The sequence below is a fragment of the Candidatus Bathyarchaeota archaeon genome, from assembly GCA_023131225.1.
GTDB lineage: Archaea > Thermoproteota > Bathyarchaeia > Bathyarchaeales > SOJC01 > JAGLZW01.
The window spans coordinates 1-55,080 of sequence record JAGLZW010000028.1; the positions used below are offsets into that span (position 1 = coordinate 1).

Here is a 55,080-nt window from a genome sequence, read left to right on the forward strand (position 1 = left end):
ACATATTCCTTCAACATTGCCAGAGTTGACGGTTTCAGTTTCAAAATTCTAGGATTTCCATGTTTCGCAGATCTGACTGTTATTGAACCTCTCTCTAAATCTATGGATTTCAAGGTTAGATTATGCAGCTCAATGGGTCTCATGCCTGTGTCTCTAAGAATCGAGAAAATCAAAGCATACTTTCTAGATGCTTTAGAGATTATTTTGTTGATTTGCTCGGTTGTTGCTATATATGGCAGGTTTCTTTGCCTTTTATACAAAGGTTTGTTCCATGATAGACCATTTACTTTGACATAGTGGTCATATGCGTTTGCAAGAGCCTCTTTGAAAGCATTGCTACACTGCTTTCTAGCGATCATGCCTCTTACTAATTCTGGACTGTCTAGATTGGCAAGTTTTGAAAGTGTCTTTAGCTTTCTAGCATAGCCTTTGATTGTCGAATCTGCGTAACCTCTCTTTTTTAACTCCCAAACAGTTTTGAAAATCCCTTCTTTCACGGAAATTAGACCGGGTTCCGGCATGGTGGACCGGGCGGGATTTGAACCCGCGGCTTCCGCCTTGCGAAGGCGGCGATCATACCAGACTGATCTACCGGCCCTCTCACTCTCGCTCAGAAGAGAACGTGAATTAAGAAATTTAGAGCTTTCGGCTTCGTTTGGGGGATTCGAGATAGGTTATTATGGTGTATAGGGCTTGTTCTGTGATTCTGCTTATGTTCAGGTTGTGTTTTGTGCTTTCTTAGCTATGCTTCGGGATTGACCATGCCTGAATGCCACAGACGCGAACGCAGTTTCCACCAAATTTAAAAGCAGACATTTTTCAAAGTATCCGATACACAAAAACTAATTCAGGTGAGAAATTGAGCTACCAGACGAAGAGGCTAGCTATCGCTACTCTTTTTGGGGCTATAATATTCATTACTAAGGCTTTACTCCCTTCTCCGATAAATAAGATGTTAATCAGTATCCAAGCTCTAATGCTTGCTCTTGGAACCCTTCTATTAAAGAAACAGGGCGCAACTTTTGTTTCATTGATTGGTGGTGTGCTAACAGCCTTGTGGAATGTGGCCTTTGCCCCCTTTACCTTATTCTTTGCTCTTCTGTATGGTTTGTTAGTGGATGCATTTTTCTTACTTTTCAGGATTGACGTCGCACATGGTGAAGTCAAAGCAACCAAAGTGATGACTGCAATGACTATGAGCACTTCGCTTGTCGGATTCACAAGCTATTATGTGACTGTTCATCTGATGGCATTGATACCTAGAAGTCTTCCATTAGAAGTTTTGATATTAGTTATGGGAACTATCAGTGGTGCTGTAGCTGGTTACTTCGCTTCATTAATCTGGAATAACCATCTTAAAAATCTCAGACTTTGATGTTCTTTCAATTGCAAAAAGCCAAGGCTTTGGCCTAGCACCCTCAAATTTGTCAATACCCTGAATATCCGAGTTTTCAAGTCTCTTATCAGAGCAGGGTTGGAGTAGTTGTGCATAAACACACTACCAGAAACACGACCCTGCAGAAAGTCTATCTCTGGATGTCACGCGCACGCATCACTACTAATTATGACGCGGAAGCTAAAAGCATTTCCAAGCAGCAAGAACACACATCTACACATCAGCAATTTCCAAAACATATCAAGTGCTCATATGCCGCCTTGACGGATGTAGAGTGTTAAGTCAACAAGTCGGTGCATTCTCTTCAACTCCACTGTTCCAACGCTGTTTTCAATTCTTTGCGAGTTTTTGCATATTCCTTGAGAGGTATTCCTTGCATCTTTGCGTCGACCGCCTGCCTCATTGCTTTAGCGCCTGCGACAGTGCCATTTTTGTGCCCGTGGATTCCTCCTCCTGCTTGGATTATGAAGTCTTTTCCAAAAATCTCAATCAAGGCGGGAACTAAGCTTGGGTGAAGACCTCCCGAAGCCACCGGTAAAACAGGCTTCAGACCATTCATTTCGCCTTTTAATGCATCACAATTTTCCAAAACTTCTTCCCTTGTTTCAGACATTTTTCCAACAGCTGTTCCTACGTGAAGCTGGTCCACCCCGATTATTCTAGATACCTTGGCAATTACCCGCATGGAAACTCCGTGTCTAGGGTTTTTCGTGAAGGCTGCGTGCCCAGCTCTGTGAGCATGAATTACGAGGTTAAAGTTTTGGTTTCGCAGTGTCTGTAAGGAGGCAAAGCCACAAGTCAGAATGTCTATCATTATGTATTTTCCATCATGGTCTTCTACGAACTGCGCCCGCCTTATCATCTGATTCGTCTCGGAGGTCACGTTAGCCATGTAAACCTTCTTTTCACCGGTTTCTTCTTCAGCTCTGTCTCTACTTTCCAAGGTTTCTATGACACGATCTTCGAAGGGATTGAATTGTTGGCTGCCCAAGTTTTCATCATCCTTCACAATGTCGCATCCACCAACCCATGCCTCATAAGCAACTTCTGCGTGGTCTCTGGTTCTTAAACCAAGTTTCGGCTTGATTATCGTACCTACTAACGGCCTGTCTTTAATTTTTAAAAGCTCTCGAACTCCAGGAATACCATATTTAGGACCTCTGAAGCTTTCGATAATTTTTGATGGAAAATGCATGTCAGTTAACCTGAGGTTTTTCAACGCAGCCAAGCCAAACACGTTCCCGGCTACGCTGCTGAGAATATTGGGCATGTTAGCTAGTTCAAACAGTTCGATTGGATAAGCTATAAGGACGTTGTTGCCATTAATTTCGAAAACTGTAGCTTGCAATTTTTTCACGTAAGGTTTTATAGTTGTCAGTTCAGTCCATGTTCCTATAGAGCTTTCAGCAGCAACCCCGCCTGCAGCCACTCTGATATCAATTCCTTTCGGCTCCACATAGAAATCACAAATTAAATCATCTTCTCTAGGAATGTATGAAAGGTTGACAAAATCTAAGTATTTCACGTTTCTTCCTCCAACATCCCACAGTTCATATAGGAATACTTATGGGTTTTGCGTCACGAACATGCCAACCAATAGACCGATCTTACTAACATGCACGCGCGCATCCGATGTTGGGAGTGCAACATCAAAGTCTGGCGAGACTCCTTTCTTGAATACAGAATCTCAAACCCGCTACTTTGCAAGCTTGTTAAACGAACAGTGCTTCCATCCGCAGACAAACTAGCTGGAATCTACTACGGTGCGAAACACGGCAAAATGATGAAAGATGCCATCTGGAAAATGGTGAATGGTTAACGCCCTGTTACAGGACTCTTGGAATAGCTAAATCTGCAATGCCAACATTCTGCTCCATATCTGTTTCGAGGTGCTAGTAGCTGCCAAGTCTCCTAATGATTCTTTACCCATATTAACCATGTATATTTAGTGCTCACACACTTTGACAGAAGAATGGCGCGCATGAATCGGGATTACTATCAGCTTATAACATGAGTTCACATAATTTATGGGGGGAATAAAATGTCGCTCTCAGGGAAAATGTACTTTTGGGGAGATAAGGCGAAAAACGTTCCAGAAGAACCTGGAGTTTACGCACTCTATGATAAAGACCAGACTCTAATCTATATCGGAAAAAGCACTAACCTTAGAGAAAAATTCACTAAATACTTGGAGACAGATTTTTCCGGCGAACCCTGCAAACGTGAAACCAAATATTATAAGAGAGATGTTACTCCAAGGCAGGAAGATAGGGTAAAGGAACTTTTACACGAGTACAGACAAAAGCATGGCGAGTTTCCCAAGTGTAATCGTCCTTCTGAACCACCTAAGAAAGAAGTTTCCAGAGAATGTGGATTCCATTTCTACAAAGACATCGGCAAGCCGCTTTTAGAAGTGGCTTTCAATCTACGAGATTTCAAGAGAATAGCAAACACAGCTCCAATTGCTTCACTTGAGTTTCATCAAAAAAGAGGAGACTTTGCTAAGTGGATCCGTGATGTTCTCAAAAACATGCAACTTGCGAAAGCTGTCCATGAAATCAACAAAACTGGAGAAGATCTTAGACGAGAGCTTTTGAATTTGTTAAACAACTCAGAGAGAGCGCAATGTCCTATATGCGGAATTGAAACTAGTCCGGTAAAGACTTGGAAAATGGCTGGGAGACCGAGCAAAACTGGGGAAAGACTGCAGCTTAAAATAGGTCATTACAAATGTCCGAAATGCAATAAGTCGTTCAGGCGAGTGCTCGCGAAGGAGAAAATTAAAACTACCTGAAACTTTGTCTTAGGTTTTTAATTACAATAACATACGATATGATGTGCAACTGTGAAAGCTAAAGTTAAAAGACTCAGTAGAATGCACACAAACCCAGATAATCGTTCAGGATAAAAAGAGAGGATGCTAGAGTGTAGGAGGTGGCGGCAGCAAAGGTCGGTGTGTGTGGTATATTTGGTGCTCCAACTAGGATTTGAACCCGGCAAGTGGCTTTCCATTAAAATTTGTGCATTTATTTCTACTTCGAAGCTTGAAATTAGATGTTATTCGTACCTTAATGCTTCTACTGGTTTAAGTTTCGAAGCTCGCCAAGCAGGGTAAAGTGCAAAGATTACGCTGAGTATTACGCCAAAAGCTAGAGCGCCTAGGAACACTGCTGGGGTTAAAACAGGAGTTATCGCCATTCCACCTGTGGTTGCTGCTTGATTTCCTGCTGGCATAAAGCCTCCTCCACTTAACACTCCTGCAGTTACGTTTGCCAAAACCCAACCTAAAGCTATGCCAATTACTGCACCCATCACACCAACTATCATTGCTTCGCTTAAGAAAATCAAAAGCACCGTTCGACTTTTCATACCTAACGCTTTCAGTATCCCTATCTCTCTTGTGCGCTCCATCAAAGAAACAATCATAATATTCATTATACCTATCCCCGCCACTAGAAGCGAGATACCAGCAATTCCACCTAAGAAAAGTTCCATGGTGGAGAAAACACTTGAAATTGTGTCAAGCACAGCAGTTGAAGAAATCACCGAGACTTGACCACTGAAAGCTTCTTCTATAGCCTCAGAAACACTCTCAATAGTTGCTTCATCATCATTTTCTAACTGCACGATTATCGTGTCACATTCATCGGTTCCAAAGAAACTTTGAGCCTGCGAAATTGGAATGTAAACACTATTATCCGAAGGTCCGATGCCGAAGCCTCCGATTTCCTTAAGAACAGCCGAAATTTGTCCAGTATAAGTTTCATTTGTTAGGGGCCACGTTGTTGTATTAGTCCAAATGATCTCGATGGTGTCATCTACATTGTAGAGTAATGTTTCATTCTGCCAAGGGTCACTAATCCGTTTTCCAACTACAGCAATCTCGTTTTCCGGGTTTAGGGGAATTTCCCCATTTTCAGCCACAAAGGTGCTACTGTAAATGTCTGCATATTTGGCGAAATCCACACCTACTATGGTGAGCATAAACTCCATTTCATCGGATTTAATGTAGCATACCTTTCGAATTACCGCCACTGACATCTCAACATTTTCTATTTCATCGATTATTTGTGTATAATTAACTAGCAAATTGAAATCAGCCCCTACGCTAGGACCCATCATGAAGCCTCCCCCAGGAGAAACAATTAACGTGTCGGTCGCGAATCCTGCTTGGAGCTGTCCAGTTATAGTATCTTGGAGACCCTGGCTAATTGAAAGCAAAGCAACGATGGCTGCAATGCCGATAACAACTCCTAAGGTTGTTAGGCCTGCACGAAGTTTCCTCAATCTTATTGCACCGAAGGCATAAGAGAAAATGTCGCTTACTTTCATGTTAGTTCACCTCTTCGGGGATTACCAGGCCGTCAAGCATCTGCACTCTTTTCTTTGCCTGAGATGCTAAATTCTGGTCATGTGTAATCAATATTATTGTTACCCCCTTCTCCTCATTCAGCCTTTTAACTAGCTCTATTATTTCATTTGCAGTTTTAGAGTCAATGTTTCCTGTAGGTTCATCCATTAGCAGAAATTTCGGATTGTTTGCTAAAGCTCTGGCAATCGCCACACGTTGACGTTCACCGCCGCTAAGTTCAGCGGGTTTGTGATCCACTCTTTCCTTCAGGCCCACGGTTTCAAGAAGCTCTTCAGCGAGTTTTCTTCTCTCCTTTTTACCTAAGCCAGGTATAGCCATTGGCAATTCAACATTTCCTCTTGCAGTAAGCCGTGGAATAAGATTGAAAAATTGAAATACAAAACCTACTCTCCGCCTCAAGTCGGCCAGTCCGTTGTCATCTAATGTGGAAATGTCAACACCTTCTATGAACACCGTCCCCTCTGTTGGCTTGTCCAATGCGCCGATCATGTTCAGAAGTGTAGATTTACCACTGCCAGAAGGCCCCGAGATTGCGAGGAAATCACCCTTGTCAACTCTCAAATTTACTCCTTGCAAGGCATCTACCCGAACTTTTCCAAGCATGTAGGTTTTTCTAAGGTTCACAGTTTCAACAACAGGTGTTGTCACACATGTCATCTCCTTTTGATTCTCTCGGTTATTTCCTCCAATGCGCGCGCGCGTGATTTATAAGTTTTACGCGACACAAACTTGGAATGTCGGTGCATAAACAAAGATGGCGAGTAATAGCCAAGAACGTGGTGCTTACACACGCAATCGCCTGTGACTTTGGCGCGTGAAAAAAATTAAATGTAGTTTTTCGTTAAGGGTAGGCTCTGCGTAGAGGTGTTGCTAGATGTTGAGAATCAGAGCTTTGTCAAGGGAGGGGACGAAGAAGTTTGGCTCTGCATACAGAACGAGACCTACAGAGAATACGAGGACGTTAGACCAAACACCATGGAAGACATGGAGATCTGGAAGAAGAGTCCGAACTTTGACTCTACTGAAATGTTCATTGCGGAACTGGATGGAAATCCTGTAGGAGCAGTGAATGCTTACATAGACATAGGGAGGAGCGCACGCGTAACGAAATTTTGATCGTTTACCACTGAAATAGTAGCCTGAGTATTCCACAATGTGCACGCACTATTTATGGTCTCACACATTCAGCCTTTGCTCTGAAAGGTCTTTTCTTTTTTGGCTTGCTATGTTTTCGGCATCTCTTAACGCATACCCATACGTCGCCTTGGATTTCCCAGACACAACCACAAACATCTTTGTTTACCATAGCCAACGCCCCACTGCATTTTTTGGTTGTGATTCTTTCCCAATAAGTCTTTAGCCATTAACTCAATGCGCATGCTTTTAAAAATGCCTTAATCAGAGAAACACCTCATTAAAGGCTCCAAGTAATACGAGTAGAATTGTGTGTTTGCGAAGAATATGGTGCTCCGGCCGGGATTTGAACCCGGGTCGGTGGCTTTCCCTCTTAGAAAAGACGAGAGGCCACTATACTTAACCGAACTATACTACCGGAGCAATGAGAATTAGAAAGTGCAGTTTCGTGCTTAAATTTTAGGGTATAGAAAAAAAGGAAAAAAAGGAAAGTTGTCTATTCTTAGTCTTCAGGCATTCCGCCTGGGCCTTTCCCTGCTTCTTTTGGCGCCGTTGCAGCTATTACATCGTCTATGCGCATTATCATGGACGCAGATTCTGTAGCAGACTTGATCGCTTGTTCCTTCACGGCCATAGGTTCTATTACGCCGTTGCGTTCCATGTTGACAATTTTGCCCGTGAAAACGTTTACTCCCATTAAGTGGCCTTTTTGCTTTTCGTGAGCAGCTCTTAAGCCTACAAGAATGTCAATTGGGTCCAAGCCAGCGTTTTCCGCCAAGGTTTTTGGCACGATTTCAAGCGAGTCCGCGAAAGCTTCTATAGCTAGTTGTTCTCTTCCACCAATTTTTGTAGCATATTCGCGGATTTCCTTTGCGAGTTCTTCTTCGATGGCTCCGCCGCCGGGGACTATTTTGTTGTTTTCGATGACATCTGAGACTACTGAAAGGGCGTCGTGCATTGCGCGTTCAGCTTCATCCACCATGCGTTCTAAGCCTGCACGGATCAGGATGGCTACGGAGTGAGGCGTCTTGCATTTTTCTATGAATATCATTTTGTCGTCGCCTACTTTCCGTTCCTCGACGAGACCTGCTGTTCCCAAATCTTTCTTCTTGAGGTCTTCTAGGTTTGTGATTATTTTTCCATTAGTTGCCCTGGCGAGTTTTTCCATGTCCGACTGCTTTACTCTTCTCGCGGAAAGTACGCCTTTTTTGGCTAGGAAGTGCTGTGCCATGTCGTCCATTCCTTTTTGGCAGAAGAGTACGTTGGCGCCTGAAGCTGTGATTTTCTTTACCATGCCTTGGAGCATGCGTGTTTCTTGGTCTAGGAAAGCCTGTATTTGAGCTGGGTCTTTGATGCGTATTTCAGCATTGATTTCTGTTTTTTCGACTTCAAGGGGGCAATCAAGCAAAGCGATTTTTGCGCTTTTAGTTATTTTTGGCATTCCTGCGTGGACTACTTCTTTGTCAATTATGATACCTTTAATAAGTTGGCTGTCGAAGAGGCTTTTTCCCTCTTTTTTGGTAATTTGAATATTATCAATGTCAGCTATCCACCTGTCGCCGCGTTTTTCGGCAATTTGCCTCACAGCATCAATAGCAATATCTGCAAATGTTTCTCTTGCAGAACCTACTGCTTTGCTTCCCATGCTAGTTAATGCAACCTTTCGGAGCGTTGCACGGTCTTCCATGTCTACAGTGATGCCTATTTTGTTGAGGATTTCAACCGCTTTTTGTGCCGCTTTACGGTAACCGCTTACAATTATTAATGGGTGGATGTTTTGGTCTAAGAGTGCTTCTGCGTGTTTGAGAAGCTCGCCTGCCAACACTACGGCTGTTGTCGTTCCGTCGCCAACCATGTCATCTTGGGTTTTAGCCACTTCCACCATCATCTTTGCCGCGGGGTGTTCAACATCTACGTCGTCGAGTATGGCTGCACCGTCGTTTGTTATTGTTATGTCACCCATGGAGTCAATTAGCATTTTGTCCATTCCACGAGGACCTAGCGTGGTGCGAAGTACTTCGCCTATTGTTCGTGCTGCCATGATGTTGTTTCTCTGAGCCTCTCGTCCGCGTCGCCTGCCAGTTCCTTCTTTAAGAATCAGTATAGGTTGTCCGCCTTGGGTAGTTAAATAAGCCATTTCTTCCATCTCCTTTGTGATAAGTGCTAGAGTATGCAATTTTCAACGAAAATATAAACTTTGCTCAAGAAGGCTCTGTTAACTCTTAAGCACGTCCATTTAGGTGTTAACTGTCGGCACATCCTTGGCTAAACATCTGCTATGTATTCGTAGCCCTCTTTTGAGATTTCCTGTTTTTCGGTTTTTATGCTAGGAACTATGCTTCCAACCAGAGACAGTATGGCTTGTTCATGTTTGCTTATTTGTTTGAGCAGTTCAGCTTTCTTTCGTTCCTCTACTTTTATCTGCTCGGCTATTTTGTTTTGGTCTTCCATCTTTTCTGGAACAGGGATTTTTACTTTCTCAAGTGCACCGTAGGAGATACCTGGATTAATTTCTCCAGTAGCTTGACGTTTCAATAGATAGAATATTGTTGGTTGCTTAAGCATGTAATAAAGATAAACAGGGTTTACTATCTCAATCTTGGGTCTGACAACAAAAAACCTGTTTGTTGCTATACATCCTTCATACTCTTTTGGAACTATACATACTCCTCTAATACAATGCATAGCATTTGGAATCAGAAAGTCGCCCTCTTTCAAAACATAAGTTGCACGATTCGGGGCGGTTTTCCCCATTATCTGTTTTGAAGAAATGATTTCTCCCTTCACCAAGTCTACATCGTTTACTTCAATGTAGTTGAAGACTGTGTTAAGATTTGCTTTGGGGTCAAATTTGTCTTTACTTTTCTCAACAAGCTTACTGATTGGTCGTAGAGGATATTGTGATTTGGAAAGGCTCATCTCAATTTCTTTGTATTTTGGGTGATAGTGCCAAGGGTCGATTCTGTCTTCAAGTTCTGAAAAGCTGATTATGTTTTCGGGGTTTGGATTTTTGGTTCTCTTTAGAATTTCGGGGAGGTCATTTAATGGAAGTTTTCGTCCAGTAGAGTCGAACCCTACATAGCGTGCCCAGTCGATGTATATGTCATAGTCGGTTGGCAGTTCCTTTATCTTCTGTAAGAATAACAAATTGCCTTCATTGTTCGCCCCGCTGGCACGGAAGGCAGGATGCGGAAGACCTATTAACGCCAAAATTTTCGTGTTTTCCTTAATCATCTCTCGACATTTCTTGTAGACACGAGACGGGTTATTGAAGATGCCAGCGGGCAACACGAGACCAGCTTTTCCCCCATATTGAAGTAGGGCAATAATTTTCTCAACAAAAAGAAGTTCTTTAGAGACGCTGACAGGGTTACCTTTCTTATTCTTCCCTAATTCAAATTTCTCCAAAATTTTCGGGTCTTTTTCACGACCAGCGAAGGGTGGATTAGAAAAGACTATTTTTACCGTTCCATCTTTCAACTCTTCTTGTAATTTAGAGGGTAAATTTGGGTCAGTCAGGAGCCCACCGCCACGAAGGATGTGGAAAATTCCTGAGTGCCCATCTCCGTGCATAATCATATTCATCTTAGCAACTCTAACCATGCGGTCATTGATGTCTATGCCAAATGTTTTGTGCTCAGCGAAATATTTGATTGAAGCTTTAATTTCCGTCTCGCTTAAGTTGGGATTTTCCTGCTTTATCCACTCACGGAGTTTTCTAAGGGTCATAATCAAAAATCCACCGCTCCCACAGGCGGGGTCTAAAATTTTACTCTCCCTGTCTGGTCTGATAATTTCAACCATAAACTCCACTATTTCTCTGGGAGTGAAAAACTGAGCCAATTCACCTCTGAAAGTGTTGCCAACCATCTGCTCGTATACTGTGCCCTTAATGTCTGCTCCCTGAATATTCTCGGTAGTGTTGACCAAACTATAGCCTTGAAGAACCTGAACAATATTGAAGATTGAGAAATCATCCAATTCGAGAGTAACAGGAACTGGTTCCGTATTGAACTGTGACCAGAAGACATCTTGATATTTACTTGAGGACATGGCTTTATCAAATAACTGTCTAACCCTATCGGCTACCTCATGAGGGGTTTCTTTTGCTAATACGACAAACTCGTAATATGATGGAACTTCTCTTTCATCATACAGTTTTATGAAAAGCAGTTTTGTCATTTCGTCAAAGGCTTTTGCGGGGTCATGTCCTAACTTTTCAAGAATTAGGAGATGACAGAAACTGATTACTTGTCTTAGTTCTTCTTCATCTTTGAATGGACGTAATGTTTCTGTCTTAGGAACCTTTTGGGGAAGGGGTTTATCTTCAACCCAAACTGGCAAGCGAGCTATTGGGTCTGATTGATTAGGATATGTTGAAGTCTTGAAAGCACGTTCATATAACCCATTTGACCATAAGTGATATTCTGCACCTAAGTTGCGTGCATAGGATTCTGCTTGTGCCACTCCCTCTTTTTCTTTTGGAGCTTTGGTTTCAATGACAGCGAGAGGCTTGGCTTTATTTTCATCACGATATACAACTATGTCTGCTCTGACGGGAACATTACGTTTACCTGCATCCCGACCTACGCCAGCAGGAACTTCAATGTCTATGTGTGAAGCTGGAAAACAATACTCCTTAACCAACTTTCTCATCCATTGAAGTCTAACCTTACCTTCTGGCTTGTCCTTCTCCGAAACAACAATTTTAATAATGCGGTCTGCATATCCAAGTCTCTTCAGTTCCTTTGCTAAATCCTCATCTTCTGGCGATAATCGTCGCTGAGAGGGTTGCTTGACTTCATTAGGTGCCATTTTCTTTGCCCTTATATACCTTGATTAGCCTCTTAATGATTTCGTCATACGTCTCTCCTTTAGTTCCTAATGCCTTCAACTCGTCTCTCATTTTTTTTGAAAGTTGAATCGTGGTATTTTTATTTTGCTTTGCCATAGGCATCATAACAACTATAATTGTTGTGTGTATTTAAGTTTTGCCATAGCGACCATAAAACTTATATAATTATAGCCACTATAGTAACCATAGTGGTTAGCAAAATGATGAGCCTTCAAGAACTTGAGAAACTCCGTGAAGAAAGGGGTTTGGAAATTGTTAACAATAATAGAAATCACATAAAAAGAGCATCAGGTCTTTCTTATACTGTTCTTTCTCAAAGTGGAAATGGCGATTATATTGTTTCTCAAATAGAAGGTGAGTGGCATTGTTCGTGTCCAGACCACAAGTACAGAAGAGTCAAGTGTAAACATATTTTTGCTGTAGAGTTTTCGATTGCTTTAAGGAAAGAAGTTTCAAGCAACATTGTTATTGAGCCTTTGAATGTTCAGATTTGTCCGTATTGTCAGTCAGATAAAATCGTTAGACGTGGAGTGAGACATAACAACTATGGTGACATTCAAAGGTTTTCATGTAAAGTTTGTAGCAAATGGTTTGTTATCAATCTAGGTTTTGAGAAAATGAAATCTTCTCCTCAAGTTATTACCTCAGCTATGCAACTATACTTCACTGGAGCTTCTTTAAGAAATACTGCAAAGTTTCTAAGGCTTCAAGGCGTTAAAGTTAGTCATGTTGCAGTTTACAAGTGGATTCGGAAATATATCGCTTTAATGGAGAAGTACATTGAGAAGCTAAGACCTCAAGTCTCCGATACTTTTAGGGCGGACGAGGTTTGGCTTAAGATAAAAGGAGATAGGAAGTATCTATTTGCCATAATGGATGACGAGACACGTTATTGGATTGCTCAAGAAGTTGCAGAATCCAAATACAAGCATGATGCAAGAAAGCTTTTTCAACTAGCCAAAAAAGTAACTGGAAAAAAGCCTAAGACTTTGATAACTGACGGTCTTCCAGCTTACCGAGACGCATACATGAAAGAGTTTTGGACACTCAGAAACCCTAGAACCAAGCACATTAGACACATCAAAATCAAAGGTGACATGAATAACAACAAAATGGAGAGACTAAACGGAGAAATCAGAGACAGAGAGAAAGTCATGCGAGGGTTAAAGAAAAAAGACACGCCGATATTGACAGGTCTTCAAATATTCCACAACTACATTAGGGAACACGAAGGGTTAGAGGGTAAGACACCAGCAGAAGCATGCGGAATAACCGTGGAAGGAAAGAATAAGTGGAAAACTCTAATTCAGAATGCAAGTCAAAGTAAGGTTTAGAGTTTTTCGTCCATTACACAAGGTTTTCCTATTTTTGCGCACCAAGATTTTTCATCTCTTAATAATTGAGTGCTTAAGGATTCTGGCAAGTTGGCAACTAATGGATGCTTTAAACTTGGGCATGAAAACCTCGGCAGTGTTGCATTCTTAACCTCTTTTCTTGGTCTCAAAACTCGTTTGTAACTGCCATTTGAATCCTTCCTTTGTGTCATAACTAACTCATTTGGGTCAGGATAAGTTATGGTGATTTCATCTGAGCTCGTTATGGGACAGGTTTTTTTCACAGTTCTGCTCATAATCTTAACCCTCAAAGTACTTGCCAAAGCCAGTATAAAGACTCTTCGTGAAGTTTGTCAACCGATTTTTTGCACACAGTCTCTTATGTGCCGTTGGTTAACAGGTATGCAAACGTGACGGAGAGTTAACAGAACCCTCAAGAATATTCTCGATTAAAATTTGTCGGCTTTCCTCTCTTTCAAAGAAATATTCCTTATGTAACAAATTTCTGTGAGGTCAAAGAATAACATGCCTTAGCTACATGCCAAGAGCCTGCATTTGATTCAGACATGTACGTCATTGAATACAGGCTCCGGGTTATCGTGGGGCTTATTCTAGGATTACGTATCTACGCACTCTGTTTTTGCAGTCTTGCGAGTTTTCTTTTCTTTCGCTTTACTTTCCTTTCCTTCTTTGTTAGAGGCTTGGGCTTTTTCTCCCGTGTTTCGCCTCTCATGCCTCCACTCATAGACTTCCCTCATACTAAGTTAGTCCAAAAGTATTTTAAATTTGCATAATTAACAAACAAGATTGCCCTGCAGAGATAGGGAGAATAAGAGCTAGCAATGATCGGGATTGAAGCGTCGACAATTGCTATCGTTTTTGTTATTTTCGTTCAAGTTTCGAGCTGATAGTTCCGAAGATTGCCCCTGCGGCAGCAATCCAAGGTCCAATTAGAAGACTAAGCGTATTTCCTTCCAGATCATTTGCACTAGCAAGAGTAACGGTTATTACCATGACAGATATGAAAAAACCAACGGCTGAAGCGACCGTTGCAAGTTGTATCCCAACTCCATACCCGAGAATATGTATAGCTCCACCGAAAATCGTTAAGATTACAAGGAGAATTAAAACCATTGGAATAACTAACTGTGCTTGGTTCTGGGCGTGGGTTATTCCGTAAATTGCATTTTCCTCCACGTCTAACCAGGGGAGAAACAGCGCGGCAAATATTATGCACCCCGCAGCGATTGCTACACCGCCCTGCACAAAAATGTCTGCAGTTTGTTCTTTTTCTCTTCCAATCAACTAAAACACTTTCTTTAAACTTTCAACTATGCAATTGTCACGTTTACTTTATATTTTTTTGTCCAAGGTTTGGTGGATAAAGAAACTTCTGTAGAGGGGAATAGAATAATTAACGTTTAATTCTGCGCGCATTCTTGGAGGATAACATTGGAAATTAGGTTTAGAGGTTGATGAAAGCACAATGATAATGCTAATCAAAATCACAGAAACATCTATCTGAATAATTCGATAGACAGACTAGCTCGCGAACCTCATCTGTGAACGCACAGAGAAGCCGAGTTGGAAGTGTTCGGTTAACTCCCAATTTTTTTGCTATGCGGATCGAGAGTATAAAGCCTATTCGGTTTTCCACATTTAGGACATTTTTCCATGCTTACATCCACCCATTCTCTACAACCAGGGCATTCTTCCTTAATGAGAGTCCCGCAATTTACACAATAGAAAAACTCCCCAGCTTCCTTTCCACATTTTGGGCATCTAGGCATCAGAGAACACCTGTAAAATTCTTGACGTTGTTTCTATTAAGCTTTAGTAGATATACGCTTTTTTCTACAATAAATCTACTTTGCATCTCGGAATTCCCATTTGTTCTCTATCGCACAAATCATGCAAACCCGTAGGTTACACTTTTGACACTCATAGCTTAAAGCAACCTCTTTCTCACACAGATAACACTCGTTGAAAACCGTGTTGGCCTCACTCGACATACAACAACCCCTTTCTAGGGGGGAAGGCGCTCACGGTTCACGGCGTGCATTCATGAAAGGAATGCCAATAAATGGGCTCTATTTTCACATTCAACAAGAGAGCGATGAACCGCAAGCACGAAAACATTACGCAAACTTTCTATTTAACGACTTTGAGACAACGTACTCTTGAAGAAATGGAGAGTTAAGTGAAAGTATCGGTATTTTACTATTCTAGTTGCGCCCTGTGCATGCGGTGCTATTAGCATTCATGAAAAAAGGTTAGTATCAATAAAAATCTGAAAGCTACAAAAATAGCTTTTTTTCAAAAATGGCGGATGGGGCTAGATGAAGGCTATCGTTTATATCTGCTGATGAGAGCACAAATCAATCCCAGAATAGTTTAATTGCAAGGCACACGCATGCAAGAGTCGTTTGGAAGATGCCGAGCATACACTAGGAAGAAATAATAAGATAAAAAGGAGAGTTGATTTGAAATTCATGCGTACAAAAATCAAGAGAGTGTCTGCATTAGACCGGAACGACATACTCGAGATATCGCGACACATCTGGGAGGGGCATGACTACCTTCCCTTTGTTATTGACGAGTGGTTGAAAGACCCAAACTCCTATACTTATGGCTTTGAGGTTGACGACCGTCTGGTTGCGGTGGCCAACCTTAGACTCATTGAAAACGGCCGAACAGGATGGATGGAAGGCCTGAGAGTACACCCTGACCACAGGAGAAAAGGGTTTGCAAATGTCCTTACAGAACATCTAATCAAAAAAGCTAAAGACTTAGGTGTCCAGCGACTCCGATATGCAACCTCAACTGAGAATCAAGCCTCACTGATACTTGCTGAAAAATTCGGATTTGCCAAAGTATTAGAGTTGGGTGTTTTTTGGCATCCAAACGCCAGAATCATACAATCAATAGGAAGCTATCCCCATATAAGAAAATCAAATCCTAACGAGGTCTACAAACTATTACAAGGCAATCCGCACATCATCCCTCACAAAATCTTAGTCTACGACTGGAAGGCTCTAGACAGTACACTCGAAGGTCTCGAAACACTTGGAAAATCTCACGAGTTCTACATAGCATTGAAAGCGAAGATGGATTCATTATCCTATGCCTATCCCAAGCGTGTACCAGAACGATCGCTGTGGGTCTTTACGATCTGTGCCACTGAACCACATGGTTTCCTCTCGCACCTCTCCTACAACATAGCTATAGCCTTGAAAAAAGACTTCAACGCGATTATGGGTACATACGAAATCGACTTCGAAGAAACTCTGCATAATGTAAACTGGGGCACCGACGAACGTTGGGATACTCATGTGGTTCTACTGGAAAAAGGAATGTGTTGAAACATTCATTCACATACGCTTGGCGAGCAAATAAATGCTGAGGTGAAATGATGCAACATGCCATTAAAATTTTCCTAGAAAAGCACTTTTACTCATTTTTCGGACAAGAAACTGCTTGAAAACCGCTCAATTTTGTGGACGGGACGGGATTTGAACCCGCGGCCTCCACGATGCCAACGTGGCGATCATTCCAGGCTGATCTACCCGCCCTTTTTTCCAACTTCTAATCATCGAGGCAGTGTAAGGAATAGGATAAGACTTGTTTAAGTCTTTTCTCGGCAACAAAGCTGCCATATCGTCCTGACGTTAGATGCACACGCGCAAACTGCTTCTAAAGGAAAGTTTATATAAATTGCGCATCCCTTTCGGTAGTTAGCTTCAAAACACTGGAGACTTAAAATGCCAAAAGAATTTCGCCACATCACGCGAATGGCAGACACAGACCTAAACGGCACCCTGAAAGTAGCCAACGCCATCTCCAAAATAAAAGGAGTAGGAATCAGCATAGCTAATTCCATAGTAAGAAAGAGCGGAGTAAATCCGGATACCCGCCTGGGATTTCTTTCAGACCAAGACCTAGAAAAGCTGAAAGAAATAATTAATAATCCAACTAAATATGATCTCCCAGAATGGCTTTTTAACCGCCGAAAAGATTTGAAAACAGGAGAAAATTTACATCTCACAGGCGCTGACCTCGTTCTTCAAACCAAGACAGATATAAACCTCATGAAAGCCACGAAATCTTGGAAAGGCTATCGACACTCATATGGGCTAAAAGTGCGTGGTCAACGAACTAAGACCACTGGAAGGAAAGGAAAGGCCATAGGCGTCAGAAAGAAGAGAGGTCCCGGAGGTAAATGATAGTGGGTGATCCAAAAAAGCAACGGAAAAAATATGAAACTCCCAGGTTTCCTTTTAAGATAGACATATTGCAGGCAGAACTGAAGCTGCTTGGCCAGTATGGATTGCGAAACAAAAGGGAACTGTGGCGTCACAAGACTGTGTTATCGAAGTTCCGGGGCATAGCACGCTCCATAATGGCCATGCCTGAGGAAGAAGGAGAAAAACTGAAGCAGCAACTTTTAAGAAGACTCGACAGACTTGGAATACTTCCAGAAACCACCGTCCTAGATGACGTGTTGGATCTAGCAATTGAAGACATTCTTGAAAGGAGACTACAATCTCTTGTCTTTCATAAAGGCTTAGCCAAGTCAATTCATCAATCTCGTCAACTCATAATACACGGTCACATCACCATTAGTGGGGAAAAAGTAACGTCACCAAGCTATTTAGTACTAAGAGATGAGGAAGCTCATGTTGACTACGCTCCGATGAGCGCCATAGCAAATATGAATCATCCACTGCGTCAAACCCTAACGAGTATGCCTCAAGCTGAGACAAAAGAGGAACCTGCTGAAGAGGAGAAAACAGCAGCATGAGTGGGAAAACTGAAAAATGGGGCATCGTCCACATCTACAGCTCATATAACAACACCATCATTCACGTGACGGATCTCTCAGGAGCAGAAACCATTTCAAGAACCAGCGGCGGCATGTTTGTAAAAGCAGACCGCTTAGAATCCTCACCATATGCTGCCATGCGTGCTGCAAGAGCTGCTGCTTCAACTGCAAGAGAAAAAGGCATAACATCCATACACATAAAAGTAAGAGCTCCTGGTGGTTCAGGTGCCAGAACACCAGGCCCAGGAGCACAGGCAGCCATACGAGCTTTGGCAAGAGCTGGATTTCGCATAGGACGCATTGAAGAAGTTACACCTATTCCTCATAACGGCACTCGAAGAAAAGGTGGGCGAAGAGGCCGAAGAGTATAAAACGTATCTGCCTAGGCAGTGTCAAAAACGCTGATTAATATGTCTGGGAAAGGAATGCAAAACTCGTGAAAATTCAAATCTTGGAAAAGAATGAGGTTTCATTACGTCTGCTTATTGAAGGAACTAATGCGGCTTTCGCGAATACACTGCGAAGAATCATAATTTCAGAAGTGCCTACTATGGCCGTAGACGACGTGGTGATCATCGAAAACTCCTCCCCGCTTAAAGATGAAGTTCTAGCTCACCGAATTGGACTTACGCCGCTGAAGACCGATCTAGACACCTACAACTTACCTGAAAACTGTGCCTGCAAAAGCGAGTTTGGATGCAACTTGTGCCGCGTATCTCTAGTACTAGACGTAGAAGCAGAAGACCACACCATAACAGTGTATTCTGGGGACTTCAAGTCAGAAAACCCATCTATAGTTCCAATTAGTAACAAGATTCCCCTGGTCAAGTTAGCGCCAGAACAGAAAATAAGGTTAGAAGCTTACGCGCGGTTAGGAAAAGGTAAAAGTCATGCAAGATGGCAGCCCGTTTCTATGTGCGCTTACAAGTATGTGCCGATTATTAAAGTGGACACTAGATTTTGCAACCTTTGTGGCGACTGCATAAAAGTTTGTCCAAAAAACATCCTTGTAAAAGCAGGAGACAAAATTGAGATTCGAAATATTGAAAACTGCACTTTATGTGAAGACTGCGTAGACGCTTGCCAAAGAAAACCCAAAGCAATAGAAGTAACGTGGGACGAAGACTCGTTCATTTTTGGCATTGAATCAACAGGTGCCCTTTCGCCAGAAAGAATTCTACAAGAAGCACTCAACGTCTTAGATGGAAAGCTAAAAGATTTTCTGAACCAATTAACAGGGAAGTAAGATGAGAAAAACAAAACCTGACAATCCGCAACTACTTGATCTCATTCGCTTTTTGAAGAGAGCAGCAAGAGAAAATGACGCAAAAATATGGGGTAGCATAGCCGACGCTCTGTCTAAACCAAGGAGCAGACGTGTATCGGTAAACCTGAGCCGCATAAATCGCCACACTGAGAAAGGTCAAGTAGTGGCTGTTGCTGGCAAAGTGCTCGGGTCTGGGGCACTTCGTCATCCCGCAACAGTTGCGGCCTTCACATTTTCAGCTGCAGCAAAAGAAAAAATAAAAAAGGCAAAGGGGAAATGCTTGATGTTCCCTGAATTGGTCAAAAAGAATCCTAAGGGTTCAAACGTGAAAATTGTTGGGTAGAAACATGAAACTGCAAAGCAAACATGTAACAGTCGTTGATGCTAATAATTTGATACTTGGCAGAATGGCAACTGTGGTCGCAAAACGCCTTCTTCAGGGCGAAAGCATCATAATTCTAAACGCAGAGAAAACAGTAATCTCAGGAAAAAGACTTAGCAGAGTAAAAGAGGCAAAAAGAAAGTTGGAAATCGGGCACCCCCGAAAAGGCCCATACTATCCTAGAAGACCCGACCGATTTGTAAAGCGTACTATTCGAGGAATGCTACCTCGAAAAAAGCCAAAAGGTAAAGAAGCGCACAAAAGGTTACGTGTTTTCGTTGGGGTACCTCAAGAGTTTAAAGACCAAAACGTGGAAGTAATATCCGAGGCAAAAGCTGAGAAGTTAAAATGCTCATATATTACTGTGGGCGAACTAGTCAAGGAAATTGGATGGATTCCAGCAGGTGAATAACATGTCAAGTTCAAAGAAAATTATAACAATCAGTGGAAAAAGAAAGACCGCTACAGCAAGAGCTACAATAAGAGCTGGCAGAGGAAGGATTCGAATAAACAATGTTCCTCTAGAAATATTTGAGCCACAAACTGCTCGACTAAAAATGATGGAGCCTCTTCTTCAAGTTGGCGATGAGCTTCGGAACCAGATTGACGTAAACATAAAGGTTTCAGGTGGAGGTTTCATGGGGCAGGCAGAGGCTGCAAGAATGACAATAGCTAGAGGACTTCTAAGGTGGACTAAAAGTAAACATTTACAGTCGATTTTCACTGAATATGACAGAACCATGCTTGCAGGAGACCCTCGACGAAAAGAACCGAAAAAATTCGGAGGACCAGGTGCTCGCGCCAAGAGGCAGAAAAGCTACAGGTAAGGATGAATTAAGAAATGATTATTCCTGTTCGCTGTTTCACATGCGGCAAAGTAGTAGGCGATAAATGGGAGGATTTTGCTAGACGAGTAAAAGAGGGGGAAGATTCAAGCAAGGTATTAGATGATCTCGGCGTAACCCGTTATTGCTGCCGGAGAATGCTTCTTTCTCATATAGAAATAATCGACGAAATCATCAAATTCTATGAATCTGGAAAAAAAAGACAACTGAGGCCACCATAAAAGGGGAATCACCAAGGTTTGTCCACTCAAATAAAAGAAGTTACGGTGCGCAAAATTTTCAACAGCCGCGGAGAAGAAACAATAGAAGTGGACATAGTAACTAAATCTGGTTTCGGAAGAACCGCAGCGCCAGCAGGAGCAAGTAAAGGCCTAGCTGAAGTTGTATATTACCCAAAAGACGATGTAGACGCAGCCGTGGAGATTGTTGAGAAATTAATTGCACCTAAACTAATTGGCATGAATGCAGATGAACAAGAAGAAATAGACTCCCTTCTCCACGAAATCGACGGGACAGAAAACTTCAGCCGAATAGGAGGAAACACTGCTTATGCAGTCTCCTTGTGCGCCGCAAAGGCAACATCCGACTCTCATCACGTGTTTTTATATGAATATCTCGGAGGCTACCTTGCTTATGAACTTCCATTTCCTTTAGGGAACGTCTTAAGCGGAGGTAAACACGCCCACGGTAGAGCCCCAGACATACAGGAATTTCTGGTTTTGCCTATCCATGCAAGCTCTTTTTGGGATGCCGCTAAAGCCAACGTGGCATTTCACAGAAAAGTGGGCGAAATTCTCAGAAAAACCAAGAAAACGTTTACCAGTGGAAGAAGTGATGAAGGCGCGTGGATCGCCGACATAAACAACAACGACGCCTTGGAACTCATGAAGCAAGCATGTGAAGACGTTTCAAAACAACTTGGATTCGAATGCAGAGTAGGATTAGACATCGCCGCATCATCGCTTTGGGACCAAAAAAAGAAACGTTACATTTACTCTCATGAAAAAATTGAAAGAACACAAGAAGAGCAAGTAGAATACGTTTTAGAATTAATCGAAAAATACAACCTGATCTATGTGGAAGACCCTTTTCACGAAGAAGATTTCGAAAATTTTGCGTGGCTAACAAGAATAACCAGCAACTGTCTCATATGCGGCGACGACCTATTTGTTACAAACGTTAAACGACTTAAACATGGAATCAGGGAAGCCGCTGCAAACTCGATAATAATAAAACCAAATCAGGTAGGAACACTCACCGACGCTTGGGAAGCCGCAAAAATGGCTAAAGAAGCACTATACACACCTGTAGTATCACATAGGTCAGGTGACACTGTGAATGCAGAAATCGCTCATTTAGCAGTCGCTTTCCATTGCCCCATTATTAAGACAGGTGTAGTTGAAGGTGCCCGAATCGCAAAAATCGACGAACTTATCAGAATAGAAGACACGCTTGGAAAAAGAGCAAAAATGGCTGAAATTCCATTAAAGGAGGAAAATATCCCTGTCAGAAAATGAAGATATCGAAAAAACTGAAAACACCGAAAAAACGAGCATTCAAGAGAAAACTGACGAAGAAATCTCGTTAGCAAGTGAAGAAGAACTCCTACTGCCACGCGACATGATGCTCTCCGCAGGCATCCACATTGGAACCCGGATGAAAGCAAAAGACATGAACCAATTCATCTATCGCGTAAGACCTGACGGCTTATTTGTTCTGGATGTTAAGCAAACAGATGAACGAATACGCATTGCAGCAAAGTTTCTTTCAAGATTTGAACCTAAAAAAATCGCTGCTGTCGCAGCCCGACTCTACGCACGCTATCCGGCAAAGAAGTTCTGCGAGGCAACAAAAGCAACACCTATTGTAGGGAGATTCGTTCCTGGACTGTTCTCAAACCCTCTATATCAAAATCACCTCGAACCAGCAGTTATTATTGTTTCAGACCCAAAAGCTGATGTTCAAGCTGTAAAAGAAGCAGGAATCATGGGCATCCCGGTTGTGGCATTATGCAGCACTGACAACGAATTCTCCGGCGTAGACTTTGTGATTCCAACGAACAACAAAGGCAGAAGAGCCTTAGCGGTTATTTATTGGATGCTGGCTAGGCAAGTACTTCGTGAGAAGGGAGAGTTAGCACCTGATAAAGACATGGAATCGTCCATTGACGACTTTGAAGCAAAAATATCACAAGTAAGATAGCCAACTGAAGGGGCACGTAAGTGAGAGTAAGAAGACCATGCCAGGCAGGAAGCTTCTACGCTGCCACTGCAGAAGCGCTAAAAAGGCAGATAAAAAACTGTTTCACGCATAGACTAGGTCCAGGAAAAACTCCAATTACACGAGAGGGTTCAAGAAACATCATTGGCTTAGTTTGTCCCCACGCTGGCTATATGTACTCGGGTCCAGTGGCTGCCCATTCTTACTATAACTTGGCGGCTGATGGCAAACCAGATGTCGTCGTGATTTTTGGCCCAAATCATAGGGGACAAGGTAGCGGATTAGCAGTTATGAAAGAGGGGGGTTGGCGAACACCTTTGGGCGATGTGCAAATTGACGAAGAGACAGTGAATCTGATTTTGTGCAAGTCAAAAATTATTGACGTGGATGAGCTGGCACATACTTACGAGCATTCAATTGAAGTTCAACTTCCCTTTCTTCAATATCTTTACGGCTCAGCGTTCAAGTTTGTACCCATAAGCTTTCTCATGCAGGATCTTGAGTCCAGCTGCGAAGTAGGTCAGGCTGTAGCAGAGGCTTTGGATGGAAAAAACGCGTTAATCATCGCCTCTACGGATATGACCCATTATGAGCCCCATGAAACAGCTGCAAAGAAAGATAAGAAAGCACTTAGTGCCTTAGAAAAACTGGATGAAGAAGAGTTTTATTCAATTGTTGAAAGTAACCATATAACTGCTTGTGGGTACGGTCCTGTCGTGGCTCTTATTACCGCAGCTAAACTACTTGGTGCCACGAAAGGTCAAATACTCTGCTATAAAACAAGTGGTGACGTTACAGGAGATTATTCAGCCGTAGTCGGTTACGCCTCAGTCGCTGTAACAAAATAGAATTAGCACTCGCGCAGGCAGAGGCAACCTGTTGCTGGCTACAAAATCCATCTTATTCCATAAAGATTAGTCGACTGAAGCAAAATTTCGTTGATGTGTTCTATTGCTTCTAAAAAGTGTTTTATTTATTTCTTAGCAATAATCCTTTCTAGGGGTAGTTCAAATGGGAAGAGGTTCGGGCTTCGGAAAAGTCATCCTGTTCAACGAACACTTCGTTGTTTACGGTGTCCCAGGAATTGTTTCCGCAATTGATTCAACAGCTTACGCAGAAGCAAGAAAAGCTGGAGAAGGAATAGTGGTGAAAGATGAAAGAAAGGGTGCAAAAGGGTATGCTGAAAAGAAAAGGACTCAGCAAAAAGACTCAATAGATCGAATGCTCAAAGCTATGGGCGTTAGTCTGGAAAAAGCCTCTTTAGAGATTTGGTTGGGAGGAACCCTCCCTAGTTTCAGTGGAATCGGTGCTTCTGCTGCGAGCAGTGTTGCAATTGCCAGAGCCATAGCAGAAGAATTCAAATTGGATTTGTCCGATGAAAGAATCAATGATATTACCTATGAGGCTGAGAAAGCTTACGCTGGAACCCCTTCAGGCATTGACAATACTGCAGCGACTTATGGGGGATTGATTTGGTTCAAGAGAGCTCTATGTGGAGGACCAAACACAATCAAGAAATTGAGTATAGAAGGACCTGTTGAAATTGTCATAGGCAACACAGGAATCGTAGCTGACACTAAGGAAATGGTTGCTGGGGTTGCAGCAAGAAGGAAAAAGAATGCAGAAAAATACGATCGGCTGTTTAAGCAAACAGAAGAGTTAGTGTTCACAGCAAGGAAAGCCTTGGAAGATTTTGACATAAGAAAAGTTGGGGAGTTGATGAACGAAAATCATCGTCTACTGCAGGAAATTGAAGTTTCCTGTGAAGAACTCGATTATTTGGTAAACTTAACTCGAGAGGAAGGAGCGTTTGGAGCAAAACTCACGGGGGGTGGCGGTGGAGGCTGCATGGTAGCCTTAACCCCTGGGAGAACATTGCAGGAAAAGGTTGCAACAACAATTGAAAATGAAGGATTTAAGGTGTTGAAAACAAAAATTGGGATTCAAAAATATAAAGAAAAAAAGGACCTATTAGAAAGAAGGAGGGAGAAAATTGGGGTTTAGACGTTTCTTGGAACAACTTGACACAGAAGGAGAACTAACAAGAGTAAGAAAGGAAGTCTCGACTGAGTATGAACTGGCGGGAATTATAGATGCCCTCAAGGAAAAGCCCATATTTTTTGAGACAGTGAAAGAGTCCAACATCCCTGTTGTAGCTGGTCTCGTCTCTTCAAAAGAGTTGGTCGCCAAAGCTCTAAACGTAGAAAGGAGGCAATTGCTGCACAAGCTATCTAATGCGATAAAAAAGCCTTTTCCGTCTCCGAATGTTGTGAAGAAGGGAGAATGCCAACAAATCGTTGAGAAAGATGTTGATCTAACAAAACTCCCGATAATGAAGTACACAGAAAAGGACGGTGGAAAATATGTGGCATCCGCCATAGCGATAATAAGGGACCCTGAATTGGGTAGAAACATGTGCTTCCACAGGTTGATGCTGCTGGATAGGAAAAAGTTTGTAGCCAGAATCGTCGAAGATAGGGGAACGGACACCGCCCTGAAAAAATCTGGTGGCGAACTTGAGATAGCGATGTGCATAGGAAACTCAACCGCCGTTCTCCTAGCTGCTTCCACATCTCTGCCGAAAGGCGTCGACGAATTAGGAATGGCTAATGTGCTAGAAAAAACGGAACTGGTGAAATGTAAAACCGTTGATCTCGAGGTCCCGAGAGACTGTGAAATTGTATTAGAGGGAAGAATAACGAAAGAAAGAGCACCTGAAGGGCCATTCTTAGACCTCACAGGAATCCTCGACAAGGTAAGACAGCAACCAGTAATAGAAATAAGCTGCATGACCTCTAGAGAAAAGCCCATCTACCAAACCATACTTGCTGGAAGAAAAGAACACAAGCTATTAATGGGAATGCCCAGAGAACCAACTATCTTCAATGAAACGAACAAAGTTTGTGAATGCAAGGATGTTTACATAACTATTGGTGGTTGCAGCTGGCTGCATGCAGTCGTGCAAATAAAGAAACGGAACGCAGATGATGGAAAAAAAGCGATCAGAGCGGCTTTTAAAGGTCACAGATCATTGAAGCACTGTGTTGTTGTGGATGACGACATAAATATCTATGATCCGAATGAAGTCGAGTGGGCAATTGCAACTAGATTTCAAGCAGATGAAGATGCTGTTATCCTACCAAAACAAAGAGGATCTTCTCTTGATCCCTCTGGAGATTTGACTGAAGGAAAAAAAGCGATAACATGCAAGATGGGATTAGACGCAACGATTCCATTCACACAAACAGGTAAAGGCTTCAGGAAAGAGGAATACAGAGAAGTTGATCTAGGCAAATTCTTGTGATTTTATGTATCTCACGAAAGAAGAAGAGAGAATGCTGAAGGGAGAAGAGGGCTACGCAGTAAAAAAATCCATGGAGATACTCGTCGCCTTAGGCGACATCTACGGCGCTGAAAAGCTCATAAAAGTAGGCTCTGTTCAAGTGGCAGGTGTATCATACCATAACCTCGGAGATGCTGGTCTGGAATTTCTAAACGAATTGGCAGAAGACGGGAAAGTCAGAGTGCTCACAACTTTGAATCCTGCAGGAATGGATCTGAAGGATTGGAAGAAGCTCGGGATCGACGAGGAGTTCGCAAGAAAGCAGAATTTGGTCATCGACGCCTTCAAGAAAATGGGCATAATCATCTCTTGTACGTGTACTCCTTACCTGATAGGTAACCTACCAATATACGGAGAGCATATTGCTTGGTCGGAATCCTCTGCAGTTACTTTTGCCAACTCTGTTATCGGAGCAAAGACAAATAGAGAAGGAGGCCCATCAGCTCTTGCGGCGGCTTTTGTTGGCAAAACACCGTACTATGGACTTCATCTGGACGAGAACAGAGCACCAGACACTCGTGTGCACGTAGCTGCAAAATTGAAAAAAATCTCAGATTGGGGAGCTCTTGGCTACTGTATTGGCAAGAAAGCAGAAAACAAAATCCCGTACGTAACTGGCATTGAAGATGCTAATTTAGATGAGTTGAAATCTTTCTGTGCCTCCGTGGTGACTTATGGCTCAAAACCCCTGTTCTATATGAGGGGAATAACCCCTGGATCCGAAAAACATCAACCCCCTAGAGAGACTATCACAATTGAGAATGAGGACATAGAGGAAGCATACCAAAGCATTAATGACGACTTTTGCACCGTCGATTTAGTCTGCATTGGTTGCCCCCACTGCTCAATTAAAGAAATCGCTGAAATAGCAAAGCTGCTGAAAAACAAGAATATATCTTCAAACACCGAATTCTGGGTCGCATGCTCAAGATTTGTGAAACATATCGCAGATGAAAGAGGTTACACTGAAGTAATCGAAAGGGCTGGGGGGAAATTCGCTTGTGACACTTGCATGGCTGTAGCTCCACTGAGAGGAAAATTTCGATCTGTCGCAACAACCTCTGCAAAAGGATGCTACTACTCAAAACATAACGATATGATGACAAAAATGGGAAGTCTGGAAGAATGCATAGAAGCTGCGGTGAAAGGAAAATGGAGTTAAGAGGAAGAACCATTTCAAAGGGAGTTGCAGAAGGAGAAGCCCTGAGCACATCACAACCAATCTCATTTTATGGCGGGGTTAACCCAGATACCAGCGAGATAATAGAAAAAGGGCATGAACTGGAAGGAAAAAGAGTCAGAGCTAGAATGTTAGTTTTCCCAAATGGAAAAGGATCAACCGTTGGGTCCTACACACTCTACAGAATGAAAAAGAATGGTATGGCTCCTGCCGGAATCATAAACAAAGAATGTGAAACTGTGGTCGCTGTTGGTGCTATAATCTCAGAAATTCCTTGTGTTGATAAGATTGATGTTTCAAAAATAAGAACAGGAGATTTCGTTCATTTAGAGAATGGCGTTGTCACAATAAAGAAGCAATGAGTTCAGATGGTTGATGCTTCGCGGCCCGGTTTTTAGGCACAAAACGGGCTGGAGATAGAAATAGGTGCATAATAGCTTGGGCTGAACCGAAGAATTTAAAGCGCGTCAAAAAGGCTATAGAGCAAGCTGACGGAGGGGCTTTTGTTGCTAGAAGAACTGCGGACGGAGCCAAAATTTAAGGGCAAGGCTGAAGGCAAATTAGTTGTTTTGAAGCTCGGTGGCTCCGTGATAACCGATAAAGAAAAACCTATGACCCAAAATCTAGACGCCATACAACGGCTGGCAAAGGAAATAGCTGACGCAAATGTTGAGCGACTAATTATAGTGCACGGCGGCGGCAGCTTCGGTCACCCTCTAGCAAAACAATACAAGATCAAAGAAGGCTACGAAGAGCAGTCACAAATTGAAGGTTTTTCAAAAACACATCAAGCCATGCTGGAACTAAATAAACATGTTGTGGACGCTCTAATACGCCATAATATCGCAGCCTTCTCTGTTTCTCCCTCATCCTTCATAATTACGAAGGCTGGTCGAATCCAAGTCTTCTATGACAGCACGTTGACACGGCTTCTAGACACGGGGTTTGTGCCCGTGCTTTTTGGAGATGTCATTCTCGACATCAATATTGGATTCACAATACTCTCTGGTGACCAACTGGTTGCTGCCTTGGCGACAAGATTCAAGGCTTATAAGATAATTATTGGTGCAGACGTAGATGGCTTGTGCACTTCTGACCCGAAGACTGATGTTTCTGCACAGTTGATACCACATATTACGTTGCAGAGGTTGAAAGCTCTTCTACATAATATTGAAGAAGCAAAAGTAACCGACGTGACTGGGGGCATGTTGGGCAAGATTTTGGAGTTGATACCAGCTATTAATGCTGACATTCCAGCGATAGTTGTTAATGCTGCGAAGGAAGGCAACATTTACAAGGCGCTTAAGGAAGAGGAAGTAATCGCAACATTAATCGAAAAAGAGTGAAATGTGTTGCCAGGTCAAACGGAGAATAGAAAAGCTGATCACATACGAATCTCCTTGGAGGAAAATGTGCACGCTAGAAGGATTGCCACGGGTTTTGAAAGCGTCTGCTTCGTGCACCGAGCCTTACCTGAAATCGACCGCGATAGAATCCGTCTCACTACGAGAGTTTTCGATCACGAATTTTCCGCTCCGATTTTTGTTGGCGCCATGACTGGAGGTACAAAAGAGGCCGCAAAAATCAACACTTTTATCGCTGAAGCGGTTGAGGAGCTCGGTTTGGGGATGGGTGTTGGAAGCCAAAGAGCAGCAATAGAAGAAGCTGAACTAGAGTCAACATACAAAATTGTTAGGAAGAAGGCTCCAGAGGCCTTTTTGGTTGCCAACATTGGAGCATCTCAGCTTGTGCAAGGATATGGTGTTGAAGAAGCTGAAAGAGCGGTGGAAATGATTGAAGCAGACGCCTTAGCAATTCACCTAAACCCACTGCAGGAGGCAATCCAACCAGAAGGTGAAGCAAATTATGTTGGTGTCCTTCAAAAAATAGAAGAGATAACGAAGGCGCTTCAATTACCCATAATTGTAAAAGAGACAGGGGCAGGTATATCCGCTGAAACTGCGAAGAAACTTGAACAGGCTGGAGTACAAGGCATCGATGTTTCTGGCGCTGGTGGGACAAGTTGGGCGGCTGTAGAATATTACCGAGCAAAAACTGCTGAAGACGTGTTTCGACAACGGTTGGGCGAGAGTTTCTGGGACTGGGGTATACCTACTGTTGCAAGCCTGGTAGAAGTCAGCCAATCCACAAAACTTACGGTCATGGCTTCGGGCGGGGTGCGAACAGGTATAGATGTAGCAAAGGCATTGGCGTTGGGTGCAAGTCTAGCCAGCATGTCTACTCCAATACTACGTCCTGCTACTAAGAGCACAAGCGAAGTGAAAAAAGTCTTGAATTTCGTCATCGAAGAATTGAGAAACACCATGTTCCTCGTCGGCGCAGAATCATTGGACGAAATGAAGAAAGCTCCCTTGATATTACTAGGAGAGACAGCAGATTGGTTAGAAAAGCGAGGCTTCAAACCTGAATTGTATGCAAGGCGATAACTATGGAAATTAAGGTTGAGAAGTTTCTAGAAAGGCAGGTTGCCATCGTTGATGAGATGATTGAAAAGTATATTCCGAGAGAATTCAGGGAAGACGCAGTTGTCTTTGCTCTTAATCCACCGAGATATGCGTATAATCTTGGCGCCTTGAATAAGGCAGTCGCAGAACCCATTTGGGAGTTTCTTAACCGAGGTGGAAAACGTTGGAGACCCAGCCTATTCCTATTAATTTGTGAAGCATTAGGAAAGAATCCAAAAGACTTCCTAGAATACGCCATAATCCCCGAGGTCATACACAACGGAACATTGATGATAGACGACATAGAGGACCAGTCGGAATTGAGGAGAGGTAAACCATGCACTTACAAGTTGTTTGGCCTAGACATAGCAATAAACGCTGGCATCGCCATGTGCTATCTCCCCCTTCTATCTCTCATTAAAAACCGAGACAAAATCCCAACAACCATGCTAAACAAGGCTTACGAGATTTACGTGCAAGAAATGATTAGCCTAAGCTTTGGTCAAGCAATGGACATCGCGTGGCACAGAGGCTTAGCAGACGCAGACAAGATAGATGAACAAGATTACTTGCAAATGTGTGCTTATAAGACTGGAACTTTGGCGAGGATAGCGGCGAAGTTAGCTGCAGTCTTATCAGGAGCTGATGACAAGTTAACTGAAAAGCTGGGATATTTCGCAGAGGCTGTTGGCGTGGCTTTTCAGATACAAGATGACGTCTTAGACTTAACTGAAAGAGAGTTTGCTGAAAAGAAAGGGGCGCGGGGAATGGACATTTCTGAAGGCAAACGCACATTGATGGTTATCCATACTTTACAAATAGCAACGCTCACAGACAAAAAACGACTTCAAGAAATTTTGAGAATGCACACAAACAAGCAAGAGCTACGTGACGAAGCCATCGCCATAATGGCGAGGTACAACTCCATCGAGTACGCAAAAGAGCATGCACGCAAAATTGTGGGAGAAAGCTGGAGCAACGTTGACACGTTACTGCCCGCTTCAACTGCAAAAGAAAAATTAAGAGCCTTCGCCGACTATCTTATCCAAAGAAAAATTTGAGAATTTGAGTGACTTTATTGTCTTCTAACGCTGAACTCAGAGAAAAGATGAAGAAAATCGCACTGCTAAACGCCATTAGGCATGAAGGAAAGGCGCAGCAAGGACCAGTTATCGGCAAACTACTAGCTGAAATGCCAAGCTTAAGAGCAAAGGCCAAGGAAATAGCACCTATTGCGGTACAGATTCTTAGAGAAGTCAACAACCTTAGTTTCGAAGATCAAAGAGAAATTGTAGAGGAGAACTGGCCTGAAGCTTTTGTACGAGTGAAAGTAGAAGAGAAGAAGAGACTTCCACCATTGCCGAACGTAGACAAGTATGAAGTGGTTGTGACACGTTTTTCTCCTAACCCCGACGCTCCGATCCATCTTGGCTCTGCAAGAGCCATAATTCTGTGTCACGAATATGCAAAAATGTACGGGGGAAAGTTTCTCGTGCGCTTCGAAGACACAGATCCAAAACTGAAACGTCCACAGCTACAGTTTTACGACTCCATAAAAGAAGATTTGGAATGGCTAAAATGCAAACCCGATGAGTACTTCATTCAAAGTGACCGTTTACTGATCTATTACGAATATGCAGAGCGATTACTTAGAGAAGGAAATGCTTATATCTGCACCTGCAAATCCGAAACGTTCAAAAAATTGATTTTAGCCAAGAAGCCATGCTCATGCCGCAGTCTGCCGTCCAAAGAACAGATAAAACGTTGGAACGAAATGCTTGATGGCACTTGCAAAGAAGGAGAGGCCGTTGTACGCGTCAAAACAGATCTTACGCACCCAAATCCAGCGGTTCGAGATTGGCCAGCGCTACGCATAATCGACACCGAGACTTTTCCGCATCCCCGTGTCGGCAGCAAATACCGTGTCTGGCCACTGTACAACCTCGCATGTGGCGTAGATGACCACCTCATGGGTGTAACGCATATAATACGTGGAAAAGAACATTTGACTAATCAGACTCGGCAAGAGTTTATGTATCGTTATTTTGGCTGGAAGTATCCAGAGGCAATTCATTATGGACGTATGAAAATCACTGGGGCATCTTTAAGTAAGTCAAAGATCGTGCAGGGAATGCGTGATGGAGTCTATAAGAGTTGGGACGATCCAAGGTTAGCGACTTTTGCGGCGCTTAGACGGAGAGGCATACAAGCAGATGCGATAAAGCAGTTGATGATTGATGTTGGACCTAAGACGCAAGACATAACGCTTAGCTGGGAGAACATGTATTCGCACAACAGAAGGATCATTGAGCCTAAAGCGAACCGTTACTTCTTTGTGTACAACCCTGGGAAAATAATTGTGAGCAATCTTCCCAAATCATTTGTCGCAAAAATTCCTTTGCATCCTGACTATCCTGAAAGGGGCTTTCGCAGATTCAATGTTAAACCAAAAGGCAGTGTTGCAAAGTTTTGGATAGCAAATAAAGATGTTGAGAAAATGAGGAAAGATCAAGTTATTCGGTTTATGGAGCTATTCAACATAAGAATAAGCAGTTTGGAAGAAGATGTTGTGAAAGCAGTTTTTCACAGTCAAGAGTATAAAGAAGCGAGGAAAGTTAAGGCGCCATTAATTCACTGGATTCCAGAAAACGCAGATGCAAGGTGCCAAGTGGTGTTACCTGACGCTTCAGTTGCTGAGGGTTTGGCTGAAGAGGGTTGTAAACAACTGCAAACTGATACTATTGTGCAGTTTGAACGGTTTGGTTTTGTGAGAATAGACCGTAAGAAGGAAGGGTTGATTACCGCCTATTATTGTCATCGTTAAAACGTGACAACTTGAGGTGATTGATATGAATGAGCGGAATTATGCCCTGTTTGGCGTTGTTGGACCTATAGTGGCTTATCTTTTCATCATTGTCTCTATAGTGCTGTCGCCTTGGTTTAGTTGGTCGGTCAACGCTTTAAGCGATCTTGGGCATGCTGTTAGAAGCGATGTTGCGCCGTTATTTAATTTCGGTTTATTGCTGGCGGGGTTCTTCATTATGATTTATTCAATCACAGCCTTTAGGGACCATGCTAAATATGCCAGCTACTGCTTGTTAATCTCGGCTTTTCTGCTTCAGTTGGTCGCGACTTTTGATGAAGTGTACGTCTTTCTCCATTTTCGGGTATCAGTATTATTTTTTGTGTCATTCGGCTTCGCCTCTATCACCTACGCCTTAGAAAAAAAGTCTATTCTAGCCTTAGCGGCGTTCACGATTGGTTTAGGTTCATGGATTTTGTATTTTGCGGGGATTTATGGTGCGGGAGTTGCTGTGCCTGAAACCATATCGTCGGTGGCAGTTGTGTCGTGGGTTATGTTGTCTGCTTTTAGAATCTACCTTGGCAAATCGGTTTAACATTGAAGTATAATAATAGGAATTTGAACAATGCAATTTCGAGAAAGTGAATTTCAAATATTTACTCAGATTTCTTAAGAGATTTATTCGCAGTGATGAACCATAAGAAAGGAGAGATTATGCAATGTCCCGTTCAAGACTGGAAAAGTACTTAAGCATTCTTGAAACTCTAGTTCCTGAACCTCTAGAGTTTGAAGACATTTCGTATAAGGCTGACATAGAGTGTAGCACGTTGAAGCGGTACTTGGATTTTCTGCTTTATCACAAGCTTGTTGAAGAACGCGCTTTAAACAAAAAGAAGGCAGTTTACGCCATTAATGAAAGAGGATTAGCAGTATTCAAAACATTGAGAGCGCAAAAATACTTTCAAAAACTTAAGAATATCTTACCAGTGGTAGAGGAAGCAAGCAGCGTTGGACCGATACTTTCAAAACACGCTCACGAACTTGGAGAGGAGCGTTAGTTGTCTTCATTTGGTCAAGAAGTGTGGTTAGTCCTGTTGGAGATATACAAAGCGTTTTACACCTTCGAAATGCGATTATTTAGAATATGCAGTTTTGTCAAGTAGTGGGGGACCTCAATTGAGTGGGAAGACAATGAGTGTTCAACTGATAGAGAAAATTAAACAAGAAATTAAAACTGAAAGAAACTATGTGGATGCGCAAGAGCAAACAGTTAAGATTAGTCTCAAGGACATGACTCAAGAAGAGAAAATACACGAAGCCATCAAGCCATTATACTTAAAAAGGTACGAATAATAGCCAAAGGCTTGTTATTAGCTCTGCGTACTTTGCGTTATAGCGCCCTTCAGGATTTACCCTACTTCTAGTTCAGCTATTAAGCCCTTTGGTGGATACAAGAACATTTGGCTTTTTTCAGGAGAAAACCCAACCGTTACCTCATCAGCTTCTTTGAGCCATTCCCCTCCTAAACTTGGCCTTACAACAGTGATGGAATCGTCATTAGCTAAGCGAATTTCGTAGCGAATGTCTGTTCCTTCAAATCGAACTTTTTCAATAACTCCATTTAATTCGTTGACCAATTTTCTCCGTCCCTTCACTATCTCGAAAGCTTCGGGTCTAACTGCCAAGACAATCCTTTCGTCTATCTGAGAAGCCTCATTTTTCCTTGCGCCAACTTTCAGGTCACCGCGTAACTTTACAATGGTCTTGTCATCTTCCACTCCGATCACTCGTCCCTCGAGGAAATTGGATTCTCCGATAAAGTTGGCTATAAAAATCTGTTGAGGATTCATATATAGCTCGTAAGGCGTTCCCACTTGAAATATGCGACCTTTTTTCATAACGGCAATTCTGTCGGAAATAGCCATGGCCTCCGCTTGGTCATGAGTGACGTGAATAGCCGTCAATCCCAAGTCTTCCACAAGTCGTTTTATCTCGTATCTAAGTTCATTACGAATTTTCGCGTCTAAAGCGCCTAAAGGCTCGTCTAATAACAGAATTTTAGAGCCAGCAGCTAATGCCCTTGCCACCGCGACACGTTGCATCATACCACCGCTTAGCTCGTGGGGATAAGCATCAGCACGTTTGTCCAGTTTTACCATCTCCAGTGTTTCGCGGCCGAGGCGTGCAGCCCTTTTCTCTTCCCAAGCCTTTACTCTAGGCCCATAGGTTACGTTGTCGAAAACGTTCATGTGGGGAAACAAGGCGTAAGTTTGAAAAACGAAGCCGATTCCTCGGTCTTCTGGAGGGACATCGTTGACTAAGGTGTCGTCTATGTAAATTTCTCCTTTGGTTGGTTGAATTAGGCCTGCAATCATTCTGAGTAGTGTTGTTTTTCCACAGCCACTTGGTCCTATGAGGGAAAAATATTCTTTATCTTGAATTTCTAGGCTGACGTTGTCAACTGCCAAGATTTTCTTTCCGAAACGTTTTGTTACGCCTTTCAATTGTATTTTCGGCATCAACACTCACCATCCATATCTAATAGACAGCTTTCCTCCCAACTCCTAATTTAAGGAAAAGCAACACTATAAAAGAAAGCCCAATAAGGATTCCGCAGCCTAACCCAACATCTGAAGCAGTTGCGGGAATTGTTTCTCGAACCCAGTCCACAAGCAACACTGGTGCTGTCTTAAGTTGAGACACTACTGCTAGAGTTGCACCAGTTTCACTTACACTTCTCGTCAACACCATGATGGCGCCAGCGAGCAATGAATACTTGGTCAAGGGTAGAATTATGGTTCGAAACACTGCAAAAGGCTTGGCTCCGTGAATGCGAGCAGCATTTTCTAATTCTATGTCTGTACGCTCTATTGCTGCGGTCATAGATCTTACGAAGTAGGGATAAGTGATTGAAAGATGGGCCAAGATTAGCAAGACTATCTCTGGCACGAACGCAAAATTAGTCCAAAAAATACTCAGAGAAGCTCCCAGAGCCGTAGAAGGCACGATTATTGGAATGTTAACGAGAATGTCCAGAACACCTGAAACAGATCTTCCCATTCTTTTTCGCGCAATCAGAATTGCCATTGGCAGCCCAGCTAAGATGCTTAGCAATGTGACGAGTGCTGCGACAGAATATGACAAGCCCAGACTTGACCAGTAGTCTTGCCAAATTCCGGAACCTGAAACTGCGTTGTTTATGGTGCCATCCATTATCGCTGTAAAGGTAGGTACTGCTACGAAAAGTGAAGGAATGATTACTAACAAAAAGAAGACTAGTAGTGTTAAGGTGTCTCGGGTGGCAGCTACGCCTTTTGAACTCAGATTTCGCTCAAATGAAGGCCAAACACGTCGAATTGGCACATGTAACCTCTTTCCAAGAACAAGGATCACACCGAAAATTGCGCATGAAATTAGTATTAGTATTAGGCTTACGAAGACCAGTGGACCTTGCTGACCATCAATTTTCATGTTTTTCACAAAAATAGCGCCATTTTCAAACGCCCCAGCCACCATCATAGTTGCTCCAGTTTCACTAATTGACCGAGCAAAAGCCAACACAAAAGCACCAATCAAACTAGGCTTCAAAATTGGAAAGGTTACAGTTCTATATACGGTGAAAGTTGAAGCTCCCAAAGTTCTAGCTGCTTCTTCAGAAGTACGCTGATAATCGAGAAGCGCTCCAACCATGACCCGTACAACAACTGGAAAAGAAAAAACGAAGTGAAGAAGTATTACGAGAAGCCACCCTGGAGAAATCAGACTGCCACCAAAAAGCGACGAAATCCCTTGAGGACCACTCCAAAATAAAAGCAGAGAATAACCCAGAGTAACGGTGGGAACCACAAAAGGAATGTCCGCGAGCGTATCTACAACGTTTATCCATCTGGATTTCCCTCTTGAAATAAACCAAGCTGTAGGTATTCCAGCGACAAGGTCGATTATGGAAACAAAAATGGCAACTCCAAAGGAAGCCCAAATGGCATTAGTCGCTCTGGACATTAACTCCGGGTTTTCAGTAATTTCGCCAATCAGGTTCCATTTTAGGCCTATTCCGAAAATAGGTGGGACTAGAATCAACACGAGAAAGAAAAGTATGGCTCCAACGTAGATGCTGTATGCGATTGTTCGATGAGACGAAAGTTTATCGAGGATTGTTACTTTGAATTTGGGCAATTTTACTTTTCTCTCTCGCTTTCTGTTCATTCAAGGCGTATATCGAGGTTTTCAAACAGGGGGCAACGCTTAGAATTCTCTTGTAGACGCAAGGATTCTCACGTAGTCTGCAGTGTCATCACATGAATCGGCTACATGCTCCATTTCTTCTGCCAAGTCTCGAAGGAAAAGCACTGTTGCCGCGTTCATTTCGTCTGAATGTTGAAGAAGAAGTTCCTTTATCTCTTGGTATTTTTCGTCGATTTCGCCCTCTATTTTGTCAATCGTTATTGCAAGTCTTTTTGCTTCAGGTGGGTTTGTTCCAAGCGCTTCAATTGCTCGACGCAAGATCTTTGCACATTCAACTAGTTTGGTTGCTATGCAAACAAGGGGTTTCCAGAAAATCTCTGGAATCTTCGTCTTAAGTATCATATCAACGCTTCTCGCCGCATCTTTAACATGGTCCGCCATCTCGTCCAATCTTTTAACAAGATGCATTATGTCTTCGCGGTCTTGAGGAGGCATCGTGTTTTTCGTTAGTTCTTCAAAAATTGTCCTTCGCAGCTCATCAATCTCGTGTTCAATTTTAGACAAATGCCTAATGTGAGATTCAGCTTCTTTTTTGCTGTTTTTCGCAGCCGCCGCCACGGCTTTCCGCAAATCCACAACCGTGTCTGTTGCCAGAATCATCTGTCTATCTGCAAGTTCAAGAACCCTAGATTTTCGCCTTCTTGCAAACCATCTTTCCATAATTCTCACCTTTTCTCAGAATCATATTTGTTAGTTACCTATTACTTTTTGGTTTTTAACTAAATTGGTGCTCCGGTCGAGATTCGTTAAAAAAGTGCAAATCCCTAACAAGTGAAAGCTTTGTTTTCGGCAGAAATTAGCGGTCTGCTTATATGCGACAGAAAAAGAGGAGGTTATTGACTGATTCGCTTCTTAGGGCGAACAAGAGCTTTTTCCTTCTTCTTCAGCGATTATTTTTGTAATTCGTTCCTGCTCTGCTTGTTTGCATTGCTCATATTTTTCGCAGTGGTGAACGTCTACGCATAACTCTTTAGATACGCCTAAGTCTTGCCAAACGATACATTCTTCTCGTGTTCCCTGTCGTTTCATGTTAGTTTACACCCCAAAAAAAGAGTTAGAGAGTTAGGGATTTAAACAATATGATTGGTGCTCCGGCCGGGATTCGAACCCGGGTCTCCGGCTCGAAAGGCCGGAATACTTAACCGGGCTATATTCGGCAGACAAAACGCTTCTACCGGAGCCCATTCTCGGAGCACTATCCAGATTAACGGTTCTTTCGAATAAATCCTTCTATTATTCGCTGAACCTAACTATATTTTGGAGCGGTTGAGCACCAAACCTGCAGGGCTAAACTAATTTGCCTCTTTTTGAGATACCTTGCAGAAAAAGGAAGCAAAAATCAGTTTTTTCAGCTAACAAAATTTTTACGTATAATGTAGGTCTGTAAATGAATGTTGTTAGGCTTCAGCGCATAAGTATTTGTCTTTTTGGAGCTCTAGGGGGCACCCGCCTCCGCAAATGTGTAGCTGCGGGCAGTCTTTGCATTTTGGTTCTGCATATTCTCTGTTTCTAAGTTGTAGGGCGAGGGGGTGTTTCCAAATTTTTTTCCAGTTATCTTTGAGAATGTTGCCTAGGCTTTCAAAATAGCTTTGGCATGGGTAAACGTCGCCGTTGGGTGCAACGCACATGTTAATTAACGCGGCTGTGCAGGATTTTACACCTAAACCTAGTTTGACAGGATCGAGGCGGCAGTACTGAGTCGGTGTGTACCACAGAAATTTTAGTCCAAGATGGCCTGCTTTTTCTCTGATCTTGGGAAGAAGCTCTTTCAACGTTTCAATTGATAGGGCAAATTCGTCGCTTACTTGGATGGCTTTTCCAGAGTATATTAGGCTGTTGCAGCCAAAAGTTGCGATGCCTAGCTTCTTAATGAAATCTATGGTGTCTAAGAAATCGGCTGCGTTGTATTTGTTGAGTGTGGTGTTTGTTGTAACATAGATTTGTGTGTTCACTGCGTTTTTGATTCCGGCAACGGTTTCTTTCCAGCTTCCTTTCTTGCCGGTGATTTTGTCGTGGATGACGGCTTTGTGTGATTCTAGGGTTATTTGGGTAAAGTCTAATCCCGCGTTTTCCAAGGATTCTACGTATTTTTTGTTTTGTAGTCTTCTTCCATTCGTGATGAGCCCCGTTACTATGCCTGTTTCTTGGGCATGTTTTAACAGTTCAGCCAGGTCTTCTCGCAGGGTTGGTTCTCCGCCCGTGAAGGTTGCGATGAATACTCCAATCTGCTCCAGTTTGTTGATGACTTCTCTCCATTGTTGGGTTGTGAGTTCGGCGGTTTTGTGGGGTCCGCCAGCATAACAGTGGATGCAGTTGTTTTGACATTGAAAGGTTAATGCCAGATCCATTCTTAGGGGGGCAGACAGTGGTTGCGTGAAGGGTTCAACTTGCTTTACGTCAAGATATGAAATTGGACAAACTTCTTCAGTTTGTGCAAGGGTGCTTATTGAAAAAATTAGTTTTTCATGTTCTTCACGGGCTGTCTCCGTTTTTACACGATAAATTTTCCTTATGTTCTTGACTGCTTCTTCCACTGGGATTCCCTGCATTAGAAAGTAGGCGTGGGCTGTTGCGGTTTCATTTAGATACAGAACGGTGTTGGCGTTGATGACCAGTAGTCCTTGGCCGCTGGGCTCCACTCGAAGCTGCAAGGCCATCCTTGCGAAATCTCCAACTCCTCTGTACGTGTAGCGACCCGTAGGGATCTTGGAATGTTTGAAGGCTTTCCGAAGGAAACTCAAATGTTACGACCTCCTACCCTGCACCCCCACCGGCACAGGCGCAAGCACATGAAACGCATGCACAGGCACATGCACAGGCTGCGCAGGCACATACGCAGCTTGAGCCGTGGTGTGCAGGTTTATGTGAAGTCCGCGGAGGTGGAGCTGCTGGGATTATTGCATTCGCAAATATTTCAAGATTAGCTACAATGCTGTTAGACGTGTTTTCTATTGCTGTCGCAATGTTGTTGGCGAAGTCTGCCCCTGGGATCTTGGGCGGAGATTTAGCTTTAGCTGGTGCGTCTATGTTAGGTTTGTATGTAGGTCGGGGATGATACTGCTGATAGCTGTACCAGTACCAGAACCAGAAAGGAGTCGGTTCAAAGACTCGGTTCTTGAAAGTTGTTTCGGTTCTCGCACGGTGTTGTGGGTCGAGAAGCAGCCATAGGAGTTGTTCATCATACGCTTTGGAGGCTAGCTCCGATGTCCCAGCCTGCTCTACTTGTCTCCAAGCTTTTTCAACTATCTTTCTGTAGTAGTCGATGGTGTCGCGTCTACAATAGCCCCGAAGTTTCTCTTCAACCGAGCGACGCAGAAATAAGATCGTCTCAGCCAACATTTCTTCATCTAACATGCCGTCTTCTTTTATCGCTTTTAAGAAATCTATTTCATAGTATCGAAGTGGTGTCCCGCCTAGCTCACTGGGTTTTTTACTCTTGAAGGGCTCCATAACCCTCAGCGTCACTGAAGGTTTGGTGGCTGTGACCCAGACGGCTCTCTTCTTTAAAAGGCTATAAAGAATCTCGGTCACTATCATGTTTGGTTTTAAGAAGAGATAAGAGGCTTCTACGGCTGTAAGGCCGCGCCTTATCCCAAGAGCTTCCACACTCATTATAGGTTTAAGATAAGGTCTCTTTCGAAGGGCAATTGCTATGAGCCCAACTATCAAGGACAAGACTATCAGAACAGCGATCCATGGACCATATGTTTGCAGGAAGCTTGGTTGAACCTCGTAGTGTTGAACGAATTCTTCGGGGAATGAAACTCCAAAAGTATATTTCTGACTTGGAGCTAGGTTGTGTCGCTCCCAATAAACAGCGAAGTTGCCATCTTCATAATCAGCGTTATCCCATTCTACACTTGTCAATGTCTTGAGGTTGCTCTCCGTGACTCCGGGAGGTGTAACAATTTGGACGCGAAGATCATCTATTCTCACAGGAAACCACGTCGGCGTAAATTGCATTCCCACATTGCCAGGATTCTGCGTGTCTTCCCATATCATGTGTCCCACGTTGGTTGTAAGGTTAAATCGAACGCTTTCCCCAGCGTTGAGATCTTCCACGTCAACCCGCACTTTGTAATCGTCTTGATGGCTTGAATCCACAGCGTCCAATTCATTGTTGTTCTCGTCAAAAGCTTGGCCGATTGTAAAGTCATAATTGGGTTGGCCGATTTCAACCCAGTGTAGTACTCCTTCATCGCAGACGATTGTGACGTCGTAGAGAATGTCTACTGTTCCGTCCTGGTTTATCCATATTTTAACCCATTCGTGCTCCAGATGGTACACGAGGTTCTGAGCTTCCACAGAGAGAACTCCCATTGACAAAACAAGAATTAAAATGCAAAGCATAGGAAGTTGCAGCCTTACCATTTCGGTTCCTCGGCCACCTCAACCGTGTGTCCACAATAGCTGCAAGTCGCATATGGCACACCCTCTACAATTTTTATCCTATCGGGCTGAATTGAAGCCCCACAATTAGGGCACTTTATGGGGACAGCCTTCATCTCCCCCGAAAACTCAACTCTGTGAATTATCTCAGTAGGTTTCCTACCAATGATGTACAGAGTGGCTATTACTCCAAAACCTGCCATGAACAAAATCGCAGCAACCGCCAACCTCATAGGAGCATATGCAGAAGCAAGGGCAAACACTATCCCAAAGAAGAAAAGAATAATTACAACAATAGCACCAAGCAAAAATTTTAAGTCCATAAAAGAAAAGCACGCAGTTCTCATAATTCAACTTTTCGCATACAAGCGCGCGCATGTCGAGTGTGAAAGGTGTGCTATCTTGTCTTTTAGAGTTAAAATTTTGTCCAACCAACCAACTGCTTTTAATAGCTGACGCTTGAGCCTGAATATGGAAAGCAAGCGTCAGCATGATATCGCTCGCTCGCAACTGAAAATGGACCGAAAGTTGAAAGAACCAAGAGGCAGGAGATTGAAACTCTAATCAACGAAGAGGCTCTACTCTTAGCTAAATTTCTGAGAGATGAAAGAAAGAGTTGGGTTCCTAGAATTGCTATTCCTTGAGGGAATAGCGATGAACATACGCATTCCTTCTAAGAAGGTCTGCGAGAACTTTCACTTAATCTACGAGCTTAAAGGAGCACAGAAAGGAGTAAATGTTCTGACTGAATACTATGGAATTCAGAAGATGAAGATAATACTGAATGGTAGAAGGGTGATGAGAGCGTGTGAGTGTGATTACTTCGAAGGTATCGCATGCTTCACTAAGAAAGGGCTGAACAAACGAAACGTCTTGCATGAGTTATATCATCATATCGTGGAAAATAAAGGGCTAGAGATGAGTGACAGAAAAGAAGAAAAGGAAGCGAGTAGCTTTTCAAGAAAGTTTACTAAAATGCTTTGACCAAAAGAGGGAGACGAGTTTTTATATTGGACTAAAATGTATAGGTTCATTGAAACTTGAAAGTGTCAGGAATTAAATAATGTCACCTGCTGAGTCCGTTTTTAAACTCCACAATTGCGACGTTCGTAAATTTAAACAGTTTTTGGAAAGTCGCGGCAGTTACAAAAAATTTGTCGATGTGACCATTACCTCTCCTCCCTATTTTGATTTAAAGAGTTACGGATATAAGAATCAAATCGGATACGGTCAAGAATTTTCTGACTACATGAACGATCTTGGGAAGTTATTCAGTCAAATTAAAGATGTAACAAATGATACGGGGTCATTATGGATAATTGTTGACGACTTCAGTAAGAGAGGCAAACTAGTTAATCTACCGTTTAAACTTGCTGAGAAGATGGAAAACATTGGATGGAAATTAACTGATATCTTGATATGGAAAAAAGACAAAACATTACCGTGGTCAAGTAAGGGTCAACTACGTAACATTTTTGAATATATCCTTTTTTTTACAAAAACAGGGAATTTCAAATTCTACGGCGATCGGATAAGAAACTTCGACATCTCCCAATTGAAGGAGTGGTGGGTGAAATATCCAGAACGTTACAATCCTAATGGTGCCCTGCCTACAAACGTTTGGGAATTTCCCGTCCCAACCCAAGGTAAATGGGGACATACATCCCTTCGACATTTTAATCCTCTTCCCCCGAAAATGATTGAAAGAATCATATTACTAACGACAGACGCTAACTTGCAAAAGAAGGATATCGTTTTGGATCCCTTTGCAGGGTCAGGCTCCGTTCTTGCAGTAGCTGATTATTTAGGAAGACGTTGGTTCGGATTCGAAAAAAATAAGCAGTATTGTGAAATGTTTGAGAACTCTGTTCTTCAATTGATAAAGAATGAGATGATGATTGAGGATGAAAAAAAATCCGAAATCAAGGTATTACATTCAGAATTCCAGAACAAAATAAAGTATCTTAGGTTGGTGAAATTTCCAAAGAGTTTATTTAGAAAAGCTCTTCAGGAGAAGATTTTGAATTTTAAACAAAATACAGTAAACACAATTTTTGCTTTAAGCGTAGAACCAACCGATAAAGAAAAATCAGCGTTACCCAAAAACAAATTCATGGTTGAAGAAATTTTCATAATATCAAACTATAATGGTGACCTTGAATCAATAGAAGGTCAACTTACTGAAGTTGCTTCTAAAGAGCCCTTGTCAAAATTCGGGATTGAACCTAAAATTTTTGTTCTAAACAAAAACGATTTCACGTCCAAATATGGATCTGTATTAGAAAACGCTAGGCTATGGTTATACCTTTCTGGAAGAGTATATAAACTTAGAAAGGCAATAACGTTCTCACAATGGTCTTTAGAAAATTCAGAAGATCATTGGAAGGATTACTCAAAAAATAATATACCTCCAATAATCACCAATATCAAAGTTTACCAGGAGGTTCCTACGACCTGGGAATCAAAAGAAAAAAAGTTTAATCGCTTAAAGGTCAAGTATAAAAATGCCATAGGGATAAACTGATCATTTGGACGCGTCTATATTGATTAGCATGTAGAATTTCTAAGATAAAGTATTAGGCTTACTTAGAACCATTTTCTGACGAGTTTTAGGAGCAGGTCTCTCATTTTCCCCATATCTCCTCCACTCTTCTCAATAGAGATCTCTATTAGCATTACCAATCTTTCAATCAATGGGCGCTCATGGGCTTTCACTTGTTTGAATGTTGAATGATTTCTGTTAATAATGACTTTTTGACGTTTGTTGTCTACAACAACAGGCATTTGATCTTTATCGGAAGATAGTTCGAGGTCGAAAGTCTCTCCAACTTCCTTTTTTATGATTTGCGTAAGAAGTTTTTCTTGTTTTTCAGCGGTCTTCTTCTTTTTTCTTTCCTTCTTCGCGTAATAATAATCATGTAATGTATATTCGAAAACCTCTCTTTCGAGAAAATTATGAATAAACTCTTGTAAGTATTGATAGTGTGAGTGGGTAAACTTGAATGAACTCCTGTCAATTGTCATTGCATCTTCAAGTCCCGCCGTTACATAGATTTCTCCAAAAAGCCAATTTCTGAAGACTAGATTTGAGGTCAACGGATAACCAAGTAGAGTAGTATCAGGATTGCCTATTGAGACGTTTCTAATTCTTGTTATTATCCCGTTATACTCTTTAGGACTAATACTTCCATGTTGACTGTAGATATATCCTTCAAAAGACAAAGTCTTTCCATCTACCACTTTGGACTCCTTAAAAGGATGCACTTTGTAATTTAACTCATAAATAATTGGGTCTTTACGCATTGGGAATCGCAGTGGTTTTTTCAGTTCTATACCGTCGAAGGTGACTTTGAAGTTGTAATTGCTGAGTGTGGATTTTATCTTTTTAATTAACTGAAACTCTTCCGATCCTTCGGGGACGGCTTTTATTGGACCATCAGCAAGATAAGTTACAGGAGAAATATATGCCAGTTCTATCAGAAATTGCCAATACTCACCAAGATAGGAAAAAGTCTTATTTCCTTTTTCCTCCAAGTGATCTAAGAGTTTGCTGATCGTAACAGACGAGGAGCCGAAAGGTTCTTTATCAATCAGCATTTCCTTGAATAAAGGTCTAAGATCTTTTAGACGAATTTCTGTAAAATGTTCATCTAAATCGTAGCCCTTGTCTACCTTTTTGTAATTAGTTAATTCAAACTGACTGACTTCATAGAACTCTTTCTCAGCTGCTTCACGTTCTCGCGATATTGAAAAATCTATTTTAGCTTTAAAAACCAAATCAGACTCTTTCTTGGTAGAGGTTATTGTAATCAAGTTACAGAGCTCAGAAACTGCAATAAATCCAATACCAATAAAGCCGATTATTGGTCGATTGAATTTCTCAGTAAAATCTCCTTTATCCCTTTTCCTTGATCGACTTATATAAACGAACTCCTCATCGAAATCCTTGTAGTCCATTCCCTTCCCATTATCCTTAATAATTAACTCGTTACCGTCAAACGAAATATCTACATCTGTAGCATCAGCATCAAAAGAATTGCTGATTAATTCTTTGATGCTATTAGCTGGTGAACTATATGTTCCTTCACTTAGAAGTTTGAGAATCTGACTTCCAACTTTCATCGAACCTCTTTGAGGAACATTGAGTGTAGCATCTATGGTACGATAATAAACGAACGATACTTCGCTGCTTTCTGATTCGGATACGAGTTGCTGCCGTTTTTTCTGAGCTTCCTCCAAGATTTCATTAACTTCTGCAACAGTCATTTCTACTTGCTCAGCAATCTCCTCACTAGATTTACCCTTATCGAAGGCTGATAGAATTTTCAATTCTTTTGAAGATAGTCTAATCTCTTCACTCATTTCTACTCCCCCCCAAAATCTTTAGCTCGAACAAACAATAGGTTTTTTTCTCTAGCCGTTGCATAAATCATGATCGCATACCAGTGCAAAAGGCTCTTCGCTTCAATGGAATCTTTGGTGATTCCATCAATAGCACTCCTAACTCCGTCATTGCCGTCTAGAACGTATTCCAATCCTTTGATCAAACGAATCGGACCTGTTTCTCCTTTATACATGGTTCCCAACACTTTTTCCATTTGTTCACTCAAGAATTTGTTATCTTTTAGAAGTGTTTTGAGGACTCGAGATTGTAAAATGCATTTCCCCCATTTTGTTCCATCTAAGACCACGTCTGACATGCATTTCACCTAAAACCAAAATTCTTCCGCAACAACATAGGTGGTTGTTATAATCAAAACTACACCGATTGCAAATATGAGAAAAAGGGCCAATTCAAACAGCCATGAATAGTTAGATCTAAAACAAGAAGAAGAAACCAAAATATAAGACATTGAAACAAAAGCGTCAACCACAGAAAGAGGAATCAGAATGAACATTATTATTGCTACTCTTGAATATGTCCTTGAGATTTTTTTACCAAAATATTGGCGTCTTTGACCTAACGAATATCCTAGGAAAGCTAAAGCCAAAGACGCAATACCCAAAGTTCCTCCCATAATGTTTTTGGCAACATCGTTCTTGGCTATCAAAGTCAACTGATTAAGAGCAAAAATTATCGGGAAAGCAATCACTAAAGTTATAGTTACCATAATGATTCCAAAAAAAGCTAGAAGTACAAGCATCCAATTCATTTAATGGAAGTCACCTTATGAACAAATCTGTTTATTCAAGCTAATAGTGTGATCTAATATTTTACATTTCGTATCCACAGGGATTTCTATTTTATTTGCCGAATGAATAAAGGTTCACTAATTCAACATTCACAATATTATTCGATGAAGGGACTTTGCATTATCTCTTTTTACTGAATATTTTCACTCGCACGCGCATTAAGCCTCATCCAAACCATGAACTCTTATGTAACACATTGATGTTACGGTCGAGAATTTTGACACAATCTCTGAATTACTCATATCAATTCTTAAAGGTTAGATCTTTCGCTTTCTTTCCCTCACATACTTATTGCCAACCACTCGTTTTCCAGTATTGTATTCTTGGACTTCGATTTCTTCTGGTCCAAAAGGTTGCTTCAGGTCTATTTTTATGCCGAATTTCAAAAGATATTTTGGGAAGCAAGATAAAGGAAAAGATTGACGAGTTCGCAGAACAGGAAGATATGGACAAACCATTTTATTTTAATCTCTTTTCGAAGGAGATTGTCTTCACAGCTTCTCTTCTGCAATCAATTTATACTTGGCTTGGAGGAAAATGGGAAGAAATCGCAGAAATAATAGCCACCGAAAATTTTCCAAAAGTTGAAAGACGATTTAAACTGCACGGTGAAATCACTCCAAAAGAACAACCGACCATAGAACTAGTGGTTAAGGCTTATGTGCCAATGTATAATCCTCTACAGCTTTTTAAGTGCAAGAAATGCAGATGCGCCCACGTAAGAGTTATAATGTGAAAATAATCAGTTCCTTTGGGGTTTGAGATGATAGAAACAGAAAAGCAAGGAAATAGGAAATCAAGAGATACATTAGCGATATGTAGCGTCTTAGTCATTATGTTTGCCATTACTACCATGTTGTTTTACGTGGAAATAGGAAATCTTAGAAATCTTAACAATGAATTACAAGACCAAAAGAGCAATCTGCAGAATGAACTAAACTCTCTTAACATAACATATCGTTATTACGTGTCAACTCACAGCCATAGCAATTCGGAGTATGATAACTACATAGCAGACCATCAGTATACAAACTCGGAATATGATGACTACGTTGAAAGCCATCAGTACACAAACTTAGAGTATGAAGATTATGTAGCGAACCATCTATATGCAAATGCAGAATACGAAGAAGCATGTTACTCCTTTTATTATTTTAAACCAGAAGGACAAAAGTTTGGTGTTTACGATTTGGATGCTGAGCTTTTCGCTTTGAGTTGGAGCGAACCATATCAAGCTGGCGTATTTGACTGTAGTGAAATGAGTGCTTGTTTAGAGTGGCATCTGGAGAATAGAGGATGGCATGCTAAAATTTACGTTGGAGACTCCCCATTTGGCTTCGGGAGACACGCATGGTTGATTGTTGAAACCAGTGAAGGAAAATATATGCCAGTTGAAAGCACAACTCTCAAAGTTGTATGGTGGTCAGACCCGAATTTCGATAACTACTGGGAATGTGACCACAAATTTGAGACAATTCATGATGCACTAGATTATCAGGAAAGTGGATTTGATTGGTGGGAACTAGGTTTTTCCCCTTTGGATTATGACTAGCCCGCGCGAATTTTATATATCTCTCTCATAAATGTAGTTGAACACAAAATGCCGAATTATTGGTTAATTACAACTTCTCCAGAGAATTTCAAGGTTGACAAAGAAACCTCAGGTTTTACTGTTCAGGGACTGAAAGAACGCCAAAAAAAGACTGTAATGAAATTCCAACCAGGAGACAAAGTTATTTACTACATAAATCAGATTTCAAAGTTAGGCGCTATAGCCACCATAACGTCAAAGTATTATTATGACAACAAGATAAAAATCTGGACTGACGAAGACGAAATTTGGCCTTCGAGAGCAAAGAGCAAACCAGAAATCGTTTTGGAAGATGATGAGTTACTTGACATCAAGAGGCTGATTAAACAACTAGCCTTCATCAAAGATAAGGTTCACTGGTCGCTTTTTGTCCGTGGCAGCGTGAGGCAAATCCCCGAGGAAGATTACTTGCTGATTGAATCTGAAATGCGAAAGATACTTTCTCGAAAACCTGCAGCCAAAAAAGCAGAGCCAATCAAAAAAAGTTTGAGAACTGAGAAAGACTACAAAGAAGCCATCATGAAGCTCTCCTTAAACTCCAAGTCCTTACACGACCGAATCGGTGAAATGCTGCAAACCGTTGGAAGCTGGACCGGATTTAACACCAACACAAGACTCAGAATTACCTCAGAATCAGCTTATCAACTCGATGTAGCTTGGCTTTCAGGCAAGAACCCTGAAGTTGCTATTGAAATTCAGATGGAGGGCAACCTTGATTCCGCAATTCGTAAGCTCAGAGAGGCCAGAGAATTCAACTACAGAAAAGTGATTCTAGTTATTGAAGAAGAGCAAATAACTCGGCTCAATGCAGTATTACGATTTGACCCGATTCGCAACTGGATTGATGCGTGGTCAATACAATCTGTATACGAACTTTATGCAAATGGCCAAAGATTCTTCGAGTTGTATGACAAATTGAAAGAGGCAAGGTATATAGAAAGAAAAGAACTGGAATTAATCTAACAAAGACACACCAAAACTTTCACTCTCCTCTCTCACCTATATGCAAATGCGTTTTAGCATCAGCCTTATTTTCGGTAAGAGCAGACAGGAGAATCGGGTGAGAACAATCTTGGTTCAAGAATCTATTACTCGAAAGCAGGACAAAGTAAACGCCGTCAAGCTGGCCATCCATGAGGCAAGCAGGGTAAAGAACAAAAATGAACTAATCAAGAGACTTGGCCGCATCCAACGCTTGGCCAAACAGAATAACTATGCTGAAATAGATAGACTGCTGCAAGAAAGCTACGTCTAACCACCTCAACAATCTCCTTTTTCAGTTTTAGAGGGGCACTATGTTGGTTAAAATCTACACTCGCATCATAAAGAAACGCTACCTCAACCAAAAACGCATCTACAGGCACAGATACGCCGACCCCCCCCCCCTCCCCTCCCCCCCTCCCTATTTTTGTTCTAAGGACCTCTCTAACAGAGAAACTGTTCTTGCCAACGCAAAGTATTGTTTTAAAGCGAGCCGTATGTTCTTATGTTGGAACTAAGTGGTGACTAAATGTCTTCATCTATGTTAAGCCACACAATTAAGAGAACAAGTAACCTTCTTAAATCGGGTGCTTCTGACCAAATCACCGAGTATGAGAACCGCCTTCAACCCTTGCAAACACTCTACGACCGTTTGCTTTCTAACCTTATTGTTTCAAGCTTCAGCTACGAGGAGGCTTACGAAACAGCCCGGAAATTCTGGGGTTCTACTCAGGTTCGCTTCGCAGGTATAGATGGCACCATGTACTCTCGTCCCCTCTTCGACCTCGTAATCTTCTTCGGCGGCGCTTACGCCTCAACTGGCACCATAACTTTCAAGCCGAACTCCAAACCAGCAGTTCAATACGACGCAAAGACCATCCAACAAGGTGCAGGAATCTCCAGCGTCATCCCCGTCTTCATAAGCGAAGTCCCAGAAATAGACCAAACTTTCTTCAGTCAAGAACAACCAGACGAAATAGCCCTTAACAAGCCACTACAAGACAGCGCCATCATAAACAACGCAACCATCGCCAACTGGATAATGACCTTCGCCGAATACTACCTCGCGTACAAACTCGCCACCGACCCAAACCAAGACATACGCATCATCCTCTTAGACAGAAGCTTATCCATCGAACGCGCCAGCCTACTCTACGACACTTCAAAAAGAGACCTCTGGAAAGCCAAAAGCAACCTAATAGGCTACAAAATAGACAACACACCCATTGACGCCAACGACTTTGCCTTAGGCAGACATCACATCCGAAACCCAGCCCTAGGCGTTCCACCAGCAAGAGCAGACTACCTCCGCTACGCCATCATCAACATAATCCAACAGAAAAGCCCCGTCTCCAAGAGCCAAATTCTACAAGAACTAGGAATAGCAGACGAGAAAAGGGCTAAAAGAGCTGAGAGATACCTCAAAAAATCAGTAAAAGAAGAAATCCTAACAAAAAGAGACAACACATACAGCATCAACCCAAAATACGCAACAACATGGACTAGACTACAAAAACTCGTAACAACCCTAGGAGACCTCTTCTTTTACACCCAAAAACTAGAAACTCAAAACGCCAACCTCATGAAAATAAAGAAAAACGGAAAAAAACATTGGCTCACAACGCTCGACATTGCCTTCCTCACCCTCTTTACCTTCCACATGCTCATAGAAGCATGCTGGAAAAACAAAATCCTCCTCATAGGCATAACAAAAGACACTGCAGCCCGAGACATGAAACGCCAACTAATCCCCATCCTCAACAACGAAGGCATGCTAAAAGACACAATCACGCCGGAAACATACGAAAAACTACCGAACACCGACCGCATGATACTCCAATCAATCAGCCTATTCAACCCTGAAAAAGTCAAAGTCCCCTGGAGCCTAATCGAATACGATTCAGCCTTCCGCTCCATGGTCCCAGACCCGCAAACCAGAAAAGGTTACGTGTTGGGTGCCATAAAAAACAGGATAGGCCTTGAAAAAACCTTTCTCAAAACCTACGTGCAACTCGCCCAAGCCAAAAAAGACCGCCTGCTCCGCAGCAACGTCCTTCTCACAGACCGCCTCGTCTACCCAGAATTCGATCATAAGCCAAACACCACAGTTCAATTTTGGAACGAGTTCGGAAGCGCAAAAGAACCCGTCGAAATAATACTCTACAAAGATAAAACTGTCCCAAACCAGCTCCAAAACTTGACAATGACAATTCTCATCGCTATGACCCCGCCGAGCATACCTGAAGCCTTCGGACACAACAAACCCCTATTCATCGCCGACAAAATCGCCAAATGGCACTACGGCCAATTCAAACGCATCGCTGATACCACTGCAAACTGGATACTCAACAACCATAAATTAAGAAAGTTCGTATTCTACATGAGTACATTCCGCGAAAGGAGAACAGCAATTGAAGCCACAAGAAGAGAAAACCCATAATCAAACATACTTCACCAACTTCAACGGCAGATTCCACGCCCGCCTAAGCCACGTCGTCCCCCGCCAATTCGGCATCGTAAGTGAATCCAAATTCACAGGAATAAGCGCCCGCTACCAAGCCCGAATCAAAGTAGAATACCAGAAAGACCTCATGGGCCTCCTCGAAGAAGGCATGCTCTTAGCAATCCCAAACTTCAAACAAACCGAACCCAACACCCAAAGATACACACTCATGGAAATCAGCAGAGTCTGGCCAGAACACTTCGGCCTACGAGGCCTTTCAGATCATGGATACTACCCCATGCAATTTGAAATCATAGAACAGTCAGAAGCCGACTGGCAAACCAACGACAAAGCCACCATGATCATCCAAATCAGCGCCATCCCCGTCAACTACGACCTCACCCTCTGCTCCAGCGGCGAATGCAAATTCACAAAAGGCTTCAGCTACCCCATCGTAGCCAGCCCTGCCAACATCCTCAACAGCATCATGATAAACCGCATGTACAACCAAAAAATCACCCAAAAACTAGGCGTAGACCCAACCAAAACCACACCCGACGCTCACCGAGACCCCCGACTAGGCATAATCAAAATGTTCCAAGCCAGCAAAACAACAATCCCAATATACATAGACTTTGAAAACCTTGTCCGCTACCACTTCGGCGTCTTCGCATTCACCGGCGGCGGCAAAAGCAACCTCATGTCAAACATCCTAAGACGCATCCTCCTCCACACACAAGACACAAAAATCGTCATCTTCGACATAAGCTGCGAATACATCTTCCTCCTCCTCGACATCCTCTCAGACCCCACAATCCCCTCAAAAGTCATCCTTGAACACAAAATAGAATCCCTAGAACAATTCTTCAACTCAGTCGTCAAACCCAGAGAATATGAAACCGACCAAAGAATCAAAACAGGACTCAAAAAAATTATGGACCAAGCCAAGCTATCTTACTACACCAAACCCAAACAGAAAGTTCCCACATACAGCCAATTTCTTGAAGAACTCGAAAACCAAAGAAAAAACAGCACTGATAAACCCCACTACATAAACGCCATAGACAGAATCAGCGACACCATCCTAGAATACGTCGAACAACACGCCCTCAGCGAAAACCAAGAAGTCGACAAACAATTCATAGAATACATAGAGCCCATAGCCCGTGAAGTAGTCCAAACGTTCAAAGTCCACGAGAAAAGCGGACTTTACGCATGGGCAACCACCCGCAACGCCCTCACAGAAGTCATAAAGAAAAGACAAGAAGAGGAACAGAAAGAAGGCGGACTCACAGCTGAAAAAATCCGCAACCTACTAGAAGGCGAAGGAAGAATCGTATGCATCTCCATCTCAGACCCCTACACGATAAAAGAGCTCATCATATCCCTCACACGCAATCTCCTCACCCGCCGAAAACGCAGATTCCAAGTCAAACCCTACATCCTACTCGTCTTCGATGAAGCCCAAGAATTCATCCCCGACTTAGGCGGCTCCGTAGGCATAGACAAAAAATGCAGCAAACAAGTCGAAACCCTACTAAGACAAGGAAGAAAATACGGCTTAGGCGTATGCATCGCCACCCAAAGACTGGCCTACCTAAACACCAACGCCCTACAACAGCTCCACACCTACTTCGTTGGCACCCTACCTCGCCCCTACGACCGCACCCTCATCAGCAACACCTTCATGATAGACCAAGGTATCCTCGAAAAAACACTCGAATTCGCACCAGGTGAATGGCTACTATCAAGTTACATAGCTACAGGCATAGAAAATGTCCCCATATTCATCCAAGCAGATAACGCTGAAAACGAACTTGAAAAATTCCTCTCAGCCTCCATCCCTCAAACCTAAGCCAACACAGCAGGCAAAACGGTAACTCAAAATGACCCAGCCAACTTCAAACTCGTCTACCGCAAACCTCACGTTCGTGGGCCACGTATCAATAGACAAAGTAGAGAACATGAATGGAACCAGAACACAGCCAGGTGGAGGCGCATTATACGCCGCAATCGCCGCAAAAGCCCTGAACGTAAAAACAGCCATAATAACCACGGTTGGAAAAGATTTCTCCTTCACAAACTGCTTTGACGGCTTAGATTCCACGGGCGTAAAAACATTTAACATGCCCTCAACCAGATTCTTCATTCGCTACAATAGGAACTGGGAAGCAAAATACATCGAAGCACACGCTGGCGCTGGAGCCAGAATAACCTCCTCACAAATCTCCTCAAGACTTCTCAAACCGCAAAGCATGATACATTTATCCCCAATGAAACCCGCAAAGGTCACTAAGATAATAAACGACATAAAACAGCGTTCATCTGACGTAAAAGTATCAATCAGCACCTGGATAGGATACACAAAAGAACCGAGAAACAGAAGACTACTCAAAAAACTTGCCTCACAAGCCGACTTTTTCATGCTCAACGAGTTCGAGGCAAAAGCACTCACCCAATCCAGTTCCCTCTCGCTTGCCCTAGAACGAATAAAAGCCCAAAAACTGATAGTAACTATGGGAAAACTAGGTGCAATAGTGAGCGGATCCGAAATTGAACCGCAAATGATTCCAGCCTTAACCATTCCAACAGGCAAAGTGATAGATACCACAGGAGCAGGAGACACGTGGAATGGTGCCTTCCTTGCGACGTACAAAACAACCAACGATCTAATGAAGTCAGTGACCGTTGCTTCAATAATCTCAAGCATAAAATGCTCACGATGGGGATTCAAATCCTTACAGAAACTGATTTTTCAAAAGCCCTCAGATGTAGTTGAATATGTACTAGCACTTAGGGAAGGAAGCATACAGAAAAAAATCACAGACTTCCCTACGTACCAGCGAGCATGAGAATATAGGAATAAGCAGCTAAGATAACTAAATTAGCATAGAAACCTATGTCGAAGGTTGTTGCAGCCACATTTCGATCTGTCGCGAAACCCGCTTCACCAAAGAACCATAAACGAGGGGTACATGCTTTTTTATTAGCCAAGAACACAATAGCCTGACTTAGACAACCTTGAGAAGATGAATTAATTGCCTTCCACGAAAAAACCAGAAATCAAACCCGCCTTCAAATTGTGGTTCGAAATCAACGGAAAATACATATTTGGAGAAGGAACCTACAATCTTCTTGAAAAAATCAGAGAAGAAGGCTCACTAAGTGCTGCCGCTAAAACATCAGGCATGTCTTACCGTTACGCTTGGGGCCTCATTAAAGACGCAGAAGAGCATCTTGGAATGCCAGTGGTTAGAACTCAGAGAGGTGGAAAACATGGAGGTAAAACCGACCTAACGAGGATGGGACTTTCGCTAGTTACAAACTACAAAAAGTTGAAGAAAGTTATGACTGATGTTTGCAGGCTTGAATAGACCCTCCATTTCATCAAATGAACAAGTTGGCGCCAGCAGACCAGAATTCCGCCTCCACCATTCATTATTATTATTTCATTACCCTAGATAGTGCCAAGATATTTTCCTCGAATCTGAGTGGTTCAGAAATCCAATGGCTTAGAGCAACGTAAAGTTTCATCCCACGATAGTTAACACCTAACTAAATCTCACGAAGACTTAACAGAACCTATCATCATATGTTCAGCGTTCTCTTGTTAATAGGATATCCTTGCTGAGTAGGGTAGTTCGCCTAACACTTTTGTCGCGGCTTCGGCAACCTCTGTACGGTATTTATCCTCAGTGTACACGCGAATAACATTTATGAACCCTCTTAATGCTTCGAAAATTTTGGAAATTTCACTGAGGCGTTGAGGAATCCTTTTTCCGTCCCTAGTCTTGTGGAAGACGGGGATTTCCATGGGTTC

59 protein-coding genes and 4 tRNA genes are annotated in these 55,080 nt (G+C 42.4%); 38 read left to right on the plus strand and 25 right to left on the minus strand.

Annotated features, from left to right (window positions below; translation table 11 throughout):
* Positions 1-521: tyrosine-type recombinase/integrase (locus tag KAU88_07070; GenBank protein ID MCK4478272.1), on the minus strand; the 521-nt coding region annotated here is incomplete at its 3' end.
* Positions 521-598, minus strand: a tRNA-Ala gene (locus KAU88_07075). The genes KAU88_07070 and KAU88_07075, both read right to left, overlap by 1 nt.
* A 261-nt stretch (positions 599-859) precedes the next feature.
* On the opposite strand from KAU88_07075, the gene KAU88_07080 reads away from it, so the two are divergent.
* Positions 860-1,375, plus strand: coding sequence for a hypothetical protein (locus KAU88_07080; protein ID MCK4478273.1), 516 nt, complete (start codon positions 860-862; stop codon positions 1,373-1,375).
* Positions 1,376-1,700: 325 nt separating this feature from the next.
* Here the strand turns inward: KAU88_07080 and rbcL are convergent, their stop codons facing one another.
* A complete protein-coding gene (rbcL, locus tag KAU88_07085; GenBank protein ID MCK4478274.1) occupies positions 1,701-2,921 on the minus strand; it encodes a type III ribulose-bisphosphate carboxylase in 1,221 nt (406 codons plus the stop codon).
* 90 nt (positions 2,922-3,011) lie between these two features.
* On the opposite strand from rbcL, the gene KAU88_07090 reads away from it, so the two are divergent.
* Positions 3,012-3,215: a hypothetical protein gene (locus KAU88_07090; protein ID MCK4478275.1), complete on the plus strand. Its 204-nt coding sequence runs from the start codon at positions 3,012-3,014 to the stop codon at positions 3,213-3,215.
* Positions 3,216-3,437: 222 nt separating this feature from the next.
* Positions 3,438-4,190 (plus strand): GIY-YIG nuclease family protein, encoded by a 753-nt coding sequence (locus KAU88_07095; protein ID MCK4478276.1) that lies wholly within the window; start codon positions 3,438-3,440, stop codon positions 4,188-4,190.
* Between the two features lie 263 nt (positions 4,191-4,453).
* On the opposite strand, the gene KAU88_07100 is transcribed toward KAU88_07095, so the two are convergent.
* Together KAU88_07100 and KAU88_07105 are read right to left on the minus strand one after the other, a co-directional pair.
* The gene (locus KAU88_07100; protein ID MCK4478277.1) at positions 4,454-5,728 is read right to left on the minus strand and encodes an ABC transporter permease; all 1,275 of its coding nucleotides are present in this window, start codon (positions 5,726-5,728) and stop codon (positions 4,454-4,456) included.
* A gap of 1 nt (position 5,729) precedes the next feature.
* Positions 5,730-6,425 (minus strand): ABC transporter ATP-binding protein, encoded by a 696-nt coding sequence (locus KAU88_07105; protein ID MCK4478278.1) that lies wholly within the window; start codon positions 6,423-6,425, stop codon positions 5,730-5,732.
* Positions 6,426-6,635: 210 nt separating this feature from the next.
* Here KAU88_07105 and KAU88_07110 point away from each other — a divergent pair, with 210 nt between their 5' ends.
* Complete coding sequence (locus KAU88_07110; protein MCK4478279.1) at positions 6,636-6,884, plus strand: hypothetical protein; 249 nt, start codon at positions 6,636-6,638, stop codon at positions 6,882-6,884.
* A 52-nt stretch (positions 6,885-6,936) separates the two neighbouring features.
* Here KAU88_07110 and KAU88_07115 read toward each other — a convergent pair whose 3' ends face one another.
* The 5 genes from KAU88_07115 to KAU88_07135 all read right to left on the minus strand — a co-directional run bounded on the left by KAU88_07115 (position 6,937) and on the right by KAU88_07135 (position 11,853).
* Complete coding sequence (locus KAU88_07115) at positions 6,937-7,074, minus strand: hypothetical protein (GenBank protein MCK4478280.1); 138 nt, start codon at positions 7,072-7,074, stop codon at positions 6,937-6,939.
* 156 nt (positions 7,075-7,230) lie between these two features.
* Positions 7,231-7,325: transfer RNA gene (locus KAU88_07120), tRNA-Glu, on the minus strand.
* 79 nt (positions 7,326-7,404) lie between these two features.
* Positions 7,405-9,039 (minus strand): TCP-1/cpn60 chaperonin family protein, encoded by a 1,635-nt coding sequence (locus KAU88_07125; GenBank protein ID MCK4478281.1) that lies wholly within the window; start codon positions 9,037-9,039, stop codon positions 7,405-7,407.
* A gap of 128 nt (positions 9,040-9,167) precedes the next feature.
* On the minus strand, positions 9,168-11,717 hold the full coding sequence (locus tag KAU88_07130) for an N-6 DNA methylase (GenBank protein ID MCK4478282.1): 2,550 nt from the start codon (positions 11,715-11,717) through the stop codon (positions 9,168-9,170).
* Positions 11,707-11,853: a hypothetical protein gene (locus KAU88_07135; GenBank protein MCK4478283.1), complete on the minus strand. Its 147-nt coding sequence runs from the start codon at positions 11,851-11,853 to the stop codon at positions 11,707-11,709. The genes KAU88_07130 and KAU88_07135 overlap by 11 nt, the downstream gene beginning before the upstream one ends.
* Before the next feature lie 251 nt (positions 11,854-12,104).
* Here KAU88_07135 and KAU88_07140 point away from each other — a divergent pair, with 251 nt between their 5' ends.
* Positions 12,105-13,091, plus strand: coding sequence for an IS1/IS6 family transposase (locus KAU88_07140; GenBank protein MCK4478284.1), 987 nt, complete (start codon positions 12,105-12,107; stop codon positions 13,089-13,091).
* Here KAU88_07140 and KAU88_07145 read toward each other — a convergent pair.
* Together KAU88_07145 and KAU88_07150 are read right to left on the minus strand one after the other, a co-directional pair.
* Positions 13,088-13,387, minus strand: a complete 300-nt coding sequence (locus KAU88_07145; protein MCK4478285.1) for a hypothetical protein — start codon at positions 13,385-13,387, stop codon at positions 13,088-13,090. The two genes, KAU88_07140 and KAU88_07145, sit on opposite strands and share 4 nt — an antisense overlap.
* Positions 13,388-13,973: 586 nt before the next feature.
* Entirely contained in the window at positions 13,974-14,396 is a 423-nt protein-coding gene (locus tag KAU88_07150; protein ID MCK4478286.1) for a hypothetical protein, read from the minus strand.
* A 1,178-nt stretch (positions 14,397-15,574) separates the two neighbouring features.
* Here KAU88_07150 and KAU88_07155 point away from each other — a divergent pair.
* Positions 15,575-16,453 (plus strand): GNAT family N-acetyltransferase, encoded by an 879-nt coding sequence (locus KAU88_07155; GenBank protein ID MCK4478287.1) that lies wholly within the window; start codon positions 15,575-15,577, stop codon positions 16,451-16,453.
* Between the two features lie 135 nt (positions 16,454-16,588).
* On the opposite strand, the gene KAU88_07160 is transcribed toward KAU88_07155, so the two are convergent.
* Positions 16,589-16,663, minus strand: a tRNA-Ala gene (locus KAU88_07160).
* 189 nt (positions 16,664-16,852) lie between these two features.
* Here KAU88_07160 and KAU88_07165 point away from each other — a divergent pair.
* From KAU88_07165 to KAU88_07270, 22 genes are all read left to right on the plus strand, one after another.
* Positions 16,853-17,314, plus strand: coding sequence for a 30S ribosomal protein S13 (locus tag KAU88_07165; protein ID MCK4478288.1), 462 nt, complete (start codon positions 16,853-16,855; stop codon positions 17,312-17,314).
* A 2-nt stretch (positions 17,315-17,316) separates the two neighbouring features.
* Positions 17,317-17,892 (plus strand): 30S ribosomal protein S4, encoded by a 576-nt coding sequence (locus tag KAU88_07170; protein ID MCK4478289.1) that lies wholly within the window; start codon positions 17,317-17,319, stop codon positions 17,890-17,892.
* Positions 17,889-18,284, plus strand: a complete 396-nt coding sequence (locus KAU88_07175; GenBank protein ID MCK4478290.1) for a 30S ribosomal protein S11 — start codon at positions 17,889-17,891, stop codon at positions 18,282-18,284. The genes KAU88_07170 and KAU88_07175 overlap by 4 nt, the downstream gene beginning before the upstream one ends.
* Before the next feature lie 65 nt (positions 18,285-18,349).
* The gene (locus tag KAU88_07180; GenBank protein MCK4478291.1) at positions 18,350-19,159 is read left to right on the plus strand and encodes a DNA-directed RNA polymerase subunit D; all 810 of its coding nucleotides are present in this window, start codon (positions 18,350-18,352) and stop codon (positions 19,157-19,159) included.
* Between the two features lies 1 nt (position 19,160).
* Positions 19,161-19,523 carry a 50S ribosomal protein L18e gene (locus KAU88_07185; protein ID MCK4478292.1) on the plus strand — a complete coding sequence of 121 codons (363 nt, stop codon included), beginning with the start codon at positions 19,161-19,163 and terminating at the stop codon, positions 19,521-19,523.
* A 4-nt stretch (positions 19,524-19,527) separates the two neighbouring features.
* On the plus strand, positions 19,528-19,974 hold the full coding sequence (locus tag KAU88_07190) for a 50S ribosomal protein L13 (GenBank protein ID MCK4478293.1): 447 nt from the start codon (positions 19,528-19,530) through the stop codon (positions 19,972-19,974).
* Position 19,975: 1 nt separating this feature from the next.
* Positions 19,976-20,389 carry a 30S ribosomal protein S9 gene (locus tag KAU88_07195; GenBank protein MCK4478294.1) on the plus strand — a complete coding sequence of 138 codons (414 nt, stop codon included), beginning with the start codon at positions 19,976-19,978 and terminating at the stop codon, positions 20,387-20,389.
* Between the two features lie 14 nt (positions 20,390-20,403).
* Positions 20,404-20,628: a DNA-directed RNA polymerase subunit N gene (locus tag KAU88_07200; GenBank protein MCK4478295.1), complete on the plus strand. Its 225-nt coding sequence runs from the start codon at positions 20,404-20,406 to the stop codon at positions 20,626-20,628.
* 18 nt (positions 20,629-20,646) lie between these two features.
* Positions 20,647-21,924: a phosphopyruvate hydratase gene (eno, locus tag KAU88_07205; GenBank protein MCK4478296.1), complete on the plus strand. Its 1,278-nt coding sequence runs from the start codon at positions 20,647-20,649 to the stop codon at positions 21,922-21,924.
* Positions 21,905-22,609 (plus strand): 30S ribosomal protein S2, encoded by a 705-nt coding sequence (locus KAU88_07210; GenBank protein MCK4478297.1) that lies wholly within the window; start codon positions 21,905-21,907, stop codon positions 22,607-22,609. Before eno ends, KAU88_07210 begins: the two co-directional genes overlap by 20 nt.
* 20 nt (positions 22,610-22,629) lie before the next feature.
* Entirely contained in the window at positions 22,630-23,475 is an 846-nt protein-coding gene (gene amrB, locus KAU88_07215; protein ID MCK4478298.1) for an AmmeMemoRadiSam system protein B, read from the plus strand.
* A 163-nt stretch (positions 23,476-23,638) separates the two neighbouring features.
* Positions 23,639-24,631 carry a mevalonate kinase gene (mvk, locus tag KAU88_07220; GenBank protein ID MCK4478299.1) on the plus strand — a complete coding sequence of 331 codons (993 nt, stop codon included), beginning with the start codon at positions 23,639-23,641 and terminating at the stop codon, positions 24,629-24,631.
* A complete protein-coding gene (locus tag KAU88_07225; protein MCK4478300.1) occupies positions 24,621-25,931 on the plus strand; it encodes a UbiD family decarboxylase in 1,311 nt (436 codons plus the stop codon). The genes mvk and KAU88_07225 overlap by 11 nt, the downstream gene beginning before the upstream one ends.
* A gap of 4 nt (positions 25,932-25,935) precedes the next feature.
* On the plus strand, positions 25,936-27,132 hold the full coding sequence (locus tag KAU88_07230) for an aconitase X catalytic domain-containing protein (protein ID MCK4478301.1): 1,197 nt from the start codon (positions 25,936-25,938) through the stop codon (positions 27,130-27,132).
* A complete protein-coding gene (locus tag KAU88_07235; protein ID MCK4478302.1) occupies positions 27,123-27,512 on the plus strand; it encodes a DUF126 domain-containing protein in 390 nt (129 codons plus the stop codon). Before KAU88_07230 ends, KAU88_07235 begins: the two co-directional genes overlap by 10 nt.
* Positions 27,513-27,656: 144 nt before the next feature.
* Positions 27,657-28,496, plus strand: coding sequence for an isopentenyl phosphate kinase family protein (locus KAU88_07240; protein MCK4478303.1), 840 nt, complete (start codon positions 27,657-27,659; stop codon positions 28,494-28,496).
* A 6-nt stretch (positions 28,497-28,502) separates the two neighbouring features.
* Entirely contained in the window at positions 28,503-29,597 is a 1,095-nt protein-coding gene (gene fni, locus KAU88_07245) for a type 2 isopentenyl-diphosphate Delta-isomerase (GenBank protein MCK4478304.1), read from the plus strand.
* A 2-nt stretch (positions 29,598-29,599) separates the two neighbouring features.
* Positions 29,600-30,676 carry a polyprenyl synthetase family protein gene (locus KAU88_07250; GenBank protein MCK4478305.1) on the plus strand — a complete coding sequence of 359 codons (1,077 nt, stop codon included), beginning with the start codon at positions 29,600-29,602 and terminating at the stop codon, positions 30,674-30,676.
* A 47-nt stretch (positions 30,677-30,723) separates the two neighbouring features.
* Complete coding sequence (locus tag KAU88_07255) at positions 30,724-32,439, plus strand: glutamate--tRNA ligase (protein MCK4478306.1); 1,716 nt, start codon at positions 30,724-30,726, stop codon at positions 32,437-32,439.
* 25 nt (positions 32,440-32,464) lie between these two features.
* Entirely contained in the window at positions 32,465-33,013 is a 549-nt protein-coding gene (locus KAU88_07260) for a DUF998 domain-containing protein (protein MCK4478307.1), read from the plus strand.
* A 124-nt stretch (positions 33,014-33,137) separates the two neighbouring features.
* Positions 33,138-33,476, plus strand: a complete 339-nt coding sequence (locus KAU88_07265) for a hypothetical protein (protein MCK4478308.1) — start codon at positions 33,138-33,140, stop codon at positions 33,474-33,476.
* Between the two features lie 133 nt (positions 33,477-33,609).
* Positions 33,610-33,771 carry a hypothetical protein gene (locus KAU88_07270; GenBank protein MCK4478309.1) on the plus strand — a complete coding sequence of 54 codons (162 nt, stop codon included), beginning with the start codon at positions 33,610-33,612 and terminating at the stop codon, positions 33,769-33,771.
* A 56-nt stretch (positions 33,772-33,827) separates the two neighbouring features.
* Here KAU88_07270 and KAU88_07275 read toward each other — a convergent pair whose 3' ends face one another.
* From KAU88_07275 to KAU88_07310, 8 genes are all read right to left on the minus strand, one after another.
* Positions 33,828-34,937 (minus strand): ABC transporter ATP-binding protein, encoded by a 1,110-nt coding sequence (locus KAU88_07275; GenBank protein MCK4478310.1) that lies wholly within the window; start codon positions 34,935-34,937, stop codon positions 33,828-33,830.
* Positions 34,938-34,956: 19 nt separating this feature from the next.
* A complete protein-coding gene (locus KAU88_07280; protein ID MCK4478311.1) occupies positions 34,957-36,594 on the minus strand; it encodes an iron ABC transporter permease in 1,638 nt (545 codons plus the stop codon).
* A gap of 69 nt (positions 36,595-36,663) precedes the next feature.
* Positions 36,664-37,323, minus strand: a complete 660-nt coding sequence (locus KAU88_07285) for a DUF47 family protein (GenBank protein ID MCK4478312.1) — start codon at positions 37,321-37,323, stop codon at positions 36,664-36,666.
* Positions 37,324-37,515: 192 nt separating this feature from the next.
* Positions 37,516-37,692, minus strand: coding sequence for a hypothetical protein (locus KAU88_07290; GenBank protein ID MCK4478313.1), 177 nt, complete (start codon positions 37,690-37,692; stop codon positions 37,516-37,518).
* A 55-nt stretch (positions 37,693-37,747) separates the two neighbouring features.
* A tRNA-Glu gene (locus tag KAU88_07295) sits at positions 37,748-37,844 on the minus strand.
* A gap of 216 nt (positions 37,845-38,060) precedes the next feature.
* Positions 38,061-39,404: a radical SAM protein gene (locus KAU88_07300; protein MCK4478314.1), complete on the minus strand. Its 1,344-nt coding sequence runs from the start codon at positions 39,402-39,404 to the stop codon at positions 38,061-38,063.
* Positions 39,405-39,417: 13 nt separating this feature from the next.
* On the minus strand, positions 39,418-40,968 hold the full coding sequence (locus KAU88_07305) for a hypothetical protein (GenBank protein MCK4478315.1): 1,551 nt from the start codon (positions 40,966-40,968) through the stop codon (positions 39,418-39,420).
* Positions 40,969-41,027: 59 nt separating this feature from the next.
* Complete coding sequence (locus KAU88_07310; protein MCK4478316.1) at positions 41,028-41,375, minus strand: hypothetical protein; 348 nt, start codon at positions 41,373-41,375, stop codon at positions 41,028-41,030.
* Positions 41,376-41,655: 280 nt separating this feature from the next.
* Here KAU88_07310 and KAU88_07315 point away from each other — a divergent pair, with 280 nt between their 5' ends.
* Positions 41,656-42,036 carry a hypothetical protein gene (locus KAU88_07315; protein ID MCK4478317.1) on the plus strand — a complete coding sequence of 127 codons (381 nt, stop codon included), beginning with the start codon at positions 41,656-41,658 and terminating at the stop codon, positions 42,034-42,036.
* A 79-nt stretch (positions 42,037-42,115) separates the two neighbouring features.
* Complete coding sequence (locus KAU88_07320; protein ID MCK4478318.1) at positions 42,116-43,576, plus strand: site-specific DNA-methyltransferase; 1,461 nt, start codon at positions 42,116-42,118, stop codon at positions 43,574-43,576.
* Between the two features lie 62 nt (positions 43,577-43,638).
* On the opposite strand, the gene KAU88_07325 is transcribed toward KAU88_07320, so the two are convergent.
* The 3 genes from KAU88_07325 to KAU88_07335 are packed head-to-tail and all read right to left on the minus strand — an operon-like array spanning position 43,639 to position 46,205.
* On the minus strand, positions 43,639-45,414 hold the full coding sequence (locus KAU88_07325; protein MCK4478319.1) for an ATP-binding protein: 1,776 nt from the start codon (positions 45,412-45,414) through the stop codon (positions 43,639-43,641).
* Between the two features lie 2 nt (positions 45,415-45,416).
* On the minus strand, positions 45,417-45,752 hold the full coding sequence (locus KAU88_07330) for a hypothetical protein (protein ID MCK4478320.1): 336 nt from the start codon (positions 45,750-45,752) through the stop codon (positions 45,417-45,419).
* A 9-nt stretch (positions 45,753-45,761) separates the two neighbouring features.
* Positions 45,762-46,205: a hypothetical protein gene (locus KAU88_07335; protein MCK4478321.1), complete on the minus strand. Its 444-nt coding sequence runs from the start codon at positions 46,203-46,205 to the stop codon at positions 45,762-45,764.
* Positions 46,206-46,639: 434 nt separating this feature from the next.
* Here KAU88_07335 and KAU88_07340 point away from each other — a divergent pair, with 434 nt between their 5' ends.
* From KAU88_07340 to KAU88_07375, 8 genes are all read left to right on the plus strand, one after another.
* The gene (locus tag KAU88_07340; GenBank protein ID MCK4478322.1) at positions 46,640-46,981 is read left to right on the plus strand and encodes a TdeIII family type II restriction endonuclease; all 342 of its coding nucleotides are present in this window, start codon (positions 46,640-46,642) and stop codon (positions 46,979-46,981) included.
* Positions 46,982-47,008: 27 nt separating this feature from the next.
* Complete coding sequence (locus tag KAU88_07345) at positions 47,009-47,797, plus strand: hypothetical protein (GenBank protein ID MCK4478323.1); 789 nt, start codon at positions 47,009-47,011, stop codon at positions 47,795-47,797.
* 48 nt (positions 47,798-47,845) lie between these two features.
* The gene (locus KAU88_07350; protein MCK4478324.1) at positions 47,846-48,799 is read left to right on the plus strand and encodes an EVE domain-containing protein; all 954 of its coding nucleotides are present in this window, start codon (positions 47,846-47,848) and stop codon (positions 48,797-48,799) included.
* 97 nt (positions 48,800-48,896) lie between these two features.
* Positions 48,897-49,091, plus strand: coding sequence for a hypothetical protein (locus KAU88_07355; protein MCK4478325.1), 195 nt, complete (start codon positions 48,897-48,899; stop codon positions 49,089-49,091).
* A 255-nt stretch (positions 49,092-49,346) separates the two neighbouring features.
* Positions 49,347-51,257, plus strand: coding sequence for a hypothetical protein (locus tag KAU88_07360; protein ID MCK4478326.1), 1,911 nt, complete (start codon positions 49,347-49,349; stop codon positions 51,255-51,257).
* Positions 51,229-53,115, plus strand: coding sequence for an ATP-binding protein (locus KAU88_07365; GenBank protein ID MCK4478327.1), 1,887 nt, complete (start codon positions 51,229-51,231; stop codon positions 53,113-53,115). The genes KAU88_07360 and KAU88_07365 overlap by 29 nt, the downstream gene beginning before the upstream one ends.
* A gap of 31 nt (positions 53,116-53,146) precedes the next feature.
* Entirely contained in the window at positions 53,147-54,112 is a 966-nt protein-coding gene (locus tag KAU88_07370; GenBank protein ID MCK4478328.1) for a carbohydrate kinase family protein, read from the plus strand.
* A gap of 186 nt (positions 54,113-54,298) precedes the next feature.
* Entirely contained in the window at positions 54,299-54,634 is a 336-nt protein-coding gene (locus tag KAU88_07375; GenBank protein ID MCK4478329.1) for a winged helix-turn-helix domain-containing protein, read from the plus strand.
* 236 nt (positions 54,635-54,870) lie between these two features.
* Here the strand turns inward: KAU88_07375 and KAU88_07380 are convergent.
* Positions 54,871-55,080 (minus strand): hypothetical protein (locus KAU88_07380; GenBank protein ID MCK4478330.1); only part of this gene is annotated, 210 nt, incomplete at its 5' end.

Excerpts from the sequence above, each read along its gene's own strand:
- KAU88_07090 (MCK4478275.1), top strand. The coding sequence starts at position 3,012 with ATGCACGCGCGCATCCGATGTTGGGAGTGCAACATCAAAGTCTGGCGA.
- KAU88_07095 (MCK4478276.1), top strand. The coding sequence starts at position 3,438 with ATGTCGCTCTCAGGGAAAATGTACTTTTGGGGAGATAAGGCGAAAAAC.
- KAU88_07100 (MCK4478277.1), bottom strand. The coding sequence starts at position 5,728 with ATGAAAGTAAGCGACATTTTCTCTTATGCCTTCGGTGCAATAAGATTG.
- KAU88_07105 (MCK4478278.1), bottom strand. The coding sequence starts at position 6,425 with ATGACATGTGTGACAACACCTGTTGTTGAAACTGTGAACCTTAGAAAA.
- KAU88_07115 (MCK4478280.1), bottom strand. The coding sequence starts at position 7,074 with ATGGTAAACAAAGATGTTTGTGGTTGTGTCTGGGAAATCCAAGGCGAC.
- KAU88_07125 (MCK4478281.1), bottom strand. The coding sequence starts at position 9,039 with ATGGCTTATTTAACTACCCAAGGCGGACAACCTATACTGATTCTTAAA.
- KAU88_07130 (MCK4478282.1), bottom strand. The coding sequence starts at position 11,717 with ATGGCACCTAATGAAGTCAAGCAACCCTCTCAGCGACGATTATCGCCA.
- KAU88_07135 (MCK4478283.1), bottom strand. The coding sequence starts at position 11,853 with ATGGCAAAGCAAAATAAAAATACCACGATTCAACTTTCAAAAAAAATG.
- KAU88_07145 (MCK4478285.1), bottom strand. The coding sequence starts at position 13,387 with ATGAGCAGAACTGTGAAAAAAACCTGTCCCATAACGAGCTCAGATGAA.
- KAU88_07165 (MCK4478288.1), top strand. The coding sequence starts at position 16,853 with ATGCCAAAAGAATTTCGCCACATCACGCGAATGGCAGACACAGACCTA.
- KAU88_07175 (MCK4478290.1), top strand. The coding sequence starts at position 17,889 with ATGAGTGGGAAAACTGAAAAATGGGGCATCGTCCACATCTACAGCTCA.
- KAU88_07185 (MCK4478292.1), top strand. The coding sequence starts at position 19,161 with ATGAGAAAAACAAAACCTGACAATCCGCAACTACTTGATCTCATTCGC.
- KAU88_07190 (MCK4478293.1), top strand. The coding sequence starts at position 19,528 with ATGAAACTGCAAAGCAAACATGTAACAGTCGTTGATGCTAATAATTTG.
- KAU88_07195 (MCK4478294.1), top strand. The coding sequence starts at position 19,976 with ATGTCAAGTTCAAAGAAAATTATAACAATCAGTGGAAAAAGAAAGACC.
- KAU88_07200 (MCK4478295.1), top strand. The coding sequence starts at position 20,404 with ATGATTATTCCTGTTCGCTGTTTCACATGCGGCAAAGTAGTAGGCGAT.
- mvk (MCK4478299.1), top strand. The coding sequence starts at position 23,639 with ATGGGAAGAGGTTCGGGCTTCGGAAAAGTCATCCTGTTCAACGAACAC.
- KAU88_07230 (MCK4478301.1), top strand. The coding sequence starts at position 25,936 with ATGTATCTCACGAAAGAAGAAGAGAGAATGCTGAAGGGAGAAGAGGGC.
- KAU88_07235 (MCK4478302.1), top strand. The coding sequence starts at position 27,123 with ATGGAGTTAAGAGGAAGAACCATTTCAAAGGGAGTTGCAGAAGGAGAA.
- KAU88_07250 (MCK4478305.1), top strand. The coding sequence starts at position 29,600 with ATGGAAATTAAGGTTGAGAAGTTTCTAGAAAGGCAGGTTGCCATCGTT.
- KAU88_07255 (MCK4478306.1), top strand. The coding sequence starts at position 30,724 with ATGAAGAAAATCGCACTGCTAAACGCCATTAGGCATGAAGGAAAGGCG.
- KAU88_07260 (MCK4478307.1), top strand. The coding sequence starts at position 32,465 with ATGAATGAGCGGAATTATGCCCTGTTTGGCGTTGTTGGACCTATAGTG.
- KAU88_07265 (MCK4478308.1), top strand. The coding sequence starts at position 33,138 with ATGTCCCGTTCAAGACTGGAAAAGTACTTAAGCATTCTTGAAACTCTA.
- KAU88_07270 (MCK4478309.1), top strand. The coding sequence starts at position 33,610 with ATGAGTGTTCAACTGATAGAGAAAATTAAACAAGAAATTAAAACTGAA.
- KAU88_07275 (MCK4478310.1), bottom strand. The coding sequence starts at position 34,937 with ATGCCGAAAATACAATTGAAAGGCGTAACAAAACGTTTCGGAAAGAAA.
- KAU88_07285 (MCK4478312.1), bottom strand. The coding sequence starts at position 37,323 with ATGGAAAGATGGTTTGCAAGAAGGCGAAAATCTAGGGTTCTTGAACTT.
- KAU88_07290 (MCK4478313.1), bottom strand. The coding sequence starts at position 37,692 with ATGAAACGACAGGGAACACGAGAAGAATGTATCGTTTGGCAAGACTTA.
- KAU88_07310 (MCK4478316.1), bottom strand. The coding sequence starts at position 41,375 with ATGGACTTAAAATTTTTGCTTGGTGCTATTGTTGTAATTATTCTTTTC.
- KAU88_07315 (MCK4478317.1), top strand. The coding sequence starts at position 41,656 with ATGAAAGAAAGAGTTGGGTTCCTAGAATTGCTATTCCTTGAGGGAATA.
- KAU88_07320 (MCK4478318.1), top strand. The coding sequence starts at position 42,116 with ATGTCACCTGCTGAGTCCGTTTTTAAACTCCACAATTGCGACGTTCGT.
- KAU88_07325 (MCK4478319.1), bottom strand. The coding sequence starts at position 45,414 with ATGAGTGAAGAGATTAGACTATCTTCAAAAGAATTGAAAATTCTATCA.
- KAU88_07330 (MCK4478320.1), bottom strand. The coding sequence starts at position 45,752 with ATGTCAGACGTGGTCTTAGATGGAACAAAATGGGGGAAATGCATTTTA.
- KAU88_07335 (MCK4478321.1), bottom strand. The coding sequence starts at position 46,205 with ATGAATTGGATGCTTGTACTTCTAGCTTTTTTTGGAATCATTATGGTA.
- KAU88_07345 (MCK4478323.1), top strand. The coding sequence starts at position 47,009 with ATGATAGAAACAGAAAAGCAAGGAAATAGGAAATCAAGAGATACATTA.
- KAU88_07350 (MCK4478324.1), top strand. The coding sequence starts at position 47,846 with ATGCCGAATTATTGGTTAATTACAACTTCTCCAGAGAATTTCAAGGTT.
- KAU88_07360 (MCK4478326.1), top strand. The coding sequence starts at position 49,347 with ATGTCTTCATCTATGTTAAGCCACACAATTAAGAGAACAAGTAACCTT.
- KAU88_07370 (MCK4478328.1), top strand. The coding sequence starts at position 53,147 with ATGACCCAGCCAACTTCAAACTCGTCTACCGCAAACCTCACGTTCGTG.